Annotated in this window: 59 protein-coding genes, 1 tRNA gene and 1 pseudogene (1 of these 61 cut by a window edge); 27 read left to right on the top strand and 34 right to left on the bottom strand. The window is 55.5% G+C overall.

The window, feature by feature from the left end; all coding sequences use genetic code 11:
- Together HBN61_RS07505 and HBN61_RS07500 are read right to left on the bottom strand one after the other, a co-directional pair.
- Positions 1-188 (bottom strand): transposase (locus tag HBN61_RS07505; RefSeq protein WP_524539063.1); only part of this gene is annotated, 188 nt, incomplete at its 3' end.
- 12 nt (positions 189-200) lie between these two features.
- Complete coding sequence (locus tag HBN61_RS07500; RefSeq protein WP_170046461.1) at positions 201-728, bottom strand: ORC-CDC6 family AAA ATPase; 528 nt, start codon at positions 726-728, stop codon at positions 201-203.
- A 539-nt stretch (positions 729-1,267) separates the two neighbouring features.
- Between HBN61_RS07500 and HBN61_RS07495 the strand changes: the two genes are divergently transcribed.
- The 8 genes from HBN61_RS07495 to HBN61_RS07460 all read left to right on the top strand — a co-directional run bounded on the left by HBN61_RS07495 (position 1,268) and on the right by HBN61_RS07460 (position 6,681).
- Entirely contained in the window at positions 1,268-1,861 is a 594-nt protein-coding gene (locus HBN61_RS07495) for a hypothetical protein (protein ID WP_170046460.1), read from the top strand.
- 8 nt (positions 1,862-1,869) lie between these two features.
- Positions 1,870-2,154 carry a phage antirepressor KilAC domain-containing protein gene (locus HBN61_RS07490; RefSeq protein WP_170046459.1) on the top strand — a complete coding sequence of 95 codons (285 nt, stop codon included), beginning with the start codon at positions 1,870-1,872 and terminating at the stop codon, positions 2,152-2,154.
- 25 nt (positions 2,155-2,179) lie between these two features.
- Positions 2,180-2,320 (top strand): hypothetical protein, encoded by a 141-nt coding sequence (locus HBN61_RS07485; RefSeq protein WP_169907767.1) that lies wholly within the window; start codon positions 2,180-2,182, stop codon positions 2,318-2,320.
- Positions 2,313-2,639, top strand: coding sequence for a pyocin activator PrtN family protein (locus HBN61_RS07480; protein ID WP_169837211.1), 327 nt, complete (start codon positions 2,313-2,315; stop codon positions 2,637-2,639). Before HBN61_RS07485 ends, HBN61_RS07480 begins: the two co-directional genes overlap by 8 nt.
- Before the next feature lie 42 nt (positions 2,640-2,681).
- Complete coding sequence (locus HBN61_RS07475; RefSeq protein WP_170046458.1) at positions 2,682-2,819, top strand: hypothetical protein; 138 nt, start codon at positions 2,682-2,684, stop codon at positions 2,817-2,819.
- 262 nt (positions 2,820-3,081) lie between these two features.
- Entirely contained in the window at positions 3,082-3,294 is a 213-nt protein-coding gene (locus HBN61_RS07470) for a hypothetical protein (RefSeq protein ID WP_120265971.1), read from the top strand.
- Entirely contained in the window at positions 3,294-4,406 is a 1,113-nt protein-coding gene (locus tag HBN61_RS07465) for a tyrosine-type recombinase/integrase (protein ID WP_169895298.1), read from the top strand. Before HBN61_RS07470 ends, HBN61_RS07465 begins: the two co-directional genes overlap by 1 nt.
- Before the next feature lie 130 nt (positions 4,407-4,536).
- Positions 4,537-6,681 carry an acyltransferase family protein gene (locus HBN61_RS07460; RefSeq protein WP_170046457.1) on the top strand — a complete coding sequence of 715 codons (2,145 nt, stop codon included), beginning with the start codon at positions 4,537-4,539 and terminating at the stop codon, positions 6,679-6,681.
- A gap of 78 nt (positions 6,682-6,759) precedes the next feature.
- Here the strand turns inward: HBN61_RS07460 and HBN61_RS07455 are convergent, their stop codons facing one another.
- The 27 genes from HBN61_RS07455 to HBN61_RS07325 form a co-directional block, all read right to left on the bottom strand.
- Positions 6,760-9,183: a hypothetical protein gene (locus HBN61_RS07455; protein ID WP_170046456.1), complete on the bottom strand. Its 2,424-nt coding sequence runs from the start codon at positions 9,181-9,183 to the stop codon at positions 6,760-6,762.
- Between the two features lie 70 nt (positions 9,184-9,253).
- On the bottom strand, positions 9,254-11,806 hold the full coding sequence (locus HBN61_RS07450) for a hypothetical protein (protein WP_097192771.1): 2,553 nt from the start codon (positions 11,804-11,806) through the stop codon (positions 9,254-9,256).
- A complete protein-coding gene (locus HBN61_RS07445) occupies positions 11,806-13,722 on the bottom strand; it encodes a hypothetical protein (protein WP_170046455.1) in 1,917 nt (638 codons plus the stop codon). Before HBN61_RS07445 ends, HBN61_RS07450 begins: the two co-directional genes overlap by 1 nt.
- Positions 13,719-15,758, bottom strand: a complete 2,040-nt coding sequence (locus tag HBN61_RS07440; RefSeq protein WP_170046454.1) for a hypothetical protein — start codon at positions 15,756-15,758, stop codon at positions 13,719-13,721. Before HBN61_RS07440 ends, HBN61_RS07445 begins: the two co-directional genes overlap by 4 nt.
- Positions 15,758-16,219 (bottom strand): hypothetical protein, encoded by a 462-nt coding sequence (locus HBN61_RS07435; protein WP_139056684.1) that lies wholly within the window; start codon positions 16,217-16,219, stop codon positions 15,758-15,760. Before HBN61_RS07435 ends, HBN61_RS07440 begins: the two co-directional genes overlap by 1 nt.
- 11 nt (positions 16,220-16,230) lie before the next feature.
- Positions 16,231-16,698 (bottom strand): hypothetical protein, encoded by a 468-nt coding sequence (locus HBN61_RS07430; RefSeq protein ID WP_170046453.1) that lies wholly within the window; start codon positions 16,696-16,698, stop codon positions 16,231-16,233.
- Positions 16,685-19,027, bottom strand: a complete 2,343-nt coding sequence (locus tag HBN61_RS07425; RefSeq protein WP_169862581.1) for a phage tail protein — start codon at positions 19,025-19,027, stop codon at positions 16,685-16,687. The genes HBN61_RS07430 and HBN61_RS07425 overlap by 14 nt, the downstream gene beginning before the upstream one ends.
- Positions 19,024-19,623 carry a phage connector family protein gene (locus HBN61_RS07420; RefSeq protein WP_097192777.1) on the bottom strand — a complete coding sequence of 200 codons (600 nt, stop codon included), beginning with the start codon at positions 19,621-19,623 and terminating at the stop codon, positions 19,024-19,026. Before HBN61_RS07420 ends, HBN61_RS07425 begins: the two co-directional genes overlap by 4 nt.
- A 58-nt stretch (positions 19,624-19,681) precedes the next feature.
- Entirely contained in the window at positions 19,682-20,092 is a 411-nt protein-coding gene (locus tag HBN61_RS07415) for a hypothetical protein (RefSeq protein WP_047277548.1), read from the bottom strand.
- Positions 20,085-20,477: a Bbp16 family capsid cement protein gene (locus HBN61_RS07410; protein ID WP_047277550.1), complete on the bottom strand. Its 393-nt coding sequence runs from the start codon at positions 20,475-20,477 to the stop codon at positions 20,085-20,087. The genes HBN61_RS07415 and HBN61_RS07410 overlap by 8 nt, the downstream gene beginning before the upstream one ends.
- A gap of 36 nt (positions 20,478-20,513) precedes the next feature.
- Positions 20,514-21,509, bottom strand: coding sequence for a major capsid protein (locus HBN61_RS07405; protein ID WP_097192780.1), 996 nt, complete (start codon positions 21,507-21,509; stop codon positions 20,514-20,516).
- A 29-nt stretch (positions 21,510-21,538) separates the two neighbouring features.
- Entirely contained in the window at positions 21,539-22,255 is a 717-nt protein-coding gene (locus HBN61_RS07400) for a hypothetical protein (protein ID WP_052893301.1), read from the bottom strand.
- Positions 22,252-22,551 carry a Bbp19 family protein gene (locus HBN61_RS07395; protein ID WP_047277554.1) on the bottom strand — a complete coding sequence of 100 codons (300 nt, stop codon included), beginning with the start codon at positions 22,549-22,551 and terminating at the stop codon, positions 22,252-22,254. Before HBN61_RS07395 ends, HBN61_RS07400 begins: the two co-directional genes overlap by 4 nt.
- On the bottom strand, positions 22,551-24,245 hold the full coding sequence (locus HBN61_RS07390; RefSeq protein ID WP_170046452.1) for a portal protein: 1,695 nt from the start codon (positions 24,243-24,245) through the stop codon (positions 22,551-22,553). Before HBN61_RS07390 ends, HBN61_RS07395 begins: the two co-directional genes overlap by 1 nt.
- 1 nt (position 24,246) lies before the next feature.
- The gene (locus HBN61_RS07385) at positions 24,247-24,558 is read right to left on the bottom strand and encodes a hypothetical protein (protein ID WP_139056685.1); all 312 of its coding nucleotides are present in this window, start codon (positions 24,556-24,558) and stop codon (positions 24,247-24,249) included.
- A gap of 5 nt (positions 24,559-24,563) precedes the next feature.
- Positions 24,564-26,069, bottom strand: a complete 1,506-nt coding sequence (locus tag HBN61_RS07380) for a terminase (protein WP_170046451.1) — start codon at positions 26,067-26,069, stop codon at positions 24,564-24,566.
- Complete coding sequence (locus tag HBN61_RS07375) at positions 26,047-26,580, bottom strand: terminase small subunit (protein WP_170046450.1); 534 nt, start codon at positions 26,578-26,580, stop codon at positions 26,047-26,049. The genes HBN61_RS07380 and HBN61_RS07375 overlap by 23 nt, the downstream gene beginning before the upstream one ends.
- Positions 26,581-26,593: 13 nt before the next feature.
- Positions 26,594-27,052, bottom strand: a complete 459-nt coding sequence (locus tag HBN61_RS07370; RefSeq protein ID WP_170046449.1) for a lysis system i-spanin subunit Rz — start codon at positions 27,050-27,052, stop codon at positions 26,594-26,596.
- Positions 27,049-27,312: a hypothetical protein gene (locus HBN61_RS07365; RefSeq protein ID WP_170046448.1), complete on the bottom strand. Its 264-nt coding sequence runs from the start codon at positions 27,310-27,312 to the stop codon at positions 27,049-27,051. Before HBN61_RS07365 ends, HBN61_RS07370 begins: the two co-directional genes overlap by 4 nt.
- Positions 27,309-27,821, bottom strand: coding sequence for a glycoside hydrolase family protein (locus HBN61_RS07360; RefSeq protein ID WP_097192789.1), 513 nt, complete (start codon positions 27,819-27,821; stop codon positions 27,309-27,311). Before HBN61_RS07360 ends, HBN61_RS07365 begins: the two co-directional genes overlap by 4 nt.
- Positions 27,818-28,099 (bottom strand): holin, encoded by a 282-nt coding sequence (locus HBN61_RS07355; RefSeq protein ID WP_257016859.1) that lies wholly within the window; start codon positions 28,097-28,099, stop codon positions 27,818-27,820. The genes HBN61_RS07360 and HBN61_RS07355 overlap by 4 nt, the downstream gene beginning before the upstream one ends.
- Before the next feature lie 158 nt (positions 28,100-28,257).
- On the bottom strand, positions 28,258-28,860 hold the full coding sequence (locus HBN61_RS07350) for a hypothetical protein (RefSeq protein WP_170046447.1): 603 nt from the start codon (positions 28,858-28,860) through the stop codon (positions 28,258-28,260).
- Positions 28,861-28,900: 40 nt separating this feature from the next.
- Positions 28,901-29,335: a RusA family crossover junction endodeoxyribonuclease gene (locus HBN61_RS07345; protein ID WP_170046446.1), complete on the bottom strand. Its 435-nt coding sequence runs from the start codon at positions 29,333-29,335 to the stop codon at positions 28,901-28,903.
- Positions 29,328-30,047 carry a replication protein P gene (locus HBN61_RS07340; protein ID WP_170046445.1) on the bottom strand — a complete coding sequence of 240 codons (720 nt, stop codon included), beginning with the start codon at positions 30,045-30,047 and terminating at the stop codon, positions 29,328-29,330. The genes HBN61_RS07345 and HBN61_RS07340 overlap by 8 nt, the downstream gene beginning before the upstream one ends.
- On the bottom strand, positions 29,974-30,738 hold the full coding sequence (locus HBN61_RS07335) for a DUF1376 domain-containing protein (RefSeq protein ID WP_170046444.1): 765 nt from the start codon (positions 30,736-30,738) through the stop codon (positions 29,974-29,976). Before HBN61_RS07335 ends, HBN61_RS07340 begins: the two co-directional genes overlap by 74 nt.
- A gap of 2 nt (positions 30,739-30,740) precedes the next feature.
- On the bottom strand, positions 30,741-31,052 hold the full coding sequence (locus tag HBN61_RS07330) for a helix-turn-helix domain-containing protein (protein WP_047277575.1): 312 nt from the start codon (positions 31,050-31,052) through the stop codon (positions 30,741-30,743).
- A 2-nt stretch (positions 31,053-31,054) separates the two neighbouring features.
- Positions 31,055-31,240: a Cro/CI family transcriptional regulator gene (locus tag HBN61_RS07325; protein ID WP_170046443.1), complete on the bottom strand. Its 186-nt coding sequence runs from the start codon at positions 31,238-31,240 to the stop codon at positions 31,055-31,057.
- Between the two features lie 89 nt (positions 31,241-31,329).
- On the opposite strand from HBN61_RS07325, the gene HBN61_RS07320 reads away from it, so the two are divergent.
- The 13 genes and pseudogenes from HBN61_RS07320 (at position 31,330) to HBN61_RS07265 (ending at position 39,890) form a co-directional block, all read left to right on the top strand.
- Entirely contained in the window at positions 31,330-32,046 is a 717-nt protein-coding gene (locus HBN61_RS07320; protein WP_169862613.1) for an XRE family transcriptional regulator, read from the top strand.
- 1 nt (position 32,047) lies between these two features.
- Positions 32,048-32,500 (top strand): hypothetical protein, encoded by a 453-nt coding sequence (locus HBN61_RS07315; RefSeq protein ID WP_047277580.1) that lies wholly within the window; start codon positions 32,048-32,050, stop codon positions 32,498-32,500.
- 396 nt (positions 32,501-32,896) lie between these two features.
- Positions 32,897-33,100 (top strand): hypothetical protein, encoded by a 204-nt coding sequence (locus HBN61_RS07310; RefSeq protein ID WP_170046442.1) that lies wholly within the window; start codon positions 32,897-32,899, stop codon positions 33,098-33,100.
- Between the two features lie 70 nt (positions 33,101-33,170).
- Positions 33,171-33,458 (top strand): hypothetical protein, encoded by a 288-nt coding sequence (locus tag HBN61_RS07305; RefSeq protein WP_170046441.1) that lies wholly within the window; start codon positions 33,171-33,173, stop codon positions 33,456-33,458.
- Complete coding sequence (locus HBN61_RS07300) at positions 33,455-33,667, top strand: hypothetical protein (protein ID WP_170046440.1); 213 nt, start codon at positions 33,455-33,457, stop codon at positions 33,665-33,667. Before HBN61_RS07305 ends, HBN61_RS07300 begins: the two co-directional genes overlap by 4 nt.
- Positions 33,664-33,798, top strand: coding sequence for a hypothetical protein (locus tag HBN61_RS22600; protein WP_262498731.1), 135 nt, complete (start codon positions 33,664-33,666; stop codon positions 33,796-33,798). The genes HBN61_RS07300 and HBN61_RS22600 overlap by 4 nt, the downstream gene beginning before the upstream one ends.
- A 123-nt stretch (positions 33,799-33,921) precedes the next feature.
- The gene (locus HBN61_RS07295) at positions 33,922-34,440 is read left to right on the top strand and encodes a zinc-finger-containing protein (RefSeq protein ID WP_169907522.1); all 519 of its coding nucleotides are present in this window, start codon (positions 33,922-33,924) and stop codon (positions 34,438-34,440) included.
- Positions 34,437-35,243 carry a PD-(D/E)XK nuclease family protein gene (locus HBN61_RS07290; protein WP_169907524.1) on the top strand — a complete coding sequence of 269 codons (807 nt, stop codon included), beginning with the start codon at positions 34,437-34,439 and terminating at the stop codon, positions 35,241-35,243. The genes HBN61_RS07295 and HBN61_RS07290 overlap by 4 nt, the downstream gene beginning before the upstream one ends.
- Before the next feature lie 6 nt (positions 35,244-35,249).
- On the top strand, positions 35,250-36,215 hold the full coding sequence (locus HBN61_RS07285) for a hypothetical protein (protein ID WP_170046439.1): 966 nt from the start codon (positions 35,250-35,252) through the stop codon (positions 36,213-36,215).
- A 5-nt stretch (positions 36,216-36,220) separates the two neighbouring features.
- Positions 36,221-36,427: a hypothetical protein gene (locus HBN61_RS07280; protein WP_169907526.1), complete on the top strand. Its 207-nt coding sequence runs from the start codon at positions 36,221-36,223 to the stop codon at positions 36,425-36,427.
- A 535-nt stretch (positions 36,428-36,962) separates the two neighbouring features.
- A pseudogene (locus HBN61_RS22595) lies at positions 36,963-37,148 on the top strand (DNA translocase FtsK); the annotation flags it as partial.
- 315 nt (positions 37,149-37,463) lie between these two features.
- The gene (locus HBN61_RS07270) at positions 37,464-39,218 is read left to right on the top strand and encodes an AAA family ATPase (protein WP_097192801.1); all 1,755 of its coding nucleotides are present in this window, start codon (positions 37,464-37,466) and stop codon (positions 39,216-39,218) included.
- 63 nt (positions 39,219-39,281) lie between these two features.
- A complete protein-coding gene (locus HBN61_RS07265) occupies positions 39,282-39,890 on the top strand; it encodes a 3'-5' exonuclease (RefSeq protein WP_170046437.1) in 609 nt (202 codons plus the stop codon).
- A gap of 28 nt (positions 39,891-39,918) precedes the next feature.
- Here the strand turns inward: HBN61_RS07265 and HBN61_RS07260 are convergent, their stop codons facing one another.
- Positions 39,919-40,194 carry a hypothetical protein gene (locus HBN61_RS07260; protein ID WP_170046436.1) on the bottom strand — a complete coding sequence of 92 codons (276 nt, stop codon included), beginning with the start codon at positions 40,192-40,194 and terminating at the stop codon, positions 39,919-39,921.
- A gap of 76 nt (positions 40,195-40,270) precedes the next feature.
- On the opposite strand from HBN61_RS07260, the gene HBN61_RS07255 reads away from it, so the two are divergent.
- The 6 genes from HBN61_RS07255 to HBN61_RS07230 all read left to right on the top strand — a co-directional run bounded on the left by HBN61_RS07255 (position 40,271) and on the right by HBN61_RS07230 (position 44,135).
- Positions 40,271-40,576 carry a hypothetical protein gene (locus tag HBN61_RS07255; protein ID WP_170046435.1) on the top strand — a complete coding sequence of 102 codons (306 nt, stop codon included), beginning with the start codon at positions 40,271-40,273 and terminating at the stop codon, positions 40,574-40,576.
- Complete coding sequence (locus HBN61_RS07250; RefSeq protein WP_169896991.1) at positions 40,573-41,001, top strand: hypothetical protein; 429 nt, start codon at positions 40,573-40,575, stop codon at positions 40,999-41,001. Before HBN61_RS07255 ends, HBN61_RS07250 begins: the two co-directional genes overlap by 4 nt.
- Positions 41,002-41,164: 163 nt before the next feature.
- A complete protein-coding gene (locus HBN61_RS07245; protein WP_169835958.1) occupies positions 41,165-41,317 on the top strand; it encodes a hypothetical protein in 153 nt (50 codons plus the stop codon).
- A gap of 141 nt (positions 41,318-41,458) precedes the next feature.
- A complete protein-coding gene (locus HBN61_RS07240) occupies positions 41,459-42,385 on the top strand; it encodes a phosphohydrolase (protein WP_262498730.1) in 927 nt (308 codons plus the stop codon).
- Between the two features lie 50 nt (positions 42,386-42,435).
- A complete protein-coding gene (locus HBN61_RS07235; RefSeq protein ID WP_262498729.1) occupies positions 42,436-42,660 on the top strand; it encodes a helix-turn-helix transcriptional regulator in 225 nt (74 codons plus the stop codon).
- A gap of 296 nt (positions 42,661-42,956) precedes the next feature.
- A complete protein-coding gene (locus HBN61_RS07230) occupies positions 42,957-44,135 on the top strand; it encodes a tyrosine-type recombinase/integrase (protein WP_170046434.1) in 1,179 nt (392 codons plus the stop codon).
- Between the two features lie 69 nt (positions 44,136-44,204).
- Here the strand turns inward: HBN61_RS07230 and HBN61_RS07225 are convergent.
- The 4 genes from HBN61_RS07225 to pheT all read right to left on the bottom strand — a co-directional run.
- Positions 44,205-44,281 (bottom strand) — tRNA-Pro (locus HBN61_RS07225).
- A gap of 79 nt (positions 44,282-44,360) precedes the next feature.
- Positions 44,361-44,717 carry a MerR family transcriptional regulator gene (locus tag HBN61_RS07220; RefSeq protein ID WP_047275136.1) on the bottom strand — a complete coding sequence of 119 codons (357 nt, stop codon included), beginning with the start codon at positions 44,715-44,717 and terminating at the stop codon, positions 44,361-44,363.
- Entirely contained in the window at positions 44,698-45,000 is a 303-nt protein-coding gene (gene ihfA, locus HBN61_RS07215; protein ID WP_002553164.1) for an integration host factor subunit alpha, read from the bottom strand. The genes HBN61_RS07220 and ihfA overlap by 20 nt, the downstream gene beginning before the upstream one ends.
- A gap of 3 nt (positions 45,001-45,003) precedes the next feature.
- Positions 45,004-47,336, bottom strand: partial view of a phenylalanine--tRNA ligase subunit beta gene (pheT, locus tag HBN61_RS07210; RefSeq protein WP_170046433.1) — the 3' portion only. The gene runs 46 nt beyond the window's last position; 2,333 of the gene's 2,379 nt are visible here — the last part of the coding sequence; its start codon lies off the right edge, out of view; the stop codon is at positions 45,004-45,006.

Here is a 47,336-nt window from a genome sequence, read left to right as displayed (position 1 = left end):
TGGATGCGCAGCATGGTTTCCAGAGGATAGGGTTTTCTACCGCCGCCGGCCTTGGGGTAGAACGGTTCGATCAGCTCCAGCAGGCCTGCCCAGGGCACCACCTGATCCATTTCGGCGAGGAAGCGCTCTCGGCGGGTTTGCTTGCGCTTGCCGGCGTACTCAAAGTCGGAAAAGCTCATCTGGCTCATGGGCGGCTCGGATCAGGTGTTGCGGGGATTCTCGCATAACTGAAGGCTTGTTCGGAGATTCCCTAGGTCATATACAGTTAATTCTTTTTTAAAATCCTGTACTTTACCAACCTCACCCAACTCAAGAAGACTGATTATTTTTTCCACTTCGGCAAGAGCCACATGAAAATCAGGCTTTTCTTTCGATTTATAATCTATAAGGCTTTTGTATATACCTTCGTAAATCTTTAAATACATCCATTGCGAAAACCAAAATCCGCCATTCGCCTTGCTTTTATAAATAGGCTCCAACTTCAAAGAAGCTTTGAAATTAACATATATAGCAAAGGCACCACCGCTGCCCATTTTATTAAGTCTATTATAGGCTTTGAGCATAAGCGTGGTCTTACCGCAACCTCGAGGACCAGTCAGCAGCTTGGCTCCGGCTTGAGTAAGTTTTTTTAAAATAACATCCTCGTTAGGGTGATCACTTGACCATTCAATAAAATCCGATGGAGCAATATATTCGGCTTGCTCGACAAATAAACTATCATTATCCATATTTACATTCCAATCCGAGAGGAGAGGCAGCCTCCCTCGGAGACGCCACGACAAAATTTTCAGCTAAAAAATCAGCAATAAACTTAATATAATTTAATCGGTCAAACCCAGAATGTCACTAATTTTTATAGCAATAATATTGTTATACGGTGGATTTTTTACTCGCATCAACTCAAAAAAGAAGCTCGATACCATCTGCTTCCAACGACGTTAAAAATTCATACTTTCTGAAATACCGCGAGAAGCCATCAATCTTTCACAACCTTAAATGCGACGCTCTGACCAGCCTCTCGGGGGGCTTGACTTAAATCAACCAGTGGTTGATATTTGATTCACTCTCCCACCACAGAGCGAGGCAACACCATGCACACCACAGCAACCCTGCACGTCCACCCAACGTGCGCCAGTAACCGTCGACTGATTGAGCAGCTGCAAGCCACCACCGGCTGCTTGGTCATCCTCCACAACCATAAGCCCCGTCTAGTTCCGCGCAGCAACCGCCCTGCCCCGTTCGATCCGAACAACGGAGGGCGTGCGGCATGAATCGTCTTTCTCTCCCGGACAACACCCTTCGCCTGCTGGCTGCCCAAGTCAATTTGAACGGCACGTTTAACCACACCTGCCGCTTCAAAAACATCAACCAGCCGTGGAGCTTCGCACTCCAGGTTGAGCGCGCACCGACCGGTACGCTCTTTACCATCATCACAGGCACCGAAAAACACAGCCTGACGGTGCACGACACCGATCAGGACACGTGCCGAGTGCTGGCGGACTTCATTGAATGCATCGCCAACGGCTGCATGGACACAGCCGAACCGGCGACACGCCGTGAGAATATGGAGTCTGTCGAACGCGGCCAGTTACTGGATGGCATGCAACACGAGCAGTTGCGCCAATTGGTGCGCAACGGCGGCTCGTTGCTGCTCGATATCGGTTTCGATGAAGACGTACGAGTGGCTGTGCACCGCACTCTTAGCCGTACGGGCATCACGGCGATCATCGTTGCCGGCGACACATGCCCGCGCACCCTCTGTTTTACGGTCTATGGCGACGAGCAACACTGCGTTGATCGGCTGATGCAGTCCCTCACCCACTTGGCAGCGTCGGTGGTTCCCTCCGCGCTCGCCGCTTAGGAGGTGGTATGGAACGCACCCTCGCCAAAGCGGCCGCGCACCTGGGAACAACGCGGCCCAAGCTGATCAAGTTGATGCGCGATAAAGGCTTGCTCAATGACCGTAACTTGCCCGCCTTCCCGGTTCGGGATCGCGAGTTTTTACGGGTCAAGGACAGCAACTGGTTCCACGCTGAACTCGGCATGCAGTACAGCCAGTCGACCCGGGTACGTCAGCCCGGTATCGCTTGGCTGGCCGAGCAGTTAGGCCTGGCTCTTCCAGCAATTCCGGCTGATCACCGTGACGTGGCCTAGGGAATACGCTCGGCAGATCGTGGCCATGCCGACACGCGAGGAGCGCAATGCTGCGCTCCTTGAGGTGCCGGAACATTTGCGCGAGCTGACCAAGCGCCACTGCCTGAACGCCTGGCACCACCCGACCCGTCGCCCACCCAAAACGAGCGCGCCCACCCATGAGTAATGCCAATCAAAGCCCGCTGCGGCTAGTGCCAGCACCGGACGCGGCCACCGTTGAGCTGCTGTATCGCAACTTCGGTGACGTGCTGATCCCCCTAGACAAGCTGCGCGAACAGTACTTTCGCTACCTGAACGAACAGTCATTCATCGCGGAAATCATCAGCGGCCGGATTCAACTGCCGATCACAACACTCGACAGCAGCCGCAAGGCCACCAAGTTTGCCCACATCAAACACGTGGCCGCCCTGATCGACATACGTGCGTACAAGGCGGACGAAGAGATGGGCAAAGCGCACACCGATGCGGCGGAACCGAACAACTGATCCAACGCTGCCACCACCAGCCAAGCACCAGGAGCACACCACATGACTTCGACACAGATCTACGCGCTGATCTTTCTGGCCTTCAACGCGGCCTTTTTGTATTGGACCGGCTACAAAACCGGCCTGGCCGATGGCCGCAAGCATCAACACGGTGCCAGCACCCAGAGGAAAGCGGGATGAAGCCCTCACAGACAAACACCCCAACCGCGCCCGCTTTGCTCTGCATCGATAGCGGGAGCGACACGCCTGTAAAAAACAGTCTCTGTTGCGCAGCAACAGGCGTTATTAAAGCCCTTCGCGCCACTGCGGGAGTGCTTATACCCCACGTAAAGCTGCGCCGGGCAGCGCGTGTTGATGCAACGCTAAACGCTCAAAACCGCCCGCTCGCGCAGCTTGTGGTGGGGTATACGGGCCTTAACACCGTCTGGAAAGGACGCTAATCATGCGCAAAGAACTCATCAAAATCAGCGAGTACCAGCGCCGACGCTGGGGTGAGAACGGAACGCCACTGTGCTCCCAGGCTATTCGTAACTACATACGCAACGGCAAATTGCCCGGAGAGCAGATTGGCTCGCTTTGGTACGTTGACTGGAATGCCCTGAGCAAGTCGGACGGTAACGACTTGGTCGCTATGGTATTGAAAGGAGTTGCCTGATGTCCCCAAGGCCGCGCATTGGTGCGAACAAGCACCTGCCGCAGAACCTGTACTTTGATGCGCGGCGCTCGACTTACCGCTACCGTCGGCCCACCGACGGTAAGTGGTTTCAGTTTGGCACCGACCGAATCAGGGCAATCGACGCCGCTAAACAGCTCAATCTGGAATTCATGCGCGGCGCTGATCTCGTCGGCGCCGTGATGGGCAACACGTCAGGTTCATTTGCTGGTTTTCTGGACAAGTACGAAGCCGAAATTCTGCCTCCCCGAGAGTTGGCCAAGGGGACGCTCGGACTGTACGCCGTTCATTTCAGACGCTTCAGAAGGCATTTTGAGGGCAAGGCAGTCGATCAGATAACCATCCGCATGGTTGCAGAACTACTCGACACCTTGACACCCCGCAGTGCCAATCAAAGCCGCGCGCTGCTGGTAGACATTTTCAACCATGCCGCATCCAAGGGTTTATGCCCTGATAACCCGGCATCAAGCACGATCAACCGTATCGAGAAAAAGCAGCGCAAACGCCATACCGTCGAAGGCCTCAAAGCAATACGAGACGTAGCTCCAGGTTGGCTACGCAACGCCATCGACTTGGCACTGATCACCGCTCAACGGCGCTCGGACATTTTGGACATGCGATTTGATGGCGTCCGGGATGGCTACCTTTACCTGGTGCAAAAGAAGACAGCCAAGGCCAGCGATACTGCGTGGATTCGTTTCAAGGTGACTGACGAATTGCAGGCCGTTATCACGCGTTGCCGTGACAACGTCGCCTCGCCCTTCCTCATCCATCGTAAACCGCGACGACTGCTACAAAAGCAGGCGCAGACTAAAGAGCACTGGACCAAGGTTGAAGATCGGTTTTTGACGCGCTCTTTCAAAGAGGCGCGAGAGCTTGCTGGCTGTTATGCGGATTGGAAAGAAGAGGAAATGCCTGGCTTTCACGAAGTGCGCGCGCTGTCGCTGCACCTGTACAAAAGAGCCGGTAAGGATGGGCAAACAATTGCGGGCCATGCCAGCGAGACCATGACCAAAAACTACCAGAAAGACCACGCCGATGTGATCTGGTCGGATGCGATTCCAGACCTGAATATCAGCGAAATCACCGGATAGTTTTGCGCGCATTTTGCGCCAGTTTTGCGCAAGGCAGAAACGAGAAAGGGAATCAAAGGCCTAAACCCTTGATTCCCTTACAGAATATGGTCGGGACGGAGTGATTCGAACACTCGACCCCTAGCACCCCATGCGTGCTAAGGCTATCGAAACCCTTACAGATCAAGCATTTATGGGGGCACCCACTGCAATCGATGCCCAACAGTGCTTAGTCAGGTTTCACAATTCCCCGCAAAACTCCCTCACGGATTTCAGTTCTGCGGCGACCTGCCGACCTTCTATTAGCATCAGCTCTGACAAAAATACGAATTCACTTGTAGAATCCGCCTCGATATTAATTCGCCCCTGGCATCAGCCAAGAGAAAGGGACTTCATGCTTACTAAAAACACAAATTATCGGCCAGACATTGATGGCCTGCGCGCCATTGCTGTCCTGTCCGTCATCCTTTATCACTTCAAGGTTCCCTTCTTTACGGGCGGTTTCGTTGGGGTTGACGTTTTCTTCGTGATCAGCGGGTATCTCATTACGAAAGGTATCCTTGACAAACAAAAACAGGGTAAATTTGACTTTTCAGATTTTTACTATCGCCGAGTACGCCGTCTAATTCCAGCTTTGCTGGCGACAATTACCGCATGCTACATAGCGGCATTCTTCTTGTACTCGCCTCTTGACTTTAAACAAATGTCAGGATCGACCGTTTACGCACTGATCGGCGCTTCTAATATTTTTTTCTGGCTAGAAAGTGGATATTTTGATTCGGCAGCTGCGGTCAAACCACTCCTTCACACATGGTCACTTAGTGTAGAGATTCAATTTTATATTTTATGGCCGCTCATACTTTTAGCATTAACTAAGCTAACAAAGCATACATTTATCGCAACTGTAGGAATAACCACCTTAGGATGTATTGCAGCAGTATGGTATTTGAATATCGATGCATCCGGGGCATTTTATTTAACCCCCTTTAGATTCAATGAATTTTTATTCGGAGGACTGGTTGTATTTCTTGAGCGCAGCCTTGGAAAAAACATCTCAGACGTTCTTTATGGCTTGGGTCTCGGACTAATCGGATATTCTGTTTTCCTATTCAATAGCGATAGCACTCTTTTCCCAGGTTTATCTGCCATGGTTCCCGCAGCAGGCGCTGCTTTGATGATTCTCGCAGGTTCAAACGCACGACTGGCATTACCCTGCAAATCAGCGATTGCTACTAAAATAGGAGAGAGAAGTTACTCGCTTTATCTGGTTCACTGGCCTATATACGTCTTCACCAGCTACATTCTAATCAGCGGAATTTCTTCATTAGTCACCGCCGGGTTAATCGTAGCAACGTTTATTACCGCCGAACTTTTGTATCAGTTAATTGAAAAGCCTTTCAGAACCCCCCAAAAACCACGATTAACTGGTCTAGGCTTCTCTCTTTCGACCCTCGCCTGCTCTACAGCAATTATTGTAGTTGCCGCTAACAGTTGGGGACAGGGTGGCTGGGACTGGCGCATTCCCGAAGAAATAAGAACCATCACAAAAATCAACAAACCAGAACTCGATACTTATGTATGGGCTTACCATAAATCCTTAGATGCAAAAGCTGGCTTCGACCCTAGCTCAAACAAAGAAAAAATACTAATAATCGGCGACTCCCAAGCTGCCGATATTGCAAATATGTTAAATGAATCCGGCTACACTGCATCCGCAGATGTTGTATCTCGAATTATCGTAACTGACTGCGCGGCTCCCTACATCCCTAACGATGAGTTCGACACCTTCTTCAACAAAGTCAATACACTAACAATACAAAGACCAGAACTAGTCACTCCTTGCGAAGACAAAATAACAAGAGCAGTAAACCAGCAGTTGCTCGACTCGGCAGACAAAGTATTTATTGCATTTCATTGGCAGCCATTTGCCACAGAATACAATCTCCGAGGGATACAAAAAATAACCACCATGACAAATGCAAAAGTTTTCGTTTTTGGAAGAAAAAACTTATCGAAAAGCAGTATCGACATTGTCACTGCGCTTGGCCGAACTTCAGGACTAAGCCACTATGCAGCCTCATTCAAGAATGAAGGAACACAACAAATAAACAACGCCTTATCCAAAATAGAAGGCACTACATTTATTGACATGATGAAAGTTACATGCCCTGAAAATGATAGCTGCGCAGTATTAACACAAAACAACAAGCCTATATTTTTTGATCCGGCTCATCTTACAAAAGACGGCGCTATGTTTCTTGGTTCTAAGCTTGTTGCTGAATTAGGCGGAAGATAGCCAGCCGACTGTTCCTGCTGACTTCATAGCAAATCTGAATGTCAGCAGGTTTTCAGCGACTTAAAATCTCGCAAAAAATTACGTCGCAGGCGCAACATGACTAACATACATATTCGCCCAATCAACTCCCAATATATTTGAGCTCCCCGTTGTTAGTCGCACCCAGCCTAAGAGGGTCATATTCGATGCAGCAATTAACATAGGTGTATCCCGACTAACAACGTCACCAGCAAACCATGTGCCCTCAGTTGGCATGGTGGGATAGTTATTTACCTCGGGCACGGATAGACGTCGAAACCCTGCCCCGCACAGAGACACTCGGTTCCCATGCGTTGGGTAGCCATTTAAGTTACCACCCACCAGACGAACACCACTGAACGTCATTAAGTCTGAAGGTTCATTAAACACTGCATAGTTTCCTAGGGTGCCGGCCTTAGGACAGTCAACCTCATAAGTAACATCCTCCTGAATAACGCCCACTCTTAGAAATCTACGAAGATGAAGAGCCCTAGTTCCAGCCGCGCCGCTACGACCGCGGATTTTTATATTACTACGAGACACATACACAGACTGGCACGCGGAACCATCGTAGTTTGAAGCCTTCAAATCAAGCGTTAGATCTACCACTCGTGCCTCAACAGCAAGTCGCGCACCATAAGTCCCACCCGACCCGCTATGATCAACTTCGCAATCAATCACGTTATCAATACCAAGCGTAGAGCAATTGATGAAACCGCCATTCCTGAACATTACACACGAGCCTTTTGCGCGAACCCCACTACAATTACGAAACGATACTGGCAAAACATTTTCCGACATTAGGGTCGATTCGATGCAATAAGAATCAAATGTGATGCTCGATACATTACCACCGAGCACAGAACGTGACTGGCCTATAACCTGAAGTCCAAAATTGCCAGCGGTTCGAATTTCAACTTTTCCAATATGGACGTTTTTTACAGTTTGAAAGTCTGCATTAGGTTCAATATCGAAACCACCCGGCTGACGAACTCCACCAACCAAGGCACCTACTTTATTGGTTCGAAACACGTCAATGTCGATGTTATGACCCGCGATAATAGACATTCCGTTTCGACCATCGTCGTCACTGTTTTCGACATCAAAAACACCAAAGTGCAAATTATCACAAGTCTTAGATTCAGTTTGGTGTTCCTTTTGACCGATATAAATTGCATCTCCGCGAATTTCGCGAGCCTTAAATCTAGGGCAAGCAAAATTGGTTATACCGGCCAGTCGCACGTTAAAGGCATGCTCTTGGTCTGGCTGTAGCGCTCGGTTCCCGTGCCCCTTGTAGTCCAACTGAACGCCGTTGCAGTCACGAATACCTAGACCAACCCAGGCCAGCATAAAGTTTGCAGGCTTGTTAGCTGGGCGAACGCCCAGAACATGCTCCCCTGCGAAAACTATTTCAGTGCTGTCGTACGCTGCGCCGTCAAGAACAACGCCAGCGAAAAGGAATCGCGACCCTTTATCGAACACAATGGTGCGGCCTTTGTTCTTGTCGATAAAGTGCTGCGCCAATGCGCTTTCGTCGGTAACGCCATCGCCGCGAAGTCCGTATGTAAGCGCGCTTGAACGCCCGCCACCGATCAAGACAAAGCAGCCCGAGCCATTCTGCTGCGTCTCTCCTACTCCCCGCATAAAGTCTATTTGAGGCACGTCACTGGTATAGGGCACAGTCGGACTGATAAACCTTCCACCGTCATGAAGAGACTTTTGTGCAGACGGCCACCAGATATAGTGGGCGCCCCCCTTATTCAATCCTGTATGCCAACTGACTGTTCTAACCACTTGGCTTGTATCTAGTGCTGTCGAAAGCAATGCTCGCACCGATACGACATTGACTGTCGCGCGTCCTATCAATGCTGCGCCCTTGCTAGGATCAATAGGATTGGACATATCCTGAACTGTATAAGGAAGACCATCCGGCCCGCGATAAAAGACATTGGAAGCCAAGTTTGGATTACCTGTCATCCCGCCAATCACATCCCCAACGTAGCGCTGCGTCCAAACCTTGGTTGACGCATCCTGAGCCTCTACAGGGTCTTGTACCGAAGCAATCCGGCGATTCTCGGCATAGAAATAGTCTCGTCCAAACGGGCGGGTCAGTGCACGTCTGAAGATTGCAAAGCCTTGTTGAATCAACATTGTCAGCCGGTCAAACACATCCTCGTGGGTCTCGGCCAAGAACTTGCCTTGGTTGCGCAATGAGGTCTGCTGATAGGCTTCCATGTCGCGCGAGACGATCAGTTGTCCTGGGCCTGCCAAGGCAGATGCGGTGAGTACACTCCCGCCATTTTCATTGCCAGCGCCCGCGACCGTGTAATGGGTCCCCATGACCAAATCCGAACTGGTGCCTTCTGGACTGATGTACGTAACCACCAAATCCTTGCTTTCCAAAAACTTGAAATAAAACGGGAAGCTCTTTGTCACCCCGTTGGTTACGAACTCGGCAACGCTGTTAATCGTGCTGACAGTCACGGTGGATATTCCTTTTCTGTGGACGAAAAAAAACCCGCACATGGCGGGCTCCGGTCATTGGGGGGGCTATTCAGTTATCGAGGGCGGCGCCAAGGTCTGGCGCGCGGTCTGGTGTGAACTCTCCAGGCTCCCACCAGTAGCTTTGTCCGAACTCGCGCTGGGCGCGGCGCTGCATCCGGCTGAGGTAGCCGGGCGAGAAGTACTCCTGCATCTGGTGAAAGATCAGGTGGTCAGTGGCTGCTTTGGTGTACCAAAGGTTGGCGCCCGGGATGTGGCCTTTGGTCAGGCGAATCAGGCTTGCCCCTACCGTCGAGGCATCTTCCTTCTCAACGGCACTCGCTGTCTGCCCTCTCAAGTTGAACAGCGCCTCCACATCGCCCGCCAGCGGCCCGCCGAATGCAGCCAAGGCAGACGTGCCGCCTTGGGTGGTATTGGAAAACAGGAAGTCTCCGTAGAGTGATAGCGCGCCACCTTTCAGCATTGCAGCCACGCCGAAGCGCAAGCCGGGCACGCCGCCCAGCCCGTCGTCCAGCATGTTTTTAGGGTCTCGACCGCTGGCTATCTCGTTGAGCTGGAGTGCAACGGCACCCAACACCGTAGTGCTGGCGAATAACGAGGCCATGTATCCGGCCTTGCCCCACCCTGTTTGCTGAGCCAGGGCGCGCCGAAAGTGCTTGGAGATCATGGAAACCGAGAAGGATTTGAACTGCCAGAAGCTGCGCATGATCTCGCCGCCCCACTCCCCCCGCTTGTTGTTGCCATGCATGAAGGCGCGTTCCCGCGCACCTGGTGCAGGAATGGCCATGGCCGTTTCGTCCAGCACGGTGCCAAGCAAACGGGTGGCCGCCTGATCGCGCAGACGATCACCGGAAACACCGAACTTGGCCGACACCGCCGCAAGGTCTGCATCTGTCAGGCGGTAAACACTGCCTGCCGTCAGCACCGTATCCCCGGCGCCGCGCCAATCTTCCGGCTGAGCAGCACGCCAAACCGCCCAATCCTGTTCGCTGATCCCGGCCCGCTCCATGCGGCTACGGTCACCCGCTTCAAGCTTGGCCAGAGAGTCAGCATTGCGGGTCAGGTGGCCGAGGGTGTCCATCATCACCGCACCGAAGGCGCGCCGGTTGCCGCCGTCTAAAGCGTTCATCCCCGACGCCTGTAACACTTTGGTGGCTGCGGTCTGCGACCATTTAGACGCGCGCCCCGCCACCTCTGCATCGACCCCAAGCCCATCTGTTCCCCAGCGACCCAGGCTCCCAATCAACTGATCGATACCAAGCCCGGCCCGCATGGCAATGCGCCGATGAGTTGGGTCGGCCGGATTGAGCATGCGCGCCTCGTTGGCGAACATTTGCATCACAGGCATGCCATTTATCTTGGCAGTCAAAGCCATGGTGCCCTGATCGCTAAGGCCTGTGATAACAGCCGAGCCCAGCTTGCCCGCCACGTTGGTGGCCCTGTAGGTGTCAAATGCGTTTGCAATCGCTGCCGAGGCGGGAGGTTCGCGCGTGCCGGCCACTTCGGTGTAGAGGTTTTGCAGTCGCCTTGCTTGCCGATCCAACTTGCTTTTACGCCCCGGGTTCGCGGTCAGTGCGTCCTTAAGTCCGGTTTCAGCGAAATACTTCATGGCGTTGTTCGGATTAGGACCCAGGGTCTCGACCAGCGCAATGTCCCGCGCAGCACGGTCAATGTGGCCAAACATCAGATCCATTAGGTTGCGATCACCGTACTTGTCCTGAGCCGCCAGATAAGCATCTGCATCCTTATAGTGGATCTGGCGGGACTCACTGCCACGGTTTGCACGCATCCCCCCGCCTGTCACCCGGCCCGGTTCGATCTTGTTTACGCCGCCCGTCGCCACGGTCTGCCATGCATGCTCAAAGAAGTCATGAAGCTCGGCATCGGACATGCGCGAACCGTCTTCTTTGAAATACTTTGACCGGTTGGCCCACTGCACATGGTCCGCAACCCAACCGTCCTTGTTTCTGGCCACCTTCACCTGTGAATGGCTACGCGGTATCGACCAGTCGTCAAGGCGCCCAACATCCCCACCGGCACGGTTGAAGCGATCACGCAGGCGTTCGGACACATCATGGAATTGTTTGGCTGCAACCTTTGCTTCTGGCACGCCACTGTCTTGCCCGTGCAGTTCGCGCACCATTGCGGTGGTGCCCTCACGATTGGCAAACAGACCCAGCATTCGGCCGCGTGTCAGGTCGATGGCGTCCAGCATGCTGGACATAGCCTCAGAGCGGATACCGTTGGCGGCGGACTCAATTGAGAAAACTCCCGAACCGTCAGACGCAAACGCCAGCATGCGATCCAAGGCCTTCAACGGATCGTCCGGAAACTGCTTCATCAGATTGGACACGCGGTCATGGGCCAGAATGGTCAGAGCCGTGCGTTGCTTGTTCTTTGCTGCCTCGGCTTGCAATTCGCGCGCTGCGTTTTGCGCGGCTTGCGTCAACCGATCCGCTGCTGTGAGCGATTGCCATGCAGCAGGATTAGCCTGAGCGCTTTGACGCATATTGCGAGCGATGCGCGCCTCAATATCTTTTATTTCGGGCTGCGTCAGGCTGCGGCCAATGGCTGCCTGGACGGCCTTTATGCATTCCTTTTTCATCAGTTCCCGAACCTCAGCGCGCACACGGCGGCAGCAAGAAAGCCTTTGGAGTCATTTTTGGCTCGCGCGATATCAGCATCTGCCCGATTCAACAAGTCGCGCGCAGATAGGGTCGCAACGGAACCGTCTTCATTGATCAGGCCTGTGGGGATTTGCACGTCGCGTTCACCTGACAAGATTGAATTCATCAAATCAGGTAACGCTTGATCTATGTTTGCCAGAGGGTCGGCGATAGATTCCGGTACCGGCGCATACTCACTTGGCGTGGCTGCGGCCTGCTCAGGTAGAGGCGAAGCATCGGGGCGCGCCGATGCGGCACCATCGACAAGTGGCTCCGGGCTCGTACTTCGAGCTGGAGCAGGAGCGGTCGCTTCTTCATCGCTAACCCGTACCGTTGGCTCTTCGACCGTATGCCGGGCCTGACGAAGAAGGGTTTCAAGTTCTTTGCCCGCCAGCTTCATCAGCGCCGCACCGTGATCGGGTGAGACACCACGGGCAAGCGCACTTCGCCGGAAACCACTTTCCATTTCTTCGGCGCGCTGCTGCACGTGCGGTTCAAGGCGAGCTGGGATTTCGCCGCGGCTGATCTGGGCAAGTTCAGCACCAGCACGTTCAGCGGCACGGTTGCCAGCCAGAGACAACTCAATTTCATCCGATCGGGATTGGGCCGCCTGGCGCTGTTCGGCGACGCTGTCGCGTGTCGCCCGCTCCGCTTGCTTTCGTGTCATGCCTTGGCGTTGAAAGCTCTTTGCAGTATCACGATACGTCGCGTCGAGCCCGTCAAGACTGCGCTTCAAGCTATCCAGCTCAGTGCGCAGATCTTTGACGTTGGGAAGCCCCGCTGCCGCTATAGGCTCAAGCTCAGCCCGTGCCGTGGAGAACACTTCTTGTTCGGCCTGCTTTCGCAAGAACTGCTTTTCAGGCCCAATCCGGTCACTGCGTATAAAAGTGGCGCCATCCATCAGCGCTCCGACATTAACCGGTTCGCCACGACCGAGCTGGGCAATGGCCTGATCCAGGGCGTTCTGGTGTGCAACGCTCGAACGGGGATCGGTGGGAGTTCCAGGTGCAGTACCGTTTTGATGGTGCAGGCCATTGTTAGCAGCCAGACCTGCGTCAACATCAGCAGCAGCGGGCCGAAACCCACGACCGACTCCCCAGAACGCCGCACCCAATACCGCATCAACCATAATGCCCGTGCCGTCCAATGCCCTGTACTGTTGGGCCTGTTGGGTATAGCCATTCGCCTCAAGCAATGCAGCCGTTCCGCCGCGAGAGGCAACCCCCAGCCCAACGTTGGCCGCCGTGGTCGCGGCGAGGTCAGGCAGCACTGACTTCATGATGCGGGCGGCGGGCAGCACTGCACCAATGCTGTAGGTGGCAGCGTCAATCAAGCCTTTTACCCTTGCGGTGCCCGGATCGATGCCCTCTGATTCTGCGACGATCTCACCGCTGTATCCGGCTGGACCACCGGCCGCTATGGCTCCACCTATTGGGCCAGCCGCTACGAATCCGCCCACCGTACGAGGAATAACAGCCGAGACCTCGCTAATGATCTGCGCTGCCAAACCGGACGTTTCAGCCGATGGGCGCAAGCTGGTGATGAGCGCTGCGTTTGCTGCGGACTGATCTTCTCGAAACGTTCGCTCCGACTCAGTCACATTTGGTTCGCCCCCATTACGCGGTTCCGGCAAAAGAATGCTTGCTGCCGTGTCGAGGCCAGCTATCCACAGATTGTTAAAGCCAGCCTGGATCGAACCAGCCGTCTCAAAGGAACCACGCGCAAGCCCGCTGCCCACCGCATCAAGCCCGCCATCCCAGAAGCCGGGCTCCGGGGATGTAGTCGCGGGATTCTGTGCTGCCTCCTGCTCCAATGCCCGCTGATCATTGAACGCCAAATCACCGACAAAGCTCATTGGTTCGCCTCATTCACATTGATCATCAGGGGTTTGCCATCGGCGCCATATTTGAACTGTTGGCCCTGCATAACGTAGTACACGCCATCCTTGTACTGGCGCAGGCTGAAGGCGCTGGCCAAGGCCTGATCCTGGTCCGACATGCCTTGAGCTTTCATGGTATTGACCAGTTGGTCGCGAGCGACCTGTTCGAACTTGTCTCCGGCCATCCCCCACGGCGCCAAGGTGCTGGTGCCGTTGAAGTCCACCACCTCACCTACTGACGCCTTGATTGCATCTTTCATTTGGCGGCTGTTTACCTCCCCGGAAATATCACCCCGCTGCGCCGCCGCCCCCGTGTAATAAGCCTTTGTGGCCTGCATGGCCAGTTCATAAGCCTGCGGCTGCCCAGCAAATACATCGCCCATTGCGCTGCTGAAAGCGGTCTGAAAATCGGCTTGCTTGGGAAGCGGGAAGCTTTTCGGCGATCCGTCTTCACCTTTCTGGATTTTCGAACGGTTCAGGATGCTTTCACCCACCATCATGGTCTTGGCCACGTCGCCGGACGTCGTTTCAACATTTGGGGAGAACCATTTCTTTTGCAGCGTCATGCTGCGCTGTTTGCCCGCAATCAAGCCGGTCAGGGCCCGCACGGGCGAGTCAGGTGCTATCTGCTGCATGGCGCCTGCATAGGCTTTGTCATCGCCCAGCCCCGCGTGCAACCGAGCAAACAGATTGCTTTGATCGTCAGGCGACATGCCCTCAAGCTGGGCACTGATTTGCCTGGCCTCTTGTGGCAGCAAAGGTTTCATGGCCACAGTGGCGCCGAACTTCTGCTGCATTCCCTGAATGGCCGCCAGACGGTCCCCGAGAATCGTGGGGGCATCATCCGAGTTCAGGTCGAGCGGTTGCACATCCCCGCCAAGACGTTGCCGGAAATAATCGAGCGGCGCGTTGTTCATCATTTTTGCGGATGAGTCCACGGCGCGCGCCAGCCTGTTTAGATTGGCAGCGTCCGCCACGGTGCCACCCTTCTGCTGAAGCTCGGCGGTTTTCTCATTGATTAACGACACCTGCTGATCGATGGGCAGACGCAACACCTTCTGCGTCTCAACCTCCTGAGTGACACGCTGATTGAACTCAGCCTGCGCCGGAGTGCCCCGAACACTGCTTGCCCAGGTGTTCCACATTTCAGGAGTGGCCGGGATGCCGCTGGATATCTGAGCATCGATCTTGCTCAGGGTGCGCTCAGCTTTGGCCTCAGCCCGTAACTGGGCCATCTCGGCTTTCTGTTGAATGCGGTCAATCTTGGTTTCGATCATCCCGCCAACGCGCACCAAGTCATCAGCGCTCATTGATCCCTGGTATTCCTTGAGCCGTTTTTGCGCAACAAAGGGATCATCTGTGGCTTGACGCTGAAGCACGTCGGCATAGATCGAACTTTTGACTTTGAGCTTCTGCGCTTCAAGCAGCTCAGGGGCCACGCCATTGCGCTGACCTTCAGAAGACAAAACCGCATCTATCTGGGTCAGTGAGCGGTTGATTTGCTCGGGGTTCTGATAGTTGAGTACTGCAGATTGGCTCGCGGTCGAAAGAAAGCCCTTTGCCTGATCCGACTTGTACTGATCTATTTCCTTAAATTCGTACTTTTGCAGGTTGCCGGAATAGCTCTGGCGCTGGCCTGCTGAGTACGCGTCCCACTTAATGCGCTGCTCGTCAGTACTCAAGCTGTTTCGGATCTCAACAGCCTGCTTGTCGAACGCCTCAAGCCGAGTCTGGGCAATGCCAATGGCTGCGCCGCCCTTGGTGGCATACACCCCGGATTCAGGGTTAAACAGATCATTGTTCTGGTAATCGCCCAGCTTGGTTGCCGCCCCCTGAAGCACGGCGGCGTTGGTTTCAGCCCGCTGCTTATCCGCCAGAATCTGAGCACCGCGCTCAAAGCTCTCAAGGCCGCGAACAATCGAGGTGGTATCAGGTGCAACGCCCTGCAACTGAACCGGGCGGGTGACCTGTTGCTGCACCTGCGGGCTGTCGTACGTCGGGACGCGCGCCATTACTTGCCTCCTGCGTATGAGCCAAAGGCCTTGCCCAGACCGCCAAGTATGGACCCCGTAGCCGCTGTCTTGCCGTTGCGGACAGTCTGGCCAGCGTTGCTAATGTCCTGCTGCGCCTGAACGCGGTAACCGTAGGCCTCACGCGCGGCGTTGTTCTGGATGGTCAGGGCGTCCAGCTCGCCGAGCATGGCGGTGTCGTCCTGGAGCTGTGCCGAACTGCCGCTGTTCACATCGATTCCATTGGCGGCCTGCACACTGCGCTGGGTGCCGATGGCTTGGCCCGCCTTCACACGCTGCCAGTCCGCAGCGGTATCCCCGGCATTGATGGTCTCGTCGGCGGTTCGGTTTTTGAAGTCGGCGTTTTGTTTCATAAGACCGGCCTGATACGAAGCATCCTCAGTCTGGCCCTTCGCTTGCAGCAGGCTGCCGCCAATGGCGATCGCAGCCGGAATTAATGCCATCCAGCACATAATCAGCTCTCTCGATTCAGGGTAAAGGGGTGAAACAGGAAGCGTCGGGGACCGTATGGAACTGCTGGGCCAAACTCGAAACCGAGCCACTTAAGCCAGCGAATGGCCACGGTGTTGCGCACATCGACGTAGTTGAGCAGGTGCTTATGGCGGGTCAGCATGGCCTGTACCTCTGGCTTGCAGATCTTAAGAAATGCGCGAGCATGACGCTCAACGTGCACCGTACTGATAAGCCAGGGCACGCCAACCGAACCAAGCAGGCTGTGCACCGCATCCCCAAAGACCGCGACAACTTGCCCACCGACTACGATTTTTTTGACGTTAAGACTGCCGCGCAGGGCTTCGTAAAGCGCTTGACCCATAGGGATGCCTAACGCTTCGGTGATTTCGTCTATGTCCGCCTGGCGCACGATGCTGGCAATGGCCGGCACTTCTTCGACCGATACCGGTAAAACCTCAGCGCCCGCCAATGGTCACCTCCGGAATCACAGCCAGCACCGACAGCGGCAGCGGATCTGCCTGACGGATAAAGATCCGACCGTTACCTTCCCACTTGTTGGAAATTGGGATTTCAGCGCGCCCCGTCAGCAGGTCGATAGGCTGCTCGTAGGTCTCACGTTCGAACTTGTTTTCGTACAAATGAGCCTTGTCGGTACCGGCAAAAATCCCCCGAGACTCTTCAACCAACACCGTCAACGAGGTGACGGCAATCTTCTTGTCGAGCACGGTTTCGTTGGCGTTTTTCAGCTCAAGGTCGAGGGTTTCCATGTCGGAAAAATACTGCAACCCTGCGTGCACAATCCCCGCAGGCTCTTGCAGGGTAATTGCCCCGTTCACCACTTCCCGCCGGGGATGGACGCTGCCGTCAGCCAGGATAGAAACCGTCTTGCCTTCAAGGTGGTCCAAACCTTTGAGGGTTTGAACCTGCCGAGCCCACGTCGATCTGGGCATGTTGCGTAACGATTCAGGGCAGATGACCAACAATTTGACGCTGACATGGTTGGCGCTGTGAAACTCGACCACCTCAACGCGCACAATGTCGGTGCTGTCGTCTCCGTTTTCGTCGATGACGGCGGCGCTGAGTGAGTATTCAACCCCCACGCTTTTGGCGGTAAAAGGCTCATGCCCCACGGCGTTCAGGGCTACGACCTCGGGAAACTGCCAGTTATCACCACCGGCCAGTGTCATGGCTTTAGTGGTATCGGCGTTGCGACCGTCATAGGTCAGACCGGAATCGACAAAGAACGCATCTTCAATCGACTTGATCTGGCGGCTGGCCATGCGCTCGATGTAGCGCTTTACCACACCCTTTATGGTGCGGCGTACCACCATATAAAGCGCGTCTTCTTGCCCCTCTGGAATGCAGGCAATGGATTCAACAAAGCCGTCCGTGTCATGCCAGTGCCAACCGACAAGCTGTTGCTTGGGGTTGTAGGTCAGGCCCAGCAAAATGCCGTCATCGCGGACGTACCAGACAATCGAGTCAGGGATCTTCTGGTACGCCACATTGGTCAGCTCGCGCCCACGGAAAAGATGCGCGCTGAAAATGGTCAGATCGTCAGCCGCGAAGCCATCAGCATCCAGCGAATAACCAAACGATGACACCCGATTACCACGCGCCTGCACGTACACGGCGCTGTTGCCCACCACCACGGGCGGCACCAATGCAGAACCGTCATACCCTTCCTGACTCGCCTGAATGGTTTTGGCGGTAAGCCCCGTGTCGGCACCGGAGAAGGTCCACTCGCCGCCCGACGTCAAACCGAGTAGCTTGCGCAGGCCCAGCAGGTGACGCATACGGTTCACCTCGCGGCTGGCAATGGTGAAGGTGATTGCGTCGTCGTCCTTGTTCGGGATTGAGAAGCCGAAGTTTTTGAACAGTCCGGTTTTGCTCATCCACACCGTTTGCGGGTTCAGATTGCTACCGGCAAACACCAGGCGCTGCTGGTAATAGCCAACGGCACCTGGGTAGTTACCCTCGCCCACAAACGGATCGTTGCCGTTAGGCGGAGTGTCAGTCTTAACCGCCGTGATATTTTGGTCGGTGAACGTGGTGCCTGCCGCGCGACCGATAAAGCCGTAGATCCCGGCGCCAGCATTGTCTTTATAAATGATGTAGTAAGTGGCCCCTGCAACAGCCGCCCAGGTGATCGTGCCCGCGGCTGTGTCCGCAAAGCTCTCGATGCTGTTCGAGGTGACAGGCAACGATTCATCCAGGGTGTTTCCGTCATCCAGCACGGCCGTCACCTGATAGCGCCATGTTTGCTTAACCCCAGCACCACCAGCACTAACCGCCGTTGCGGTTGCTGGCGCCACAATGCGTGGCGCCAAGCTTATTTCGGCGGTTGTCCAGTTGTCGTGGGCCAACCGACTTAACTCACGAGGCTTGTAGCCTGGATGGGCGAACGTCATCACGTCCGCCGACTGCGTGTAGTTCAGTTGATCCAGATCGGCCTGTGTGTAGGGCAATGCCAGTTCAAAGGGTTGCCCCATCTTTGGCCCTGCGCTGGCCAGCACCTGTCCGCCGTCCTTGATCACCCGCATGTTCAGGTCGCCAAATGCCAGCACGTACGTCTGTACATCGTTGAACTGAAACGGGATCAGCCGGCAACGCTTGGTCGAATCCTTGACCTCGCACACAAACTCAGTGCCTGGGCGGTTACGCACACCGCCGTAAGGCATGACCATAAAGTTACGGCAGAGCTTGAGGCCGGTGTAGTAACGGGCGATATCGGTACGTGCACTGGCGGATGGCGACAGCTCACCCGCCGCAAACGTAGGCTGGAGGACACTGCTCATGAGCGCACCGTAATGAATTCAGATTCAGGCTCTGGATCGTCCTGAGACTCTTGGAAAGCGGAACCCTCAGCGATGGTGAGAGCCTGTCTGTACTGCTGGGCTGCAAACTGCTGCAAGTCCGGCTTGGAGCTGAGCGGCAACGCCAGCTCCATCGCCAGCCGCCAAGCCAGCGCGTCAGCAAACTGCGGATCAAAGAACGTGGAGTCTTCGACCTTAAATGTGAAGCGGCATACAGCTTCGGGTTGGTCGGTGTGAATCACGCGGCCGCCGGGGTCATAACCAATCAGGAACGGGATTTGCTGGTCACTGCGTAATGCACGGCGCCACCCGGGTTGCACAATGTTGCGCACCTTCAAGCAGTCGGCCGGGTATCGGTAGCGGAACGCCCACCCCGGCGCCTGGCTACCAATGTCAGCCAGTGCAACAATCGATTCCGCGAAGGGCCAAGGGAACGCCTGTAACACCTGCTCACGCAGCGACGAGTAGAAGACGCGGCACAATTCGGCCGCTTTGCTTCGCTCGGTGAATGAAACAATCGGCTGGGTGTAAGCAACGCGCGACAAGGCGATGTTGCATATCTCGACGTCGCTGGACATTCGGGAACCTCAAGAATGAGAAAAGGCCCCGAAGGGCCTTAGAGGTGTAACTGTGGGGTTAAGCGTCTGGCAGATTACCAGTGCTATTGCCGTCTGCGGGCGCGCCGCTTTCAGTGCTCGGCGGAACAATTGGGCCTTCTGACGCCGGGGTCTGGGCGTTGATCGGCTCGCCACCTGCATTCAAGCGATCAGCTTCGGTGTCAGCCTCTGCCTTTGAACCCATGAAACTGCCAGCCACGTTACCGGCGGCGTCCTTGACCACGAACTTGCCACCACCTGTACGAGCTGAGGCGTAGCCAATTTGAGGTGACGCCAGGGTCTGGGCGTTGATCGGAGCGGCGGCGCGAGCAGCCCCCACCAACTTGAGGTTGCCGCCCGGACTATCAATTTCGAGGGTGACGTGCTCGCCTGGCTCGTAGAGGCGACCATTGATAAATGATCGCTCCAGTACTTCATAAGGCTTAGACATTGGTCTGCACTCCAGCAACCACGCCGGCAGTGATCTTGCCCGCCGTTGGGGCGGTGCCGGTCACGGTGTAATTAACGCGCAGATAGCGTTTTGTCTTCTGCGGCAAGGTGATGACAGGCGTCTGATAACCGAGTTTTAGATCTGCCAACGGCACAACGATCTGATACAGCGACCGAGCAGTGCCGAAGCCTGAGCTGTCATCGGTTTGCAGATCGATGGTGAGGTTGGTCAGGGTGTTGAACGATTCAACAACCTGAATCACCAGCGGGATATCACCAGCGCGGCCCACGTCCTTGCTGTCGCCGCGATCAATGATATCTGTCGATGCCGCCGAGGCTGTGATCGCCTGGGCGTTCGACATGAGCAGCTTTGCGTCAAAAAGCATGGTGGTCTCTCCGGAATGGGGAAAACCACGCAGTCGTTAGACTACGCGGGCTTCGGTGTTAAGGATGGCGTCAATGCGCTTGATCGGGATGCCCAAGAACTCTGGAATCTTCTTACCGGCGTATTCACCGATAGTGAGGTTCACGTTTTTAGAGTTCATGGCCTGTTTGTGCAGCCAGGACTGAATGGTGCGGTTGGCGTAAATGACCGTGCGACCCTCGCCCTGCTCCGGATTGTCGATGCGGTACATTGCATCAATCATCAGGTCGATAATGTTCGCGCCGGTAGCGCCGTCACGGGTGAGCGCGGTGACGTCGATGTTCGCGATACGGGCGTTAGCACGCCAGTCACGTACCGACATGCCAATGTCCCACTTGAAGTGGTCGCGGTAGGCCTCAAAGTCGCCACCGTTTTCGGCGCGGGCAGTTTGCTGGCCGAGGAACTTATGCTGGAAACCAGCAACAGAGCCTTTCGGATACAGCAGGTGGGTGGTCATCTCGCCCCAGGTAACGAACCAGATTGAGGTGTTGGTCGATCCGGTACCGCCCGCATCAACGATGTTGGCGCCAGATTCGGCGCTCTTGTCGTTGTAGCGTGGCGCAAGACCAAGGAACGCCTGCGGTTCTGACTGGGTGTTGCCGTAGATCATGTAGCGAGCCGCTTTGTTGTTGAAACCTTGCAGCTTGGCCATGTTTTCAGAGGTACGGAAAGCATCGGCATTGCCGCTGAGGTCCGCCAGCGCCTTATCGACCAAACCGTAATCTTCCATCATGCCGGTGGTATCAAGCACCGGTACGGTTTGGGATTTGCTTGGCTGAATGCCTTGGTTGAACATCCGCCATGTGGGCTCAGGAATGCCCGAACGCATGGTGGTCTTATGCTTGGAGCCGTCGTTGCACTCCTGATACTCAGCATCCATGAGGATGTCGTTTCGCTTTGCCATCAGCTCAACGATCTTCATGACCTTTTTCGAGCTGTCTTCGCGACTGAATTTATCAATCAGCGTTGGCATGGTTGAAGTCAAAATGCCCATCTGTGTCTCTCCTACGGTTTATGAATGCCTTAGCTGAAGGCTTCAACAATGCTCATTTCTTTGGGGGCGTTGCTTTGGCTGCCCGGCATGACGAACTTGTCTTCCGAGATAGCCGCACTGATGCGGTGGCAAAACTTGAACAACGCCGGGTGATTGCCCAGCCCGGAGTCGTTGAGCAGTTCGGTGAGGGCTGGGTCGCCAAAGGACTGAATGACCTTGATTGCGCTGGCCACACTCTTGTCGTAGTTCTCTCCGCCTAACTCAGGGTCGTTCTTGACCTCGGCGGCCCACTTCTGCCCTTGCGCCACAACGGCCTGCTGGTACGCGTCGGCCTGCTTGGCCACCAGAGTGGTTTGCAGGTCGATGAGCTTTTGCGCCGCTTCCTGCGGAATGTTCAATTCCTTGGCCAGCCCCTTGAAGGCGTCCAGAGTGCCCACGTCCATGTCGATGCCTTCGGGCAGGGTGAAGTCCGTGTAGGCCTCCGGCGCTCCTGTGGGCTTGGCGGCATCAGCCTCTTTCTTGGTTGCGGCCGCTGCATCAGCTTCTTGCTGAATCTGCTCGGGGGTTTTGGTTTCTGTCGCGCCCGCCGCTGGTGCAGTTGCGGGAGCGGTCGGGGTCAGCACGGTAGTTTCAGTGGTACCCGCCGCAGGCGCTGCCGGAGCGGGTGCAGCAGCAGGGCCACCAGCGCCATCGCCGACCGCCTCATTCATCAGCACAAAGCCCATCAACTTCATAAAACGGTTCATTCATCAGTCTCCAAAGGTTGATCTTCAAGCGGCTGCGGGGCGTTCTCGGACGCCATGACGGCGTACATCGCTGGGCACAGCTCATTGATCTGGCTCAAAAGAAAAAGGCCAGCATTGCGCTGGCCTTCGTTGTAATTGGTCACGGCATCCGTGGGCCCAATTGAGGACTGGAACAGCCGGAGCCGCCCCATCGTTCGCCACATGAAGCGGCGCCCCCGGTGATCACTCATCAGCCAACGGAAGTCAGCTATGTTCTGTAGCTCCTGCTCTGTGGGCTTTTCCTGTTCGTCGTCCATCACATCGCCCCTGCTAACTGAGTGAGCGCGTTATTGCTGCCTGTGTCGGTCTGGCTCAGCAGTTGCGCGCCCTGAATGGCCGTGCCCATCTGTTGTTCGATCTGCGCCTGCTGATTGGCTTGCTCGCGTTGCTGGCGAATCGCATTAACCGCATCATCGGAGCGCACCAGGGTGGGTGGCACACTGACGGCCTTGAAGTACTCGCGCAGGGCGTTGTCGGTGTCGAGCAGGTCAAGTGATGAGGGATCTTGCTTGATGTTGGCCACAGTGCCCGCGAAGCCAATGGCACGCTCGATACTGGAGCCTTCAATAGCCCGCTGGGCCTGCGCCAGAATGCTGGTGTATTCAATACGCAGATCCAGCCCTCCCAGCTCTTTGGGCGGCGGTGGCAGCAATGGGTTACCGGGCAACAACCCCATCCATCGCGGCAACGACTGCTCAACCATCAGGTGGAACACCTGGTCAACACACGGGTCAAGCAGGTCATCATTCTGGCGCTCAAGCACAGGCCCGAGCATAAGCATCTTTTCTTCCTTGCGAGTGGCGATTTCGTAGGCCGTCCGGACGCTGTCCATTTGGCTGATCATCAGGAACAAATCGACGAAGAACGCGCTGTCGGCAATCTGTTCCTCTGCGGCAATCTCGCCACGCAACTGACTGATCCAACCCGGATCAACCTCATACAGAGGCGCAAACTTGGCCCCTACCTGCATGTCATTGAGGTAGGTGATGCTGCCCGGCAAGATTGACGCGCGCTGATTTTGGAGGCTGGTGGGTGCGCCCATTGGCGGACGGACACCCTTCTCGATCATCTCAGCCTTGCGCCGCTCCATCAGTTGCAAGGCCTTGCTAGAGCCAATGCACATAGAGCCTGGCCCGGTGCCGTAAACATCTTCGCCGAGAACATCCCAGCGCGGCGCCATGACCGGGAATTCCTGAAAGCCAGACTGACGCAGCACCTTGTCGCTGTCGCCGCCCTTCTCCCAGTAGACAGAGCGATAGCTCATGTTCTGGTTGTCTTTGCGGCCTGATTCACGCTGGTCGTTCGGCTCGGTCGCATGGCAGATATCAATCCACGCTTCGGAGTTGGAATTGAGCAAGCCTTGGGCGGTGGTGCTCATTGCCGCCTTGCCGAACTGCTGTTCCATCTGCCGAGCCGTCATGCGGAACTCACGGTACAGCGTGTCGACCTGCCCCCGGTCGCTGTTGGCGATCATGTAGCTGCCAACCGTGAACGGGTAAAAACGCACCGTATCGCGCTCATCCGGCAGCGCCGCCATAGCTGCGGTACCGAAAACACCTTCTTCGCCGTACACGGTGGGCAGGACGTTGTAGAGGTTTGACCGGGCCATAACCTCACGCATGGCCTTCTCGACCGCGTAAAGCCATTCCTTGACCGGGCCAAACTGCATCAGGCCGGGGTCAGGGGTGCCCAGCTTGAACCACGGTGACGCCGGGCTGGTCATGCCGCTGTGCATACCAGCAGCCAGGGTGCGAGCCGCAAACGAGGCACGTGGGTTGATGATCTTCTTGTCGCGGCGCTTGCCTTGGTTCACGTCCGAGGTATTGAAGCGACCAGCCCGAGGCATGATGAAGTCACTGAGTTCGCGCCATTCAGGCAGCCAGTTACTGTCGCGTTCACTTTTGAGCCGCGCCAGCCGCTTATCGAGCTGAGAACGCAGGGAGTCGGCCAACTTACACCCCCAACAGAGTTTTCTGGCTGGTGTTGGCTGAGCCAAGCACGCCAGACGCACCCGTCAAGATGGTGCTGCCCTGACCGGACTGAGCGAGACGGCGCTTGCGCTCAGCCTCCACTGCCGCCTGAACCGAATCGCTTGCGGTTGTAGGTGCGGCTTCGGCACTGCCCGTTGCAGCAGCCGCCGGAGCGGGCTTGTCATCTGCAATCAAGTCCAGCGACGTGGGCAAACCTGCCTTTTTAAACAGGTCCAGCGGGTCACTGATCTTGTGCAGGGGTTTGATGATTTTTCCAAGTGCGCTGCCACACATGTTCATTACTCCGCATAGGGGTCGTAGTCAGATTCGAGACCGTTGTGGGCTCCGCCACCGCCGTAATTGCGATATTGGCTTTTCATCACCGGCATGGCGTAGGTCAGCGCAAGGGCGTCACCATCGTCGGGAGAGATGCCCAAACGTTTCTTGATAGCGTCTTTCTTTTCCAGTGCGATCTGGTCGCTACCGTTATGCGTGTACTGCGGCGAAGTAAGCTCGGCCTCAAGCTCCGTTGACAGATCAATAGCCAGGCCAGCTCGCAATCCTTCACGCATCAACCACCACATATAGGTGCGCATGTTGGCGTAATGCCGATCAGGCGCCGCACTGGCGAAGTTAACGTCGATGATCACCACGGCCGGCATCAACCGGCGCAGCTGGTCGGCCACCGGCCCACCAACGCCTGTCGAATCCACAAACACAGCATCCGGGCGCTGTTCCTGCACAACGGTGCAGACCTTGGCGATAAACAGCGTGGTGTCGCGGGTTTCACTGCCCGGAATTTTGATTGCAGGTATTGACCGAGAGTCGAGCCCGCGGCGAAAGCGAATCACGTTGTTGTCCGCTCCGCCTCGCGCAATGTCGATTCCGCATATCAACGCGTCATCCATGCCGTACACAGGGTCACGCCGCATTGCTTCGGCAACCCAGTCAGTTGGGATCAGTTGCAATTCAGAAGCCCTCGGGAACATGCCGCGAACACGAATTCGAAAGAAGTCACTGTCTTCCCCGTAGTCCGCTTCCCACTTGGCGATTTGAGTTTTGTTGGTGCCTTCAACTGTTCGGCTGTCAACCTGCCGGTGGCTCCAGCGGTGCTTATATCGGGTGAAACACTCGCGGAAACGCCCCGTTGTTTTGGTCGGGTTGCCGAAAGCTGCCCAAATGATTTCGGTGTTTTCATCGGTGAGAGCACCTTCTGCCACCTCCCACACCAGATCGGCAATAGCTGAGGCTTCATCAAAGATCAGAAGAAGGCGTTTGCCTTCGTTGTGCAGACCAGCGAACGCCTCGGTATTGCTCTCAGACCAGGGCACGGCGTCGATTCGCCAGTTCTTTTCGTGCTCTGGATCGGTACTGATCAGGGCAGTAGCCGTCAGTCGAAACCAATGGGACGTGATGGAAAGTCGGTTCCACTTCGCGACCTCTGGCCACGTCTTGGTACGCAATTGCGTTTCCGTGTTGGCCGTAACCACGCCACGCGTATCGACACCAGTATCAACCGCCCACTTGATGATCCAAGACACCAGTGCCGATTTGCCGATACCGTGACCACTGGCCACAGCCTCGTGAATGACTTCGCCCAGGTCCTTGGCGCCAGCCCTGAGTTTCTTGCCTATCGAGTCGAGAACCTCCACCTGCCAAGGTCGAGGGCCTGATTTGTTTGCCAGCTCGGTGCCGGGTTCGCCCCATGGGAAGGCGTACCAGACATAACCCAGCGGGTCATGCGCAAACGAAAGAATGTCCTCGACCAGTTGCTGTTCAAGATCAATCTGAGCGTGTGCGTTCACGTGCTTTGGCCATCCGCTGGGAAAGAGAGAGGGTGACGTCAACAGCCACCTGCTCGCGGAAGGCGTTCACATTTACGTGCTTGCCGAGCAGCTCAAGGTTCTTGACCTTGTCCGGCCATTTGATTTTTTTCATCAGGCCGACCAGGTCTCGCTCCTTGCCGACTCCTTCGAACATCTCGGCGATATCGAACCCAGACAACGATTGGCGCCAGACTTTGGGCCACTTTGAAAGAGGCTTGATCGACATGTCGTCGTCCAGAATGTCGAGCAGATCCATCTGATCAATCTCAGTCAGGCGGTTGAGCACGTAGTCCGCATCCACCTGCGTGCGCTGATTGCGGGCTTCCTTTGCCTCATTGATCGCGGCAAGGATTTCAGGCCGCAGCATGAGCTGGTACGCCTGATCCTTGGCGCCCTTTACGGCATACCCTGCCCGGATCGCAGCCTGTGCGGCGTTCAGGTCAATTAAGTACTCCACGATGAATCGTTGTTGCTTTGCGGTGAGGGCCATATGTCACTGCCCCTTATTGGTTGGTGGCGCCCAGGCACGCGGTGGTTACCCAATCCTGCAACGCTGTTAGTGCCCTGATGGCGTCGTCTCCATCGTTGGGGATGGCGACAATTCTTTGAGCAGCCGCTGGGTCAAGTTCGGCTCTCGCTTCTGCATCATCCAGGCCGGTGGTGGCGCCGGTGGCTCCCACTGCTGGGCAGCGGGCTGGAACTGACAGCCGCTGAGCGCCAGCACCGATACGAGCAAGAAGGGCAGCGTTTTGGGCTTGAGCATCTGTCAGGGCCTTTGTGTGTTCGGTGTCGATCTGCGCCAACAGCTTCTGAGTGTTGCGCCGGGACTCGGCGGCAGCGTTCAGTGTGGTGATGCGATCCGTCGCAATGGCCAGATCCTTGGCCTGTTCCTTGATGTGGCTCCAGCCGTACACAATCGCCACCGCACAAGCGGCCAGCGCATAGAGCAGGTAGCGATTCATTCTGCAATCTCGTAGGTAACGCCGAAGGCCTCGGGCTTAACCGCCTTGAACGAACCGTCAGCTCCCTTGACGATCCACTCGCCCGGCTCAGCGCGTTGTGTGCCTGCTGCTGTGTTCATCACCACTTGGCCGTTCTGGCGGTCGGTGAAGCCAAAGCCACCAGACGACACCAGCGCACCACAGAAAACGGTCACATCGTCCAAGTTGGAGCCAGTCCACTGGATGGCGTCGACGAGTTCGGGTTGCTTGCGGTATTTCATTGGGCGGCCCTGCACTTGGCGTTGCGTTCAAGTTGGCGAGTCCAGACGCCCCAGCATCGCCTGTTGCCCTGAGTGGAGCAGTCGAAACCAGCGGCATAGCGATACTTGAGAAGGTCGTTGCAGGCCTGGGCGTAGTTGCCTGCGAGCAGGTCGCGGCGCATCGAGGACGCACGCCAGTTGCCAATGCCGTACTGCCCGGTGAAGTCCATGTACAGATCGAACTCGGCTTGATGCAGCTTTACGCCCGGCAGTGATGCTGCGAACTGCTTCTCGGCCTGACTGTTCAGGTTGCGGGCCAGGACTTCGGCACGGGCCGGGGTGATGGTGTCGCCAATGCGGACTGGCCGGCCATCTTCGTAGCGTGTCGAGCCGTGGCCTATGGTGGGCACGTCGCCCTTGGTCGGGATGACGGCGGTATCGGTGTAGCCCTCGCTGGCCTTCCACGCACCAAAACCCGCAAGGCTCATGGTCAGCAGCCCTACGGCAATGCGGTTGCGTGATTGACTCATCGCTGACACTGGTCGCGCAGGGCCTGGATGCGGGCGGCGCTTTCGGCGTCCTCCCGACGATCACGGCGCACTTGGAAGTACGTGCTGATGATCAGGCCCAGCACCGCAACCACGACGCCAGACATACCAATCCAATTAACCTGGGACAGCCAGCCGGCAAAACCAGCAGCGCCACCAACGATCATGCCCTTGTTGGCAACGGAGACGCCCACCGCCTCGATAATCCCTTCTGGCGCCGGGTTTGCCATTTTGTGTGAACTCCTGACCGAGGCTTTCATGGGGGCCTCCAGAAACGAAAAAGCCCTGCGCGATGGCAGGGCTTTAAGATGATTTTTGAACACAAAAAACCCGACTCAGTGGCCGGGTTTCTGGTCTGTACTTGCTCTGGGCGAAGTACGGAAAGTGGGAAAAAGTCTGCCCCAGCCGCACGGGAAGGTCAAGCGGCCTCTTTCATCTGATAAATAATCACCGCTACCGGGCTCAGCGCCATCCTGTCCAAGTCCTCACAGCAGTTGAAACAGTTCCGCACAAAAACCTCCCAGTCACGCTCCCAGTTGCACGACTCAATGCGCACTCGATGCCGGTCAAACAGCCAAGCCCGGAACGTCTCCGGCTTCGCCAGCGGGTCAGGATTCGCGGACTGTCCGCCCTGGTGCATGTACTGGTACCGATACAGCACGCCAGCAACGACATACACCGCCTTCTCCCGCTTGGCTTTGGTCATGCGTGCCGACTTTGACAGAGCCATACCGAAAACCACTTCCTCGGCAGCCTCGCGTATGTCCTCGGTCAGCTCACGGGTGATGTGCGGCGAATACATAAACTCACCAAACACACGCACCTGCGGATGAAGCTTTGCTATTGCCGATTGAATCCAGCCCGCCAGCGTTGAATGAACCGAGTGATCTGCGGTTACTCCGCGTTCAGTGGTCTGCACAGCGGTACCCAGGAGGCAACGTTGCTCAAGCGAAGACAGGCCGCCCCGAGACTGGATGTAAGCGCAGTCATGCCAAGCCCTACGAGCACTGTTCAACTTCATACTTCCCCCATGCTGCGTAGTTCTGCGTAGGTCTGTTCAATCACTGGCACAGCGGCACAATGCGTACGTGAACGCCCGGCGTATCGCCCCAGCGCCGTTTAAACGATCCGTCCGTAACCTGCACGTCATCCTTGAACACAACGCCGTTGAGGGCATCACAGACAGCTTTGAGCACATTGTCTGCGTCCGGCTTTTTCGTGCAGGGCTCCTTCCCCTGCAGAGCCAGTGCCTTCCATTTTTTCGACTTGGATTGAGGCACGCCGTGGACAATACGCAGCTCGATCATTACCGGACCTTCGATCAAGTCGCGGCCTTGCATCACCTCCTGCGCAGCAAGAGCAACAAGTCCCTCGTAGGCCACGGTTTTGGATGGTGTGTACATGCGGGCAAAGTTACCCACCTTGCCGATGCGCGCTCTGCCCTTGCCTTGTGGCTCGCCTGGTACCACGAACGAAACAGGTTTGAGATCAGACATGCGTTTCTCTCCGAATACCAAGCTTTGCCAGCAGCATCGCCCTGGCGGATTGTGGGTTGGCTGGAATACCCTGCGCCATGACCAGCGCTTCGGCTTCCTTGCGCGAGTACTCCAACTGGACCTGTTCACGCGGCCGAGTGCTGTCGTGGCCAATGCCGTGAGCGATACGCCCTTCCAGCGGCTGGCCGGTCTGCGCACGGCGCACAACGATTGCGTAATTGCGTTCGAAGCGTTGGCGCAGGGCTTTGTCGTTGTGTGTGGCTGACTTGAGGTCGAACGTGCTGGTGGCTTCGGCTGCGATCTTGACGGCCTTGTGGCTGTAAACCCCCCGCAACGCTTCGTCCCAAGCTTGGGCCTCGCATGGCAGGTCGCTAGCCGACTTGCACAGATCCATAAAATCGCTTGGCGAGGGTGGAAATTTGCACTCCAGAACCATGCGTTGCAGGCCAGCGTTTACGGTGCTGTCATCCAAATCCTTAACCACAGTCATCCACACGCGGCGGGCCAATTGCTCGGCCTTTGCATCTCCGTAGTGTTTTTCATACCACGCAGGGAAAGCGGTTTTCAGGGTTGCGAATATACGCCGCACGGCTCGACGGGCTTGCTGCTCAAGCGGTGTGACGTTTTCGGCGGCTAGCTCACCAGTCGGTGTCGGTGAGGATGTCGTGAGCGTTACGCGTGCGGCGTTGAGCAGTTCGTCCACCGGTTTCATGGGTGTGTCCCTCGTTGGCTTGCTGGGTTCGGTATTGGCGTTTCAGTTGCTGGGCTAGCGCGTGCTCCCACTGCGCCTGGGTTTTCAAGTCGTCGGGGCGACTGATCCAGTACGAGCGGAATTCAAGAAGTTGATCAGCGTGGAAGGTTTGGTTGGCCATACCGTTGCGGTGCAGGACAGCGGTGAACGTCTTGGCGTCTGGCTCCCAAGCGTCGTGAAGCGAAAATTTCGTCTGCGCGGTATGTGTGTGTATATCTGTATCTGTATCTGTATCTGTATCTATATTCGTTGGGTTCTCGTTCAACGGAATTTCATCGGGCGTTGAACGGGCGTTGCTTTTCCGTTGCTTTTCCGTTGGCTTTTTGTTCTTTCTTGCCTCCGCTGAGGCCTTTCCGGCTGCCGAGCGCTGACTCTGTGCCGAGTGAACAGCATCAAGGTCTGCCTCAATGCGCTTGTGCTCCCACTCGTTACCGTTGTCGTTGAAAAACTCGTTCAACGAAGCTTCAACGGAAATCCAACGGTCGTTCGGAAGCCGCGCAATACGGGCCAGTCGGGCCTTCGGGATTGGCTTGCCTGTCTGCCAATAGTTAAAAATCAGCAACAAGTACGCACCGTGCTCCTCAGTGGTGAGGTGCATGGTGTCGGCCAGGTAATCGGCAACGTATAGCTGAATGTATGGGAGCGCGGCCATTATCAATCCCACCCCAGCGGGCCGGGACGCTTCTTCTCTGCCTTCAACCCAATCTCAGCCAGGGTTTCAAGTGAGTGCAGATATGCAGGCGTCACGACGATTGCTGATTGTGGAACGACACGCAGGCCTAGGAACGAAAGCACCTGGGCCCATCTTGCATACTCGCCATCGTTCCAGCGTGAAACGGTCGACTCACTCAACCCGGTTTCACGCGCTATCTCTTTCTGACCCACAGACAAAACCCGCTGCAAGATCAGGGTTTCTGTCTCTCGTGCGGTTTCATCGCCTTCTTGGCCTAATGAGTTCGTCGACATGCTCAAGCCGCCGACTCAGACGTTTCGTCGTCTGCCTTGAGCTCACCATTGGTGATTTTTTCCAACTGGTACTGACGCAACTTAGGGACTTCATTCCCCCACTGTCGAACGGCCTCATAGGTGATTTTGAGAGCGCTCGCCAGCTTGGGAATGGAGCAAAAATAATCGATAGCTGTCTGACGATTCATAGGCACCTCCAATGCTTGTGGTTCATATACAAGCATGCTTGTAGTCAATAAGCAAGCATGCTGGGCAAGCTAACTTGTAGATTGGCGCTATGAACATCACAGATCGAATCACGCAGCTTGTGTTGGCTCGAAAGCCGGATACGGGCGTGCGAGGCGTAAAACGCCAAATATCCAATACCTGCGGAATCAGTTACGAAGCTGTCCGCCAATGGTTTGCTGGCGATACCGGCAACATCAAAAACGAAAACCTTCTGGCGATTGCGGAAGGGTTCGACACGACTGTCGATTGGCTGCTTGTCGGTACCGGCGATCCACCAAAAAGACATGCCACGAGTAACGTGCTCACCGGCGACTTTACGCGTAAGCCTAAAGACGACGAGCTAATCATCCCTCAATACGATGTGGTGGGTTCAATGGGGCCAGGGAAGGTTGCACCCAGGGCTTACATCGAAACGGTCAGGAATATAACCGTGAGAACCGAATATCTACGCGAACAAGGCGTTGCCTACACGCACCCGTCGAATTTGTCCGTAATTACGGGCTTTGGCGAAAGCATGGGAGCAACGTTCGCCAGTGGCGATCCGCTGATCATTGACACGGGGGTAAATACCGTCGAGGTAGACGGCGTTTACGTGTTCACCCTGGATGACATGCTCTACATCAAGCGCTTGCAGCGGCTGCCAAAGATGATCCGGATGATCTCAGACAATGAAACCTTCCCACCTTATGACATCAAAGGGATTGAGCTCGACGGTTTGATTATTCACGCTCGCGTCTTAATGGCTTGGAACGCAAGGAAGCTGTGATATGTGGCAAAAAATGAAAAAGGGGATTTATTGGGCTTTGTTTTTGATCGTTGCGAGCATCGCCGGAACTATTGGTAAAGAGATTGGAAGCGAGCTGCTCAAGCCCAATAAGCAAGAAAACCTTGCCAAGATAGTCACAGAAGCCGCCTCACAACTGAATGCTCAGGCTCCTAAAAAGCTTGATGACGTCACTACGCTTGTTAGGGCTGAAGCAGTCAGCGGCAGCAAGCTTGTTACTTTCTATTCACTGAAAGACTTTGATTCGTATGCGTCAAACTTCAGCTTTTCTCGCTTGAAATCGGTAATTTCAAAGCAAATATGCGACAAACAAAAATCGAAGAAACCCTCGGCCCTATCAATGGGCATGTCCCATGTGTATGTGTACACGCGTGAAAACGGGACCGAGATTTCTCGGTTTGAAATCAGTAGTAAAGACTGCCTCGCAGTCAAATAAACCGCACTGAAAAAAGATGCCCGCCCCGAGCGGGTTTTTTTTCGTCCTGAAAAAATCAACACAAGAATACTTGCATATGAAACACCAGCATGCTTTTATAAGTACAAGTTCGCTTGTGCTTCTACGGAACACAACGAAACCCGGCGAAAGCCACCGCTCTTTAGCTCCAGTGCATCACCACTGCCGGATCAATACCGGCTCAGATTCAAAGGCAAGCGATGAACCGGCCTCAACGGTTCAGAGGGGTGGCAACTGCCCTGGGTGTGCAGCGCAAAGCACCGAATCAGTTTTCCAGCGGACAGAGTCGCGGCTGGAGAGAAGGAAACACAGGAATTTTTCACTGATGCACCTGGACGACCGGGTGCATTGGGAAAACAACCAACCAGGGAACACAACATGAACAGCACCACCAAACTCGGCAGCAAAATCAAAGTCGGCGACCTGTTGTACATCGGCCTGAATGGTCGCACCGGGAAAATCATCGAGTTCAAAACGCATCCGGGCTGGCCTGGTCTCCCCGGCCATACAGGCCGTGTGGCGATCACCGATCGGGGCTCAATCACGGTTATTGATCGGGATGTTTGCCGGGTGCCTGCATGACGGGCCTTTTCACTTCTGCCACTGGATCAGTGGCAGTGGGAAAACAACCACCGCCACCTTGGAGGCGAGCATGACTTACGAAGTGATTGTTGAAGGGTTCGTCCTCCAGGTGGAGGTTACGAGCTGCGAGAACGTCCCGCCAAACCTAAACAGCTGGGCCAGTGATTGGGATTTTCAGGGCAGCCGCGAACTGGAGTTCGTTGTTGTTTCGGGTATTACCTACGACGCCGACGGCGTGCGGATGGATGCCAGTGCTTACGAGTGCTACCAAGCCAGTCAGCTTTACGAGCACCAGATCGAGGCCGAGCTTTTGCGCCAGATCGACAGCCGCACGCGCCAGCAACGGTGGGCAGCATGAGAAGCAATCATGACATCGCAATCGGCATGCTCGACGGATATATCGAAAGCATGATCGACCCGCAGTGCAGCGCTATCGCAGTCAGGGCGTCAGCCAATACGGCGACTCTGATTTTCCGCTCCTTGGGTGTCATCACCGACAAAGAAGACAGTCATTACACCGAACGTCTGCGGCGCGCCTATGAGCGCCGGGAAGGAAGAACGTCATGACCATCATCGCCACCAACCGAAAAACACTTATCCAAGCCCTGTACCGCCTGGGCTTTTCTTTGGTCGCTGATCTGCCCCGCCCGATTCGCATTGAGGTTCGGCGCGGCATGTTGATTGCGAGGGTGTCATGACCAACCGCCAACGCCAGCGCCGCTATCTCTTGTGGCGCGGCTCATTCCCTGCCCTTGCCATCTTCACCGTTCTGATGCTGCTCAGCGCCTTCGCTGATCGAATCACTCAGTAGGTAAACCACTATGCCGATCGATCCTCGGGCGAACGCCCCCGAGCATATTGCTGCGCCTGCGCCGCTGCCTCACGTCAGCCGCCGCGCACTTAAACGCGTAAAAAACCCACTACCGGCACCAACCCACTGCCGCTACTGCTCTGGCGAAGTGAAGCTGGTGAATAACAGTGTCATTTACAACCGCGAGTACGGCGACTGGCCCTATATGTACCTGTGCTTTTCTTGCGATTCATACGTTGGGCTACACCCGGACACTGACATACCGCTAGGCACACTTGCCAACGCCGCGCTGCGCAAAGACAGAAACCTCAGCAAAGACCTGTTCTTCCGAGTGAGCAAGCAGCGGGGAATGTCTCGCACTCTGGCTTATCAGTGGCTGGCCGGAAAGATGGGGATACCTATCGACCAATGCCACTTCGGTTGGTTTGAACAGAAGGACTGCGGGAGGGCCGCAGTGATCTGTGTCGACGACTTGGAAGCCAGTACAAACATGGCAACAGCCTTTTCCAAGGCTCGGAGACGAGCATGAGCAACGTAATCTCTGTGCGCGCCTCGTCGTGGGGTTCGCTGTTCAACTGCGGTTATCAATGGGAAGGCGTTCACCTGCTGGGCATGAAGTCGGCCAGTAGCCCGCGCGCTTTGCTCGGTACCGCGATCCACGCCAGCACCGCGGCCTTTGATGCCTCGCGCGTCAACGGCGCCGGGCTTAGCGCTTTCGACACCGCCGAGCTGTTCATTGAATCATTGCGCAATCCTGACTATGACGTCGACTGGCGCGGCTCGGATATCACCCTTAACCAAGCCGAGGCCACGGGGCTGACGTTGCACACGATGTACTGCAACGAAATCAGTCCGCGCTATGAGTTCCAGGCTGTTGAGCTGACCACTAAGCCGCTGGAGATTGATTGCGGTGGCGGCGTGGTCATCCGGCTAACCGGACAGCTCGACCGGGCGCGGATCTGCAAAACCGGTACCGGCGTCGGCATTGCTGACGTGAAGACAGGCGGCGCCTCGGTTTCGCAGGGCGTGGCAAAAACCAAAGGCCACGCCCCGCAGATTGGCACCTACGAAATCCTGTACGAGCACACCACCGGCGAACCCATCACCGCACCCGCCCACATCATCGGCCTTAAAACCAAAGGCAAAGCTGAGGCGGGCATCGGCGAAATACGCGGTGCTAAGCAAATGATGGTCGGTACCGAAGAATTCCCCGGCCTGATCCAGATCGGCGCAGAAATGCTACGCACCGGTTTATTCCCTCCTAACCCGCAGAGCTTCACATGCAGCGCCAAGTACTGCACGCGCTGGTCTACCTGCCCTTATCACGAGTAAACAACCATGACCCAGACCACTTTGGCGCAGATGCAAACCAGCGCCGTCGCGAAACCTAAATCAAACGTACCGATGGGCTTCCTTACTGGTGAGGGCTTCGACCAACTGTTACGCGTGTCCAACATGCTCAGCAGCTCAACGATGGTTCCGGTGGCATACCGGGCGTACAAGGAAATCAAGCAAGATGGCCAGGTAACGGGCTACGAGAAAAACAGCGCCGGCATCGCGAACTGCGCCGTTGCTTTGAACATGGCCCAGCGGATGAACGCTGACCCGCTGATGATCATGCAAAACCTGCACATCATTGAGGGTCGTCCGAGCTGGTCCAGCGCTTTCATCATCGCGTCAATCAACAGTTGTGGACGGTATTCATCGTTGCGCTTTGTCCTTGGGGAGCCCGGCGAAATTATCGAAGTACCCTACACGGTCACTGAATGGGTTGCGCCAGCCGGTGGCGGCAAGAAACGGCCGAACGAAATAACCAAAACCATCAAGGTTCGTCACCAGACTTGTATGGCTTGGGCTATCGAAAAGGAAACCGGCGAGCGCCTTGAGTCTCCAGTCGTGTCTATCCAGATGGCTCTAGACGAGGGGTGGCTGACCAAAAAAGGCAGCAAGTGGCAGACCATCCCGGAACTAATGTTGCGTTATCGCTGTGCAAGTTTCTTTGGGCGACTGTACGCACCTGAACTGCTGATGGGACTGCAAACATCCGAAGAGGTGCACGACTTCATCGACGCCAAGCCGGACGACTCTGGCAGCTTCACGGTAAACCTTGGCGATCTTCAGGATCAGGCAGCACCACCTATCCCAGATCAAGAAGACACCAGCATTGAAGACGCAGAAATCGTTACAGATTCGGCAGAAAGCGCGACAAAAACGGCTGAATCCGCAACAGATCAGGCCGAAAGCACGACAAAAACCGCCGAAACCATCGAAGCCGCCGACACAGACGGCCTCAATATCGAGTAACCCCAATGGCAGCTCAATCAGTCGCTGAAATATTCGACCGCGTTGAGGAGTTCGCCGCCCTGTTAGCCGTCGCTGAGCTTATGGCCAGCGGCGCCTGGGAATTGGAGTTCACCGAAAACATGCGGGCCAACTTCACGCGCTACGGCGCTCACACTCATCTGAGCCCGACACAAAAGTCGAAGCTCGAACGCATCGCCAGAACAGAGGACTAACCCCATGAAGACAGAACACAAGGCCATCATTGATCGCGCCAAGCTTCTGGATACCCCGCCGTCTGTGCTGGCGCATGAGCTGCTGGTGCATGACCTGGTGAATGCGGGTTTGTTTGAACTGAAAAACCTGCACTCGCCATACGGCAAGTTGAATGAAGGCCAGCAGCAGGAAGTCATTGACCGGTTGAGCAAAGCCGCGACAGAGGCGGTACATAACGCCATTGCGATCATCAGTTCGCGCAAAGTCTCAACCATCGAAGTCACCATGAAAGAGGTCAAGTTCAACTCAAAGCAACTGACCCTGACCTCTATCGTCGATGCGAAAGATCCTAACCGCCATGACCTTATCGACAGTGCCGGCCGTCTTTGCCTACTGGTGATGGCACCGGACGATTACGCTGAGGGCCTGGACTTCATCCAGCCTGATCGCGACCAAGCTGAATTCCCGCTGCATGTCAGTGAGCTGATTGGCAGTCTTTTTAGCGGCCAATCTGGCGGCGCAGGCGAGCAAGACGACGAGCCTGATTTTATTGGCGACCAAGACCCGCTGTATGCCGAGGCCGTGCAGTTCGTAGCTGAGACGCGCCGGGCCAGCATCAGCGCAGTGCAGCGCAAACTGAAAGTCGGCTACAACCGCGCGGCTCGCATGCTTGAGTGGATGGAAACGCAGGGCATCGTGACGCCGATGGATACCAACGGCGGGCGTGACGTTCTGGCACCCCTCAGCGCCAACAGCCAAGACGACGATATTGTCGACGCCGAGTTTGTTCCGGAGCAAACCTTCGGCAAAGAGTTCGGCGACTTCACCTACGAAGACGCGGCCCAACTGATCGTCCTCAAGGCCACCATCTTCGACGCAACGTGGCTGCAAAGCCGTCTCGCCATCGACAGCGATCAAGCCAGCACACTGCTGCTGCGCCTGGTGGATAACGAAGTTATTCAGCTCGAAACCGAAGCTGAACTTTCAATCGATAACACCTACAAGGTCATTGCCTCGCTGGACGACCTCTCTATAAACCTGAGTGTGGAGTAAGCCATGCGTATCGAAAGCATCTACGTTGAAAACTTTCAGGGCTTGCGCCACGCAAACCTGGCCCTTTCCGCGCCCATCACTATGGTGTGCGGCCTCAACGGCGCCGGTAAGTCCAGCATGAAAGAAGCGGTCGGTCTGGCGCTGGGCGAGTCAGCCCGGATCGCGCACAAAAAGGACTACGCCAAGCTCGTAACAGAAGGTCAGAAAAAAGCTCAGATCATCATCGGCCATGACGGCGTGGCCAGCAGCATCACCCTGCCTAATGGCAAAATGGATCGCACTGATGTGGCTGGTCAAGATTACTTGCCCTATGTGCTCAACCCTGACGCCTTCGCCAAGCTCGACGACAAATCCCGGCGCTCACTGCTTTACGCACTGACTAAATCCAGCCAAAAGCCTGCATTGATCGTTGAAAAGCTGGCCGCCAAGGGCGCTGAAGCTGCAAAAATCGAGAAGATTAAGCCGCTGCTGCTGAGTGGCTTCAATGCTGCAATGGAGCAGGCCAAGACCTACGCCAGCGAAAGCCGTGGCGCGTGGAAGGGGCTGACCGGTGAGGTCTACGGCAGCGAAAAGGCCGAAGGCTGGATGGTGACAATCCCTGCGCTGGACGATGGCATACCCGAGGTGTCGCAGGAAGATTTGGCACAGGCTCGTGCCGAACATACGAAAGCCGTAGATGAAATCGGTAAGGGTGACCAGCACCTGGGCGGGTTGCGTGCCAAGCGCGAAACTGCTGCCAGCATGGCAACGCGCAAAACCGAAATAGAGGAAATATTCCTACAGCTTTTCCGCCGCAAGACCAAGCTGGAAGCGACTAACACCGGGCTAGAGGAATGGAAGGTCAAGATTGCCGAGGCCGAGCAAAAGGTTGAGGCGCATTCTGGCGAGTCTTCGTGCAACTGCCCGGGCTGCGGAGTGATGTTGAAGGTTGTCGGCAAAGGCATTGAGCTGTTCAAAGGCAAAACCGCTGACTTGAACAAGCAGGCAGCCGCAAAGCTTGGACTTCAAAAGGCCAACGATGCATACAGCTTGCTGCTTCGCACGCAGGCCAATGACCTGAAAGCCGTTGCCGAGTCTGAGCAGGCAGGTCGCGACCTTGATGCAATGGCCGAAACCGCTGGTGAAGTGGTCACAGACGCAATGATCCAGCGGGTTGTGGATGCCATTAACGTGCAGCGCAACCTTCGCGATGCGGCGGCCGCCAAGGTCGAAGCCATGCGCGAGCGCATTGACATGATCACCAACGCTGAGACGAAGGCCGAACAGGCCGCGCAGCATCACGAAGATGTGAAGGCTTGGACGTTGATTGCTGCCGCACTGGCACCGGATGGCATCCCCGGCGAAATCTTGGCCGGTGCTCTGGAGCCGATTAACCGCAGCTTGGCCAAGCTTTCCACGATTGCGGGCTGGCCTGCTGTTTCCATCGGCCCTGACATGGCAATCACCGCAGCGGGTCGCCTCTACACGCTGTTGTCGGAGTCAGAACGCTGGCGCTGTGACGCACTGATCGGGCTGGCCATTGCCATTGCGTCGGGCTTGCGTTTGGTGGTGCTGGATCGCTTCGATGTGCTGATCACCAAGGCGCGCTCCCAGCTTCTGGCCCTGCTGCTCAGCTTGGCCAAGTCCGGTGAAATCGAAACAGCCATTATCTGCGGCTCGCTCAAAGAGAAACCCGCCAAGCTGCCGGCCGAGTTCAATGCGGTATGGATCGAAAACGGCGTTGCAGGGGAAGACGTGCAATTGCAGCAAGCCAGTTAAGCCCACCCCCTACTCCACAGGCGCCAGCACGGCGCCTTCTTATTGCCTACAGGAAAACCAACCATGAACCTGATCACCCCTTACGATACAGAGACAACCGGCCTGCCACTGTTCCGTGACCCAAGCGACGATCCGCGCCAACCGCACCTGGTGGACATTTGCATCTTGGCCTACAGCGCCGACGGCGCGCTGGTTGATTCCTTCGAAGCAATGATTCGCCCTGACGGTTGGGTGATCCCTGCCGAAGTGACCGCGATACACGGTATCACCAACGAAATGGCGATGGACTTGGGTATCCCTGAGTCGGAAGCGCTAGATGGTTTCATGGCCATTCATGACCGTTCGGGCCTGCGGGTTGCCCACAACATCAGCTTTGACGACCGCATCATGCGCATTGCCCTGTCGCGGTACCGGGGCAAGGAAGCGGCTGATGCGTTCAAGGCGACTGCCGGGTACTGCACATGCCAGTCGAGCAAGAACCTAGTGCAGTGCCCGCCGACCGCCAAGATGATCGCCGCGGGCTTTGGTCGACAGTTCAAGGTTCCGACCGTTGCTGAGGCACTGCGCCACTTTACTGGTGAAGAGCTGGTCGGCGGCCACCGTGCGCGGCCTGATACCGAGGCTTGTGCCCGGGTTTACTTCGCCATGAACCCACCTACTCAGGTTGCCTAAATAAAAACGCCCCGCAAGGGGCGTTGATTCATTCAGATTTCTGGCCGTTGCCGACGCTTCTACCGCGATCAAGCCCCCAATCAAGAGCCTGATCGATTGTCATGCCGACAACATTGTCAGTGTAGTCCTCAACAATTGGCTCACCTTTACCCGTATACACGCCAACAAATAATTGATTAGTTCCATCGTCCAGAGTCCTGGCCCGAACATCGACTTGGGTGCCGTTTTCCAGTTTTAACTCATTACTTTTGATATTGGCTTTTACAGCAGCCCAGTCGAAATATGTCTTTGTCCTTTGAAGCATCTCCCTACCCCTAGTGGTTATTTGAACTTGGAGTAAGGCACACATACTCCGAACACGCCAACCTGGCGAGGCCCCCATGAACCCACTTGCACAGCAGGCGCTTGACCGTGCCCGCGAATCCGCTGCACCCGCCCTGATCGTTCCGATTCAGGCCGCCCAGCCACTGCCTGAGCTGGTTATCACCGGCCCTATCAACCGCGTCATGGAGCTGGAAGGCAGGCACTACGCCGAAGAAGTCGTTAAGTCCCTCGGTTCATCCATCCGCAACCCACTGGTGGTGGCCAGCACCATTCGCAACCTGACGCTGAATGCCGCTGCAAAGCCGTCGAGCTACGCCAGCGGAATCAAGCAAATTATTGATCTGTTGAAGGTGAAGCCATGACTAAAACAGTTCCGTTTGAATCCCACGTCATCACCGCGCTGGCCAATCACGAGCGCCTGATCCAACAAATCGGGCAGATGAAAAGACAGATCTCCGCGCACCTAGCTGAGTGCCCGGTGATGAAAAAGATCAACAGCCCGGATATCGCTACGGACGAATACTACGGGCTGATGGATCAGAAAGGGTTGGTCAAGACCCACCTCTGGGAAGCGTTCAACGAGACAGTCGAAAGCGATTACGGCAACCAAGTCAGCATGAACAGCGACGATCAGGAAATACACCTGACCGAAGAAGACACAGGCTGTGAACACTGTTATGCAGCTTGGCGTGTGATCCGTGATCGCCGCGAGGTACGCCAGAAGCTGGGGAGTGCTCGCCGTGCGCTGCGCATGCTGGGCAAGTCAGCGCTGAAGGTGTTGCCATGACCGCCCTGCGCCGAACCGTTCAAAAGCGCGGCATCCCGATCCAGAGATTGGATCTGCAAACCATATGCGACAAATGCAACAGGTCACGCGCCCATGGCAACCACACCAAATGCAGCAAATTGCGCCAAGCCCAAGCAGTTGAGCGGCGCGCACGGGAGAAGGTATGAGCAAATTTATCTGGAAACTGCGGGCATACCTGTACATGCGAAGCCGTTGCGGTTGGGCTCGATGGGATATGGTCAGCTCGCTTTATGAAACATTCCCCGGCTGGTCACCTCAAGCCGCGATTGACGAAGACTTGAGTTACTGGAGCTAAGCCAGAGCAATAAGCCGATGCTGAGCATTGAGCGTGATGGCAGCACGATCGTCGTGCGCTGCACTGACTTCAAGCGCCAAACCTAAAAACCAACCCTCACAACTCAATCAACCTGCCGATGATCGGCAGCGAGGTATTTCTATGTCTGAGATTCAACGTAAAAAGATGTGTATCTACCACGGCAACTGCGCTGATGGCTTCGGTGCGGCCTGGGTAGTGCGAAAAGCTCTTGGCAGTGATGTTGAGTTCGTAGCTGGTATCTACGGCCAAGAGCCGCCGGACGTAGCTGGCAAGGACGTGGTTATCGTCGACTTCAGCTACAAGTACGACATACTGGCGGCGCTTGCACGCAAGGCGAATAGCGTTATCGTGCTAGACCACCATAAAAGCGCTGCCGAAGACTTGGCCCGCTTTGAGTCGTTCCACGCAGGCGTTGAAGAAGACACCCGGCGCGATGACGGAGCCACATTGCTTGGCTGGAAAACAGCGCACGTTATGGCTAACTCGCAAAACGGCCCAACGATCGCTTGCTGTTTCGATATGAATCGTAGTGGCGCGATGCTCGCCTGGGATCACTACTTCCCCAATCAAGAGCCACCTCAGTTATTGCGACACATCGAGGATCGCGACCTTTGGCTATTCAAGCTTGAGGGCACCCGGGAGATCCAAGCCAACCTGTTCAGCTACCCCTACGACTTTGAAGTATGGGACCAACTGGTGGCCGCTGATGTTCTCACTCTGGTTTCAGATGGGGCGGCAATTGAACGCAAGCATCACAAGGATGTTGCAGAGCTGGTTGGCGTGACGAAACGACGACTGAAGATCGGAGGCTTCGACGTACCAGTCGCATCCCTGCCTTATACATTGACCAGCGATGCCGGTCACTTGATGGCACAGGGCGAGCCATTCGCAGCCTGCTATTGGGATACGCCGACTGGGCGAGTGTTCAGCCTACGCAGCACTGATGAAGGAATAGACGTTTCGGAAATCGCCAGCCAGTACGGAGGCGGCGGTCACCGTAACGCTTCCGGCTTTCGCGTGCCATTCGGCCACGAACTTACTCTGTAACAACCCATACTCCAGTAAACCAGCCGCTACCGGCACAGCGAGGTATCTCTATGCACGCTCTAATGCAGAACACCCCTAACATCGAAGCGCAACCAACCGAACTGATCGCGCTGCCCGAGGTGATCAAGATTACAGGCTTCAAGACCACGAAGATCTACGACATGGTGAATAAAGGCGCTTTCCCGAAGAAAGTCCGTGTCGGGCCTCGCGCTGTGCGCTGGGTTAAAGCCGAAGTCTTGGGCTGGGTAAACGAACGAATGGCGGCACGCGGGTAACGCCGCATACACAGGGGGTTACCTATGGCAAGCGCAGCAGCAGTAATGGCAGATCAATGTCCGCCACGCATTCTCAGGGCCGGTAAAGCGCCCGCCTACCTCGGCATGTCGAGGGGTGCATTCACTGAAATGGTGCGGCCTTACGTGCAGGAAATTCGTATCGGCGCACAAGGCGTTGGGTTCGACAGGTACGAGCTCGATCAGTGGGCAGACAACTACATCAAGACCAAATCGGTTGAAAAAGCACCGCTACGGGACAACAATCCGCCTCGCAGTGGGCGCCCGGGAGAAACACAATGGCGCGAAAAACGATCTCCGGCCTCTATGAGAGGAACGGTATCTGGCACATCGACAAGGTCGTCCGTGGTACACGACTTCAAGAAAGCACTGGAACAAGCGAAAGGGAAGAAGCCGAGCAGTACCTGATTTTCCGGCTTGAGAAACTCCGACAGGAAAAGGTTTACGGCGTGCGTCAGGTGAGAACCTGGCGCGAGGCCGCCACCCGTTTTTTGGTGGAATATCAGGACCAGCCATCAATTGCTTTGTCTGCATCACACATTGAACAGCTTGATCCTTACCTCGGTGAACTGCCCATAACCCACGTCGATGACGGGTCACTGGCACAGTTCATCAAGGACAGGCAAACGCCGGGGCTGACAAAGACCGGCAAGGTTAAGCCCGGCGTATCGAACAGGACAATCAACATCGCCCTGCAACGTGTCGTCAGGATTTTGAATCTATGCGCACGCAAGTGGCGGGATGCTGAGAAGCGGCCATGGCTGGAGTCGGTGCCGATGATCAGCATGCTGGATGAGAAAACAAACAGCCGGAAGCCCTACCCGCTTTCTTGGGAAGAGCAGTCAGTGTTGTTTGCTGAGTTGCCAGCTCACTTGCAACGTATGGCCATGTTCAAGGTAAACACCGGCTGTCGTGAGCAAGAGGTCTGCAAACTGCGTTGGGATTGGGAGATTGCTGTGCCCGAGTTGGATACCAGTGTTTTCCTGATACCGGCAGGATTTGGCGGAAGACGGGAAACCTCAGGCGTGAAAAACGGCGAGGATCGTCTTGTGGTTCTGAATGGGGTGGCCAAGTCAGTCATCGAGCAGCAACGCGGCCTGAGTAAGGAATGGGTTTTCCCTTATGACGGTACTGGGATGCATCGGATGAACGATTCGGCCTGGAAGAAAGCGCGGGTACGCGCAGCGAAGATATGGCAGGAGAAATACCTGCGCCCTGCCTTGCCGGGTTTCGCATCGATCCGGGTTCACGACCTGAAGCACACCTTTGGCAGAAGGCTACGTGCAGCAGGCGTGACACTGGAAGATCGAAAGGCATTGCTTGGGCATAAAAACGGAAGCATTACGAGCCACTATTCTACCGCAGAGCTTGGGCAACTGATCGAAGCGGCAAACAAAGCATCGTCAACTGATTCGCGGGGGCCCGCACTGACGATCTTGAGGAGGAAAACTGGGTGATCCCCCGCAAAAGTCCCTAAGCATGAAAAAGCCCAACCTGTGAAGATTGGGCTAAGTCATTGAATAATATGGTCGGGACGGAGTGATTCGAACACTCGACCCCTAGCACCCCATGCTAGTGCGCTACCGGACTGCGCTACGCCCCGACTAGGCGTTAGAACTATTTGAAATAACTCGGGCAAATATACCTTAAGCCTAAAAAAAGCGAAAGTAGTAATGATCAAGTTATTTGCGAAGGATCAACAAAACATCTTCAAGCTCTGAAATGGTTTGGCGGATCAACTGCTTGTACTGGGTTGTATCATCTTTCGCTTCATCACCTGAAAGACGCAACCGCGCACCTCCAATTGTGAAGCCTTGGTCATACAACAAGGCACGAATCTGCCGGATCATCAACACATCCTGTCGTTGATAATACCGGCGATTTCCTCGCCGCTTTACGGGGTTAAGCTGAGGAAACTCTTGCTCCCAATATCGCAGGACATGCGGTTTGACCGCACACAACTCGCTAACTTCGCCGATGGCGAAGTAGCGCTTGCCCGGAATTGGCGGGAGCTCGTCGTTATGACTTGGTTCCAGCATAAGCCTCTACTCGGGCTTTTAACTTCTGCCCTGGACGAAAAGTGACCACACGGCGTGCCGTGATCGGGATTTCCTCTCCCGTTTTCGGATTGCGGCCAGGCCGCTGTCGCTTGTCACGCAAATCAAAGTTGCCAAAACCGGACAACTTGACCTGTTCATTGTCTTCAAGAGCGTGCCTGATCTCTTCGAAAAAAAGCTCCACCAATTCCTTGGCTTCACGTTTATTCAGGCCCAGCTCTTCATAAAGACGTTCCGCCATTTCAGCTTTCGTCAGAGCCCCCATACGTCACTTCCTTAACGTGGCGTTTAACCTTTGTTCGAGCGAGGTGAGGATGTTCTGCGTCGTGGTATTCACCTCATCGTCATTAAGAGTGCGCGATGGATGCTGCCAGGTCAAGCCGACCGCAAGGCTTTTTCTATTGGGATCAATACCTTTACCTTGATAAACGTCAAAAAGCCTCAGGTCTGTCAACCATTCGCCCGCATTTTCACGAATGACATTCAACACATCACTGGCAGCTACGTCTTTGTCGACAATCAAAGCCAGATCGCGACGGACTTCCGGAAAGCGCGAAAGCTCAGAAAATTTCGGCATTTTGCCCGACGCCACTTCTGCCAAAACCAATTCAAAAACAAAAACAGGCCTGTCCAGACCCAATTTTTTGTTCAGTTCCGGGTGAAGCGCGCCTACAAAACCTACCTGACGACCATTACGCTCAATACGTGCAGTCTGTCCAGGGTGGAGCGCCGAGTGCTGACCAGGAACAAACTCAAAAGCATCCAAAGCACCCGCAAAGCCCAATACAGCTTCCACATCAGCTTTAATGTCAAAAAAGTCGGCCACTTCACGCCCCTGCGCCCAACCTTCAGGAAAGCGAGTACCGCACACAACTCCCGCAAGCATGGACTCTTGTTTTAGACCTTCCAACTGCCCTACAAACCGTAGTCCGCTTTCAAAAAGACGGACGCGATCTTGTTGACGGTTCAAGTTGTGTTGCAATGCTTTGACCAAACCAGGCCACAAGGAAGCACGCATCGCCGCCATATCATTGGATATAGGATTGGCTAACAGCAAAGGCTCAAGGTCAGGGTTGAAAAGCTCAAACTGTTTAGGGTCGATGAAACTGTAGGTGATAGCTTCTTGATATCCGCGCGCTACCAGCAAACGACGCAGCTCTGGCAACTCACTGCGAGCTTCAGTCTTGGCTTGAGGCGCCAGTCGGGCTTGCGGATAACGGACTGGAAGACGGTTGTACCCGTACAAACGAGCAAGCTCTTCTATCAAGTCCACTTCCAGACCGATATCAAAACGATGGCTTGGGACGCCTACGCGCCATTGCCCCTCGCCAATTGCAGTAACTTCAAGCCCCAAGGCACACAGCAAACGCTCGACCTGGCCGGGATCCATCTCCATTCCCAACATCTGACTGATACGCGCAGCACGCAGGTTGATGGGGGCAATCGACGGTAAGAACTGTTCGGCAACTGTTTCGATAATCGGACCTGCTTCACCGCCGGTAATTTCTAGCAATAAGCCAGTGGCGCGCTCCATAGCTTCACGGGCCAAATTCCAGTCCACGCCACGCTCGTAGCGGTGGGACGCATCCGTGTGCAACCCATAGGACCGTGCTTTACCAGCTACGGCAATTTGGTCGAAGAAAGCGCTTTCAAGAAATACATCTCGGGTTGTCGCAGATACGCCGCTGTGCTCACCACCCATTACACCCGCAATGGCCAGCGCCCGCTGATGGTCTGCAATAACAAGCGTATCACTGCGCAAGCTAACTTCCTGGCCATCAAGCAAAACCAGTTTTTCACCCTCTTCCGCCATGCGAACACGGATACCACCGTTGATTTCGGCGAGATCAAATGCATGAAGAGGCTGCCCCAGCTCCAGCATCACATAATTAGTGATGTCGACCGCAGCGTCGATGCTGCGCACATCGGCGCGGCGCAAGCGCTCCACCATCCACAGAGGTGTAGGTCGGGATAAATCTACATTGCGGATGATACGGCCCAGATAACGAGGGCATGCAGAAGGCGCCAACACATCTACAGAGCGGACTTCGTCATGTACGGCAGGGACAGGCTCAATCACCGGGCGTGTCACTTCTGCGGCGTACAAAGCGCCCACTTCACGGGCCAAACCTGCCAAAGACAAGCAATCACCGCGGTTCGGGGTCAAATCGACCTCAATACTCGCATCTTCGAGGTCTAGGTAAACACGAATGTCCTCGCCTACCGGAGCATCTGCAGGAAGCTCCATCAGACCGTCATTACCCTCGCCAATTTGCAGCTCGGCTTCGGAGCACAACATGCCATTGGACTCAACACCGCGCAGCTTGGCCTTCTTGATCTTGAAGTCGCCCGGCAATTGAGCGCCGATCATGGCAAACGGAATCTTCAGGCCCGGACGTACATTCGGCGCCCCGCAGACGACTTGAAAAGTTTCAATACCATTTGTAACTTGGCAAACACGAAGTTTGTCAGCGTCCGGGTGTTGCTCGGTGGCCAATACCTCACCCACCACAACACCGCTGAATGCACCTGCGACCGGAGCCACACTGTCCACTTCAAGTCCAGCCATCGACAGACGAGCAACCAACTCGTCGCGTTCTA

The organism is Pseudomonas sp. WS 5071 (assembly GCF_012985765.1).
Classification (GTDB): domain Bacteria; phylum Pseudomonadota; class Gammaproteobacteria; order Pseudomonadales; family Pseudomonadaceae; genus Aquipseudomonas; species Aquipseudomonas lundensis_A.
The sequence above is the reverse complement of the archived record's forward strand: the minus strand, read 5'-3'. Positions and strand labels throughout refer to the sequence as shown.

Bases quoted from the DNA above. Each gene is read 5' to 3' on its own strand.
- HBN61_RS07500 (WP_170046461.1), bottom strand. From the start codon at position 728: ATGGATAATGATAGTTTATTTGTCGAGCAAGCCGAATATATTGCTCCA.
- HBN61_RS07495 (WP_170046460.1), top strand. From the start codon at position 1,268: ATGAATCGTCTTTCTCTCCCGGACAACACCCTTCGCCTGCTGGCTGCC.
- HBN61_RS07490 (WP_170046459.1), top strand. From the start codon at position 1,870: ATGGAACGCACCCTCGCCAAAGCGGCCGCGCACCTGGGAACAACGCGG.
- HBN61_RS07485 (WP_169907767.1), top strand. From the start codon at position 2,180: ATGCCGACACGCGAGGAGCGCAATGCTGCGCTCCTTGAGGTGCCGGAA.
- HBN61_RS07480 (WP_169837211.1), top strand. From the start codon at position 2,313: ATGAGTAATGCCAATCAAAGCCCGCTGCGGCTAGTGCCAGCACCGGAC.
- HBN61_RS07475 (WP_170046458.1), top strand. From the start codon at position 2,682: ATGACTTCGACACAGATCTACGCGCTGATCTTTCTGGCCTTCAACGCG.
- HBN61_RS07470 (WP_120265971.1), top strand. From the start codon at position 3,082: ATGCGCAAAGAACTCATCAAAATCAGCGAGTACCAGCGCCGACGCTGG.
- HBN61_RS07465 (WP_169895298.1), top strand. From the start codon at position 3,294: ATGTCCCCAAGGCCGCGCATTGGTGCGAACAAGCACCTGCCGCAGAAC.
- HBN61_RS07460 (WP_170046457.1), top strand. From the start codon at position 4,537: ATGCGTGCTAAGGCTATCGAAACCCTTACAGATCAAGCATTTATGGGG.
- HBN61_RS07450 (WP_097192771.1), bottom strand. From the start codon at position 11,806: ATGAAAAAGGAATGCATAAAGGCCGTCCAGGCAGCCATTGGCCGCAGC.
- HBN61_RS07445 (WP_170046455.1), bottom strand. From the start codon at position 13,722: ATGAGCTTTGTCGGTGATTTGGCGTTCAATGATCAGCGGGCATTGGAG.
- HBN61_RS07440 (WP_170046454.1), bottom strand. From the start codon at position 15,758: ATGGCGCGCGTCCCGACGTACGACAGCCCGCAGGTGCAGCAACAGGTC.
- HBN61_RS07435 (WP_139056684.1), bottom strand. From the start codon at position 16,219: ATGGCATTAATTCCGGCTGCGATCGCCATTGGCGGCAGCCTGCTGCAA.
- HBN61_RS07425 (WP_169862581.1), bottom strand. From the start codon at position 19,027: ATGAGCAGTGTCCTCCAGCCTACGTTTGCGGCGGGTGAGCTGTCGCCA.
- HBN61_RS07420 (WP_097192777.1), bottom strand. From the start codon at position 19,623: ATGTCCAGCGACGTCGAGATATGCAACATCGCCTTGTCGCGCGTTGCT.
- HBN61_RS07415 (WP_047277548.1), bottom strand. From the start codon at position 20,092: ATGTCTAAGCCTTATGAAGTACTGGAGCGATCATTTATCAATGGTCGC.
- HBN61_RS07410 (WP_047277550.1), bottom strand. From the start codon at position 20,477: ATGCTTTTTGACGCAAAGCTGCTCATGTCGAACGCCCAGGCGATCACA.
- HBN61_RS07405 (WP_097192780.1), bottom strand. From the start codon at position 21,509: ATGGGCATTTTGACTTCAACCATGCCAACGCTGATTGATAAATTCAGT.
- HBN61_RS07400 (WP_052893301.1), bottom strand. From the start codon at position 22,255: ATGAACCGTTTTATGAAGTTGATGGGCTTTGTGCTGATGAATGAGGCG.
- HBN61_RS07395 (WP_047277554.1), bottom strand. From the start codon at position 22,551: ATGGACGACGAACAGGAAAAGCCCACAGAGCAGGAGCTACAGAACATA.
- HBN61_RS07385 (WP_139056685.1), bottom strand. From the start codon at position 24,558: ATGTGTGGCAGCGCACTTGGAAAAATCATCAAACCCCTGCACAAGATC.
- HBN61_RS07375 (WP_170046450.1), bottom strand. From the start codon at position 26,580: ATGGCCCTCACCGCAAAGCAACAACGATTCATCGTGGAGTACTTAATT.
- HBN61_RS07370 (WP_170046449.1), bottom strand. From the start codon at position 27,052: ATGAATCGCTACCTGCTCTATGCGCTGGCCGCTTGTGCGGTGGCGATT.
- HBN61_RS07365 (WP_170046448.1), bottom strand. From the start codon at position 27,312: ATGAAATACCGCAAGCAACCCGAACTCGTCGACGCCATCCAGTGGACT.
- HBN61_RS07360 (WP_097192789.1), bottom strand. From the start codon at position 27,821: ATGAGTCAATCACGCAACCGCATTGCCGTAGGGCTGCTGACCATGAGC.
- HBN61_RS07355 (WP_257016859.1), bottom strand. From the start codon at position 28,099: ATGAAAGCCTCGGTCAGGAGTTCACACAAAATGGCAAACCCGGCGCCA.
- HBN61_RS07350 (WP_170046447.1), bottom strand. From the start codon at position 28,860: ATGAAGTTGAACAGTGCTCGTAGGGCTTGGCATGACTGCGCTTACATC.
- HBN61_RS07345 (WP_170046446.1), bottom strand. From the start codon at position 29,335: ATGTCTGATCTCAAACCTGTTTCGTTCGTGGTACCAGGCGAGCCACAA.
- HBN61_RS07340 (WP_170046445.1), bottom strand. From the start codon at position 30,047: ATGAAACCGGTGGACGAACTGCTCAACGCCGCACGCGTAACGCTCACG.
- HBN61_RS07335 (WP_170046444.1), bottom strand. From the start codon at position 30,738: ATGGCCGCGCTCCCATACATTCAGCTATACGTTGCCGATTACCTGGCC.
- HBN61_RS07330 (WP_047277575.1), bottom strand. From the start codon at position 31,052: ATGTCGACGAACTCATTAGGCCAAGAAGGCGATGAAACCGCACGAGAG.
- HBN61_RS07325 (WP_170046443.1), bottom strand. From the start codon at position 31,240: ATGAATCGTCAGACAGCTATCGATTATTTTTGCTCCATTCCCAAGCTG.
- HBN61_RS07320 (WP_169862613.1), top strand. From the start codon at position 31,330: ATGAACATCACAGATCGAATCACGCAGCTTGTGTTGGCTCGAAAGCCG.
- HBN61_RS07315 (WP_047277580.1), top strand. From the start codon at position 32,048: ATGTGGCAAAAAATGAAAAAGGGGATTTATTGGGCTTTGTTTTTGATC.
- HBN61_RS07310 (WP_170046442.1), top strand. From the start codon at position 32,897: ATGAACAGCACCACCAAACTCGGCAGCAAAATCAAAGTCGGCGACCTG.
- HBN61_RS07305 (WP_170046441.1), top strand. From the start codon at position 33,171: ATGACTTACGAAGTGATTGTTGAAGGGTTCGTCCTCCAGGTGGAGGTT.
- HBN61_RS07300 (WP_170046440.1), top strand. From the start codon at position 33,455: ATGAGAAGCAATCATGACATCGCAATCGGCATGCTCGACGGATATATC.
- HBN61_RS22600 (WP_262498731.1), top strand. From the start codon at position 33,664: ATGACCATCATCGCCACCAACCGAAAAACACTTATCCAAGCCCTGTAC.
- HBN61_RS07295 (WP_169907522.1), top strand. From the start codon at position 33,922: ATGCCGATCGATCCTCGGGCGAACGCCCCCGAGCATATTGCTGCGCCT.
- HBN61_RS07290 (WP_169907524.1), top strand. From the start codon at position 34,437: ATGAGCAACGTAATCTCTGTGCGCGCCTCGTCGTGGGGTTCGCTGTTC.
- HBN61_RS07285 (WP_170046439.1), top strand. From the start codon at position 35,250: ATGACCCAGACCACTTTGGCGCAGATGCAAACCAGCGCCGTCGCGAAA.
- HBN61_RS07280 (WP_169907526.1), top strand. From the start codon at position 36,221: ATGGCAGCTCAATCAGTCGCTGAAATATTCGACCGCGTTGAGGAGTTC.
- HBN61_RS07270 (WP_097192801.1), top strand. From the start codon at position 37,464: ATGCGTATCGAAAGCATCTACGTTGAAAACTTTCAGGGCTTGCGCCAC.
- HBN61_RS07265 (WP_170046437.1), top strand. From the start codon at position 39,282: ATGAACCTGATCACCCCTTACGATACAGAGACAACCGGCCTGCCACTG.
- HBN61_RS07260 (WP_170046436.1), bottom strand. From the start codon at position 40,194: ATGCTTCAAAGGACAAAGACATATTTCGACTGGGCTGCTGTAAAAGCC.
- HBN61_RS07255 (WP_170046435.1), top strand. From the start codon at position 40,271: ATGAACCCACTTGCACAGCAGGCGCTTGACCGTGCCCGCGAATCCGCT.
- HBN61_RS07250 (WP_169896991.1), top strand. From the start codon at position 40,573: ATGACTAAAACAGTTCCGTTTGAATCCCACGTCATCACCGCGCTGGCC.
- HBN61_RS07245 (WP_169835958.1), top strand. From the start codon at position 41,165: ATGAGCAAATTTATCTGGAAACTGCGGGCATACCTGTACATGCGAAGC.
- HBN61_RS07240 (WP_262498730.1), top strand. From the start codon at position 41,459: ATGTCTGAGATTCAACGTAAAAAGATGTGTATCTACCACGGCAACTGC.
- HBN61_RS07235 (WP_262498729.1), top strand. From the start codon at position 42,436: ATGCACGCTCTAATGCAGAACACCCCTAACATCGAAGCGCAACCAACC.
- HBN61_RS07230 (WP_170046434.1), top strand. From the start codon at position 42,957: ATGGCGCGAAAAACGATCTCCGGCCTCTATGAGAGGAACGGTATCTGG.
- HBN61_RS07220 (WP_047275136.1), bottom strand. From the start codon at position 44,717: ATGCTGGAACCAAGTCATAACGACGAGCTCCCGCCAATTCCGGGCAAG.
- ihfA (WP_002553164.1), bottom strand. From the start codon at position 45,000: ATGGGGGCTCTGACGAAAGCTGAAATGGCGGAACGTCTTTATGAAGAG.